Here is a 56,397-nt window from a genome sequence, read left to right on the forward strand (position 1 = left end):
TTGCCGAAAAAACCTGGTTTGACATGAGCCCAACCTGCTTCTTCCTGCCAACGGTAATACAACATAAACCAGTACAGACGCTCGGTAAAGGTATTGTCCAGCAAGGTGATTAAGGCACGTTGTTCATCACGGAGCTTGCCATCGAGCACATCACCGTATTTTTCCTTAAGATGATCAATAATCAGTTCACTGTCGGGAAGCAGTTCACCCTCGATTTTAAGGCAGGGCAATTTTCCTTTTGGACTTTTACGCGGATCCATGACAAAACGGATTTCATAGGGCATTTCAATCATGCGCAGGTAAGTCTCAAGCTTTAGGCAAAAAGGGCTGGCATTGGGCAAACCCCAATGGCCCGGGAACTGATAAAGAGTAATCATGGTTTGGTTATTCCTTTACAAATAGACAACGCGCCAGGGAAGGCCATGCATCCCGGCATTTTATTTGAACGCCTTGATTATACTCATGATAATATTGGCATCAAAGTACTATTGTGGGAGTTAATTACATGGCTGATTGTCCTTGCGGTTCACTGAAAGAATACAGGCAATGCTGCGGTTTATACATTGACCAATCGCAGCGCCCGCCTACTCCTGAAGCCTTGATGCGCTCACGCTACACCGCTTACACGCAGGCAAACGTGACCTACATTAAACAGAGCATGAAAGGTCAACCTTTGCTCGGCTTTAATGAAAACGAGGTGTCGCAATGGGCTGCCAAAGTGGATTGGCTGGGCCTGCATGTGGTCAATTGCACCCTGGATGCAGGCAATGCCAACCGAGGTTATGTCGAATTTTTAGCGAGCCTGCGTGGCGGCGGCAAATTACAGGCCATTCATGAACGCAGTGAATTTGTACGTGAGGATGACCAATGGTTTTATATTGCCGCTCATAAGCCCCTCTATGCCAAGCCGCAGCATAAACGTGCAATACCCCGTAATGCGCCCTGCCCCTGCGGCAGCCAGAAAAAATATAAAAATTGCCATGCGCTTTCCGAGCGTTAAGGAGCGCTGATCAAGGCATGCAGCGGTTTGACCCACGGAAAAGAAAGGCCTGATTTTGTTGCTTTTGCTTAAAGGGATGTGAAATTATAAGATTCAGCTGAGGCACTCAAGGGAATGCCTCAGTACGGATTAACATTTTCTTAAGGGACACGTTCATGAAAAAACGCATACTTGGCATTTTCGGCTTCGGACTCATGCTGCTTTCTTCTTTAATCAATGCCGGAACGCAACCCAAATTCAGCATTGTTAACACCGTAAGGCCGCCTGCCTTGATTGCGCCGGGTGACATTGTTGGTGCTCAATACCTGGTCACTAATAATACCCTGATTACCCGCGAACTCACTTTAGTTCCCCTCACAGGCGTTCAGCAGATTACCGCCGGCCCCAATGCCTGCCAGAATCCGTTTGTCCTGGCTCATGGCCAAAGCTGCTTTTTAAATCTGGTGTTTAATTCCAATTTTGCGAATGGCGTGCACAATGGCCCTGAAATCTGTAAAACCGTCGCAGGTGGCGGCAATGTGCCCAGTCAATTTTTATGTTCTCAACCCAGCCGGACCGATTTATTAAATATCACGGTTCAATAAGGCAAAGCACAGGATTTTGGCCCTAACGTACAGGCGCTTAGGGCCGTTTTATTACCTATAATTGACGTAAATGCGGGAATAAAATCACATCACGTATAGACTGCGAGTTAGTAAACAGCATAACCAATCGGTCTACCCCTATCCCTTCTCCGGCTGTCGGGGGCATACCATACTCCAGGGCCTCAATATAATCACTGTCAAAATGCATGGCTTCCAGATCACCGGCATCTTTTTCCGCCACCTGTTTGTGGAACCGCTCGGCCTGATCTTCGGCGTCGTTTAACTCCGAAAAACCATTGGCAATTTCACGCCCGGCGATAAAGAACTCAAAGCGATCCGTGACATCAGGGTTACTGTTGCTGCGTCTGGCTAGTGGTGACACCTCGGTTGGGTAGCCGGTAATGAAGGTCGGTTGAATGAGTAATTGTTCGACCGTTTCTTCAAAAAGAATCATTTGCAGTTTGCCCAGGCCATCCGTGGGTTTAAATGCCAGACCCAATTGTTTAAGGAGAGAACGACAGCCGTCCACTGTTTCTAATTGTTGCGCTTCAATCTCTGGGTGGTGGTGTAGAACCGCTTCTTTTACCGTCATGCGGGCAAAGGGTTTGGCAAAATCAATAACCCAATCCTGGTAAGTCACCTGACGGCTGCCCAGCACCTCATCACAAAGAAAATGCAGCAGTTGCTCGGTAAAATCCATCAGATCGTTATAATCGGCATAAGCCTGATAAAACTCAATCATGGTAAATTCAGGGTTATGCCGGGTAGAAATACCCTCATTACGGAAATTGCGGTTAATTTCATAAACACACTCAAAGCCGCCGACCACCAACCGCTTCAGATACAGTTCCGGCGCAATACGCAAAAACATCTGCATGTCGAGGGTGTTATGGTGAGTGACAAAAGGACGAGCCAACGCCCCGCCCGGAATGGGGTGCATCATGGGTGTTTCCACTTCCAGAAAGCGGTGGTTATCCATAAACTGGCGCAAGGCCTTAATCAATTGGGTGCGGATGATAAAGGTTTTGCGGCTATCTTCATTGGCAATCAAATCCACATAGCGCTTGCGGTATTTCATTTCCTGATCAGACAGGCCGTGGTACTTATCCGGCAAAGGCCGTAAGGATTTGGTCAGCAGTTCAACCTGCTCGGCATGAACCGTTAACTCACCCGTGTTGGTTTTAAACAATACCCCTTCCACGCCAACGATATCACCTAAATCCCAATGTTTGAATTGCTCATACACTTCCGGCAAGTCATTTTGACGGACATAAACCTGGATTCGGCCGGAAACATCCTGAATATGGAAAAAACTCGCCTTCCCCATGATGCGCCGCAACACAATTCGACCGGCAATGGTGACGTGTACCGGCTTCTCAGCCAATGCGTCTTTTTCAAACCCGTCGTAATCCTTCAATAGCTCGGCGGCCAAATGCTGCCTGTGAAAGTGATTGGGAAAATTAAAGCCTTGCTGGCGCAGTTCGCCCAATTTTTGTTTGCGAATGTGATAAACTTCGCTTTCATCCAAAATCTCTTCTGTCATGCTGCCCCTACTCCTGCTTTTAAACTGGCGTGAATAAATTGATCCAGGTCGCCGTCTAAAACGGCCTGGGTATTACTGGTTTCAACCCCGGTACGCAAATCTTTGATACGCGACTGATCAAGCACATAGGATCGTATCTGCGAGCCCCAGCCAATATCTGACTTATTGGCCTCCAGAGCCTGTTGTTCGGCATTTTTCTTTTGCATTTCCAATTCATAAAGCTTGGCACGTAACTGTTTCATGGCATGATCTTTGTTTTTGTGCTGGCTTCTATCGGTCTGGCATTGCACAACAACACCGGTAGGTACGTGTGTAATCCGCACGGCCGAATCGGTACGGTTGACATGCTGGCCACCTGCGCCTGAAGCCCGGTAAGTATCGATGCGTAAATCCGCAGGATTGATTTCAATGTTGATGTCGTCATCGACTTCCGGCGACACAAACACCGCTGAAAAGGACGTGTGGCGGCGATTACCGGAATCGAAGGGGGATTTACGCACCAGACGGTGCACGCCGGTTTCCGTTCTCAGCCAACCATAGGCGTATTCACCGCTGAAATGAATCGTCGCGCTCTTGATGCCGGCGACATCGCCAGCGGAACATTCAATCAATTCACACTGAAAGCCATGATGCTCACCCCAGCGCAAATACATGCGCAAGAGCATTTCCGCCCAATCCTGCGCTTCCGTACCACCCGAGCCGGATTGAATATCGAGGTAAGCATTGGCATGATCCATTTTGCCTGAAAACATGCGTCGAAACTCGAGATCAGCCACCTGCTTTTCGATGTTCCCCAATTCCTCGGTGATATCGCTGATTGTTCCCTCGTCATCTTCCGCACGAGCCATTTCAAAAAGCTCGGATAAATCCACCATACTCTGGCTTAAATGTTGAAGCTGATGGACCACCCCTTCAAGCTGGGCCCTTTCCTTGCCCAAAGCCTGGGCCTGCTCCGGATTACTCCAGACATCAGACGATTCCAGCTCGCGAACTACTTCTTCCAGCCGTTCCCGTTTATGATCGAATTCAAAGATACCCCCGAAGCGCTTGAATCCGATCATTCAAATCGCTTAAATTGAAGGTAATCTGGTTCACTTCTAACATGCTTTTCCCAGTAAAATTAATTCAAATACGCTAGTTTACTAGGAAAGCTGGCTCTAAACCAGCTAATCGCCGCAAAAATGCGCAATAAGTTGGCAGTTTAAGGCGCATCATCCCATCCCAAGCTTGTAACACAGGGGCTATCCTTGCCATCACATCAAGCGTTATACTGTACTGATTAATTTTTAAACGAACAGACATGTTGGACAAGCACTCTGATTTACTGACCCTGCCCAGGCTTGAATTGAGGCGTTATTCAAAAGAAACCCATAGCCACAGCCATGCCTATGCGCAATACGTTTTTCCTTTACAAGGCAGTCTTGAAATTGAAATCAATCATTGTGGTGGTGTATTAACCGCCAATAAAGCCGCCTTTATCGCACCCTCGCAAACCCATTGTTTTGCAGGAAGCCAGGATAATTTGTTCCTGGTTATGGATTTGCCGGCCCATCAGTTGCTACGCGCCAAACAACCGGCGTTTTTGACCCTCGAGCCCATGCTCAGCCATCTCTTGACCTTCATTCACCATTACCTCCTTCAGGATACGGGACATCAAGGCCTTCAACAGGTTATTCAGAATCTACTGGCAACCCTGTTAAATGAAAAGACCGAGCCGGCCTCTGATCATCGCGTCCTGCAGGCGAAGCGCTGGATTGATGAGCACTACCCGGAACCTGTCTGCCTGGCTGAACCCGCGGCCTATTGCCACTTAAGCGTTAGTCAGCTGCAGCGGCGTTTTAAACAAGCCATGGGGCAAACCCTTGGGCAATATTGGCGTAACCGGCGCCTGCTGGCTGCCCAGACACGGATGACGACCACCAATAAAAGCCTTCAATGCATTGCACTGGAGGTTGGTTATGACAATCTGGCTGCGTTTAGCCGCGCCTTTTCACACTGGTCTGGTCAATCGCCGCAACACTGGCGGCATGCCTTTTTCAGCAAAAAAAACGCCTTTTCAGGATAAGGGGGTTATCCCTCTCTGAAAGTAAACTAGGGTCTCCTTGCTTTACCGAGATTACGGAATGCCCAGACGTTTCTTTCCTTTTTTATGGCTTATCGCAGCCCAAACCATGGTGGCGGTGAATATTGTTTGTTCCAAACTCCTTTTGACTGAAAGCCCGGCCTGGTTTTTATTACTGCTGCGCTTTAGTCTGGCCGCCATGCTGCTCTTGCCATTGCACTGGTTAACACCGGCAAGGCAACACAAGCTGAGAGATTATTTTAACGCCCTGCCGCGAAAACAGTGGCTGTTAATCCTGGCAAAAGCCCTTTCAGCCGGTTTGTTGTTTAATTGCATCCTGCTGTGGGGGCTTCAGTATACTAACGCCGCTGCCGCCGGCATTATTACCAGTGCTTTACCCGCGATTATCGCTTTACTGGCCTTCATTTTTCTTAAAGAGGCCATAACCCGCCAAAAAATCGCAAGCATTGCCCTCGCTTGCCTTGGCCTTTTATGCCTCGCCAGTCATGCGTTGACTGCATCCCGGCACTCGCTCTGGGGTGACGCTCTGATTCTCTTGGCTTTACTGCCAGAGGCTACCTATTACTTGCTCTGCCAATGGCAAGCGGTACAGCTGCCGGTGTTTTTGCTGTCTGCGTTAATGAACGGCATCAATGCCTGTTTATTGCTTCCCGTTTTATTCATCAGCCAGCCTGAACTGCCATGGCATCCGCTCACCGCCTTGCTGATATTGCTGCTGGGTTTAAGTTCGGGATTGTTTTATGTCTTTTGGTACTTCGGCTCTCGCCGGGTCGATGCTACCCTAGCTTCATTGTCCACCGCCACGATGCCTATCGCCACAGCCCTTATTGCCTGGGCGGCATTAGGCGAGCGATTGTCGCTGCTGCAATTAACGGGGATGGGTCTCGTGATTTTTTCCATTTTCATGTATGCAAGGCAGTGCAAGCTTAAGAACTGAACCATCCAGGCGCAGATCGGCTTCCCTAATTCCTTTTAGTTTAATATTTACTCATTTTGTGCTATAAAGTCTGCTTTTAACAGGAATCTGCATGAAAACGAAAGCGAGCGATGAACTGACCGGTGAACAGACTAAAAAAGCCAGAACAGAGGAAGAAACACCTAAGCTTCCCTCTTTTACCGACTTTTTAAACCAATTAAATCAATTAAACCAAGAAAAAAGAATTAAACAAAAACTAGTTCAACTGGTTCGTGAGCTGGATGACGATTTACAACAAACCCTCACCGATTTGAACCAGCTTCGTGCCGAGGATGAACAGAAGCAGGCCCAGTTAAATGAGGCACAGGAGAAAATCAGGGGTTTGGAACTCGAAAACGAAGCGCTTATTGTGCAAAACAACCAATTGCGTGAAAAAAATAAAACCCTGTTGCGTTGTAATGAAAAATTTTATCAACAAAAGCTTTCTTTTTTCAAAGACAACTCCTCGGGTGATACAACCACCAATCCGGAACTTAAAGACTTTAATGAGGCCTGTGCCGTTTCGTTGAGCGATTGAGATTGTTCCCCCAGTAGTGGGGGTCAAAAGAACACTCAAGCCGGTGTTTTAATCACCGCCCGGTAGGCATGGAGATTCATCAGCAATTCCGCTTCGGCATTGGACAAGTGGCAGCTGCTGATGATCTCATCCTTATTGCCGCCCATTTCAAGAATCTTTAACGCATGCTGATAACCGCCGTCGTTATCGCGCTTGGTTTCCAGTGATTGCAGCTGATTATCCATGCTGACCAGTTGCTTGTTGATTTCCGCCAGTTTTTTAGCGAAAACCAAATCGGCATTAACCACGGCAGCTTGCTCCAGTTGATGCTGAGCCATGGCCTGACTTAAGGCATGCAGCCTTTTTTCCACGTCCAGCAGCTGCTGGCGCTGGTGATAAATGACATAGGCCAGGCCCAAGATCAGCAATAACTCCATGATAACGATTAAACTCATTGACTCTCCTTGCCTATCGGCTGCAGATGACTTTCACCCGGCGACAGATTCAAATTTTTGGCATCCTGCGACTCGATTTTTTTAGTGCCCAAATCCGGATTCAAAAATCGGGGTACGGTTTTGTTTTTGGCAATGATCAGATTAACACGACGATTTTTAGCCCGTCCATCCTCCGATGTATTGTCAGCGACCGGGTATTGCTCTCCATAACCAGTAACCGTGATTTTACCTGGGTCAACACCATATATCGTCAATACCCGGGCTAAGGCCGCTGCCCTGGCTGTAGACAATTCCCAGTTCGATGGGAATTGCGGCGTATTAATGGGAACATTATCGGTATAACCTTCCAAAGCAATAGGATACGGTACTTTTTTAATAATTTCCGCTATTTTCATTAATTTAACAATGCCAGCCGGTTTTAAATCGGCGCTGCCGCTATCAAACAGCGCACCGGCTTTGATATCAAGCTCTACCCAACCATTGTCGCTGTGGATGTTCATATCCGGATCCTGCAGTTCCGACAGGGATTTTTCCAGGGCGTTGAATTGCTCGTTTTCGCTGCCTTTCATTTCGAGCAAGGCTTTGCCCTCTTTGCTATTAGTTGAAAATTGCACCGGGGCGCGATCCACCCCCTTGGAATTGAACGCGGAATTCATGCCTTCCGATAAGGCCTTGTATTTGGAGACATTCACCGAGGAGATGGCATACATGACCACAAAAAATGCAAATAACAGGGTAATAAAATCGGCGTATGAAACCATCCACCGATGGGTATCCTCATGTTGAACTGCCTTGTTTCGCTTTCTTCGCATGTTGATGATGTTGTCCAAAATTATTCAATTTTAAGCTTAGCATATTAGGACTCTCGCCGCCGGCCATGGCCACTAAACCCTCAACCAGCATCTCATCATGATGAACCTGATTCGCCACACAGCTCTTGATTTTATTGGCAATTGGCAAAAACATGAGATTGGCCAGGCCAACGCCATAGATGGTGGCGACGAAGGCTACCGCGATTCCGGCGCCCAACTCACCCGGTTCTGCCAGGTTTCTCATCACCTGAATCAAACCGAGGACCGCCCCAAGAATACCAATGGTGGGGCTATAACCGCCCATGCTTTCAAACACATGCGCGGCATGCAGGTCATGCGCTTCCCGTCGATCTATTTCTGCTTCAAGAATCTGGCGTACGTTTTTCTTATCCATCCCAATGACCAATAATTCTAACCCTTGCCGCATGAGCGGGTTGGGTTCCTGCTCCATAAAGTCCTCCAGCGACAACAGGCCGTATTGACGGGCCCGCCTGGCCAGATCAACCAATTGTTCGCGCGTTTGATCGAAAGCATATTTTGGCGGACGTATGATCCAGGGAAGGATTTTAAACGCGCGTTTGAAGGTTGACAGCGGCGTTTGTACCATGACAGCCCCCATCGTACCGCCCATAACAATCACCAGCGCCGGTAAATTCAACAATGAATTGAGCTCGCCCCCTTCAAACATCTGGCCGATGATGATTGCTGAAAGTCCGGTTACCAATCCTAATAGGGTCAAACCATCCATAAGTTATTATTCCGCTAATCGTGCTTTCAGGCGAATGGTCGCCTGACTATGTATTTGTGACACACGAGATTCACTGACACCCAACACCTGACCAATTTCTTTTAAATTCAAATCCTGCTCGTAATAAAGCGACAAGACCAGGCGTTCTTTTTGCGGCAACGTTTCAATGACCTCAGCCAGGCGCTTGACCATGTCCTCATGCAAGGCATTGACATGCGGCTCCGATGCCCCGCCTGGCTCGCCTTTCAAAACATCTTCAGTCACGCCCAAATCATCAAAACCATACAACTGGCTGCCGGCAGAATCCTTCAAAAGCTCATGGTATTCATCCAGGCTTATATTTAATTCGTCCGCAATTTCTTTATCTTTAGCATCACGACCCAGACGGTTTTCCACTTTTTTAACAGCTTCCGCCACCATACGGGCATTCCGGTAAACCGATCGGGGAACCCAGTCGTTTCGCCTGACTTCATCGAGCATATGACCCCGGATGCGGATGCCGGCGTAGGTTTCAAATGAGGCCCCCTTACTGGAATCGTAATTCCTTACCGCCTCGAGCAAGCCTAACATGCCTGCCTGAATCAAATCATCCAGCTGGACAGAATAAGGTAATCGCACAAGTAAATGGTGGGCAATACGCTTGACCATTAAGGCATGGGTCTTTATCAGCGTTTCCTGGGTTTGTTGATTTACCTTGCCGTATGCTTCCAAAGCATCCACGACGCTCTCCTTACTGTATTCTGACTGAAAATTCTTCCCTTTCAGTGTTCACCCGCAACCAGCCGCTCCAGAAAAAAGCTGGTATTACCGCCTAACGAACGCCTAAATGGCCAATCTTCAACATTTTCCGCCAGCTGATGTATCGCTTTTGTCGCACTGCATTCAGGATAAGCAACCAAGACCGCTTTTTGTTTTTTTACCGCCTCATGCACCTGGTTATCGAAGGGGATAGCCCCCAGATAATCGAGGCTTACATCCAAAAATTGCTCAGCGACCCGGTAAAGTTTATTAAATAACTCCCGTCCGTCCTTGACGCTTCTGACCATGTTGGCCAGGATGTGAAAATGCGTCCATTCGTACCGCTTGCTCATGACTTTAATTAAAGCATAAGCATCGGTTAATGAAGTGGGTTCATCACACACCACCACAATAATTTCCTGCGACGATCGTGTAAAGCTTAGCACAGTATCGGAAATTCCTGCTGCCGTATCGATGATCATGTAATCAAAGTCATCCGTTAATTCATTGAATGCATCAATGATGCCAGCATGTTCTGCCGCACTGAGCTGGGTCATGTATTCCGTGCCGGAGGCAGCTGGAATGACTTTAATATCATAGGGTCCGGTGAGCATGATGTCGGTTAAATTGCAGATCCCCTGAATGACATGGGATAAATTGAATTTGGTATGCAAACCCAACATGATGTCGATATTGGCCAATCCCAAATCTGCATCGAGCAGCAGCACCTTTTTGTCCTTTTGCGCAAGCGCCACGGCCAGGTTAACGGATACGTTGCTTTTGCCAACGCCGCCTTTCCCGGCAGAAACAGCAATGACTTTGACCGGCTTGGAGCGGCTTATATTGCGCAAGCCGTCTGCCTGATCGCCAACTTCACCACCCTGATTAACTTTCGACATACACCCCCCTCGCAACCTGTTGCATTACCGCGCCTTCCTGCTCAATTCGTTGCTGCATAGCCTGGCCTTGCTCCGCCAGTTGCTCAATTAACTGATGCCGGGTTGCCATTTTGATGTCTTCAGGTACCCGCTGGCCATGCGTGAGGTAACTCACGCCTAATCGCGCTTCCGTCACCGCACTCAATATGCCGCCTAATGCCAGTGATTCGTCAAGTTTGGTGATAATGCACTGCTCGACGCGATTGGCCTGATACCGTTGAATGGCATCGGCTATGACCTGATAATGGCTGGTCGCCGGTAAAACCAGAACTGTCGATATGGAATGAAGTTTGGTGCTGAGTAAATCCATTTGTCTCGCAACCCGTTCATCCGCTGGATTCATGCCCGCGGTATCAATCAAGACCAGTTTTTTATTGCTGAGTTGGCGAATAACCCGGCTTAAGGACACTTCATCCTGTGCCACACAGACCTGCACCCCTAAAATTTTGCCATAGAGGACCAGTTGCTCTTCTGCAGCAATGCGGTAAGTATCCATGGTCACGAGACCCAGGTTCTCAGCGCCAAAGCGTAACACAAAGCGGGCCGCCACTTTGGCTAAGGTCGTCGTCTTTCCGACACCGGTTGGACCGACAAAGGCATAGACGCCCCCTTCTTCAATACGGCGAGAATCATGGATGGGCAGCCGCATGGAAAAATCATTTAAAACCTGCTCCCAGCCTTTTTGCTGATTCAGTGTTGGGCTGACGCGGCTGACTAAGGATGCAGCGGTTCGCTGACTGACACCAAGGTAAAGCAGTTTTTGCATCAGCACAGCGTGCAGGGGTTCGCCATGCCCGCCATGGCCACGGATTTGTGCCTCCAGCATGCCGCGCAGGGTCTGGATTTCCTGGCGCATTTCATCCAGCGGCGACTCCACGGATTTAATGGCAGGTAATGGCGGCGGCTCGGCGCTTGCAACAGCCGCCTCCGCACTCAATACCGTTTCGTCGTAATCAATGGCTGCCACCACTTCAACGCCGTTATCCACCCGGCTGCTGGACAATATGACCGCATCCGGGCCAAACGCCGCCTTAATCTGCTGCATGGCAGTGCGCGTATCTGGTGCAACAAAGCGTTTCAGTTTCATGGATTCTCCACTCTACTAACCTACCGTACCAATAATGCGGATTTCCTTGTTATCAGGAATTTCCTGATACGATAAAACATGCAAATTACTGGAAATATGACGCACAAATCGTGCCAACGCCGTTCGAATTCCCGGTTGAACCACAAGAACCGCCAATTCATTTTTCGCCTGTTGCTGAGCGGCCAACTGGGCCAGCGAATGTTGAATTTTATCGGCCATCCCGGGTTCAAAGCTGACACCCTGGCCCGCATTGCTCTGGATGCTGTTTTGTAATAACTGTTCCAATTCTGGTTTCAGGGTAATAATGGGTAATTCTTCATGCAAGCCGCTTATTTTTTGAGTAATCATGCGCGACAAAGCTACCCTGACCTGGCCGATGAGGTAATCAATGTCTTTTGATTTACTGGCCGCTTCTGCCAAGGTTTCCACAATGGTACGAATATCAGTCAGAGGGATATGTTCAATGAGCAGACCCTGCAAGACTTTGTTCACAGCGCCTAAAGTCAACGCGTCGGGGACCAGCTCTTTCACCAGTTTGGGCGAACTGCGTCCCAGTTTATCCAGAAGTTGCTGCGTTTCTTCATACCCCAGCAATTGCTGGCTGTTGGCCTCGAGAATCTGACTTAAATGGGTGGCAATGACGGTTGAGGCATCCACCACGGTGTATCCATAAGTATGCGCCTGTTCTTTCTGGTTCTCATTAATCCAGACGGCTTCAAGGCCAAACGCCGGATCAAGGGTCCTTAACCCGTCTAATTCCCCAAAAACCTGCCCGGGATTAATGGCCAGCCATTTATCATTGTAAATGGGCGCCTCGCCCATCACCACGCCCGCGAGGCTAATGCGGTAATGATTGGGTTTTAAATCAAGATTATCGCGGATATGCACGGTTGGAATGAGAAAACCAAGCTCCTGGGAAATCTTTTTCCTCACCCCTTTGATACGGGACAGCAACACCCCGCCCTGACTGCTGTCAACCATGGGGATAAGACGGTATCCCACCTCAAGGCCGATGACATCGACGGGATTCACGTCATCCCAGGACAAATCAGTAGCGGGCTCTTCAACACGGCTTGAGGCTTCTGATTCCTTGTCCACCAGCATGTCCGCCTTTTTTCTCTCAATCAGCAGATAGCCCATGCCCCCTAACCCGGCCCCTAATAAAATGAATGCCACATGCGGCATACCAGGGATTAAGCCAATACCGCCAATAATACCTGCGGCAATAAACAGGGATTTAGGATTACCAAAGACCTGGTGCACCACCGCCTTGCCCATGTCCTGGGCGCTTGAAACACGGGTCACCATGATTGCTGCTGCCGTGGATAAAACCAGAGAAGGCACCTGCGCCACCAAACCGTCACCGATCGTCAATAAGGTGTAATTGCGTAAGGCATCCGAAAAATTCATACCATGCTGCATCATCCCGATAGCCAATCCGCCGACCAAGTTAATGAACAGGATGAGGATACCGGCGATGGCATCTCCGCGCACGAATTTGCTGGCACCATCCATGGAGCCATAGAAATCCGCTTCCTGAGCGACCTCGGCCCGTCGCTGCACGGCCTGCTCCTGGTTAATGATCCCGGCGTTTAAATCCGCGTCAATGGCCATTTGCTTTCCAGGCAAAGAGTCCAGGGTAAAGCGGGCGCTCACTTCCGACACACGCCCGGCGCCTTTGGTGACAACCACAAAATTAATAATCACCAGTATCGTAAACACCACAATACCCACGGCGTAATCCCCGCCAATAACCACTTCGCCGAAGGACTCAATCACTTGCCCCGCTGCATCCGTCCCGGTATGGCCATGCAAGAGCACAACCCGGGTTGAAGCGACGTTTAAGGCCAGGCGCAGCAGGGTGGCGATAAGCAGGACCGTAGGAAAGACAGCAAAATCAAGCGGCCTGTCGCTGTAAACAACCGCCAGCAAGACCACCAGGGATAAGGCAATATTAAACGTAAAGAACATGTCGAGTAAAAAAGGCGGCAGCGGCAGAATCATCATGCTGAGCATGATAACCATCATCAGCGGTGTACCCAGCCCATGCTGCATCCATTGGCGTAAAACGCTCAGTACGTTGTTCATACGTCATCCTCCACATCGCGTTTCAACTCGTCCGGGATGGGTAAATCCTGTAAAAAGCCCGGTGTCGTTTCATAACGGTTTTTATCGTCCAGTTGAAAGATATAGGCCAGAACCTGGGCCACGGCCACATACAAGCCGCGTGGAATCTCGGCATTCAAATCGGTTGAAAAATAAAGGGCCCGCGCTAAAGGCGGGAGGGAGAGAATGGGCACGTCATTGGCTTTGGCGACGCGGTTAATCTGCAAGGCCACCAGATCCTTGCCCTTAGCCACCACAATGGGGGCACGCGTCCCATCCTGCCGGTAGCTGATGGCGACCGCGTAATGCGTCGGGTTGGTTAATACCACGGCCGCCTTGGGCACTTCACTCATCATGCGCCGTCTTGCTATTTCCTGTTGCGTGCGGCGGATTTGGGCTTTGACTTCAGGCTTTCCTTCCGTCTCCTTGTATTCATCCTTTAATTCCTGTTTGGTCATTTTCAATTGCTTGTTGTGTTCATACCATTGAAAAGGCACATCCACTGCCGCAATGACAATCAGGCTCGCGCTGATAATCAGAAAAAGAATGCCCACAATCCACAACCCCTCACTCAAAGCACTGTTTAATGGGTAATTGGCGAGCGCCAGTAAGGCAGGAAATTTCCATTTCAGCACCACAATCGACACAATGGAGATGAGAAAAAATTTTGCCATCGCTTTGATCATTTCCATAAGGCCTTTGACCGACACCATGCGTTTGATGCCTTTTAAGGGACTTAAGCGCGAAAACTGCGGCTGCACGGATTGCAGGCTGAATACCCAACCACCCATAAGCAGGGGGGCGGCAATCGATAACACCAGAATAACCATCAAAATAGGAAAAACCGCCATCGCGCCCGTCTGGATAATGAAGTAGAGGTTGTACATCATGTCCATGCTGGTGAGGAGGATATGGCTGTCGAATTCGAATGCATGATGCATCATGGTGAGAAAATGTGTGGATAAAAAATTGCCAAAAACCAAAAATCCCGCCCCGGAAAACAACAGGATAATCGTGGCGTTAAAATCTTTCGAACGCGCAATCTGGCCCTTCTCCCGCGCTTCTTTTAACCGCTTGGGCGAGGGCTGTTCGGTCTTCTCCTGGGACTGTTCGTCGTCTGCCATTAGTATAATAATCCTTTAATGAGTAACATCCCCTGCTCAAGGCTATCGGCAATCTGTGCCGCAACGCCTGGCAAACTGACCCGCAAAATCACAATCCCCATAAACAGCGTAATGGGAAACCCGATAGAAAAAATATTAAGCTGCGGCGCCACACGTGTCATGACGCCGAATGCCAGACTGATAACCAGTAAAGCCAGGATGGCCGGTAAAGCCACTAAAACAGACTCTTTCATCATCCAGCCAGAAAAAATCAACACCCGGCCAATATCAGACAACTCAACCGGCACACTTCCGACCGGCAACAGGGTGAAACTGTTAAAGAACAACTCAAAAACCGCCAAATGGCCATTCAGGGCCAAAAACATGAGGCTGACCATCAACAAATAAAACTGACTGATTAAAGGCACACTGGCCTTGCTGGCCGGATCAATCATGGTTGCAAAACCCAACCCGGCCTGCATGGCAATAATTTGCCCGCCAATGACAAAGACCTGAAACACCATCTGCAGAACAAAGCCCATCAACAAACCCAGCAACAGTTCAAAGGCCAGATAAACCTGGTAGTACCCGTTAAAATTCTCAAGGGTCAGACTCGACGGAACAAACGAGGACAGCAGAAAGGAAAATGCCATCGCAATGACCACCCGCACCCGCACAGGAATTAAAACGGATGAAATTACCGGCATGGTCAGAAACAAGCCGGTAATGCGCGGCATCGGCCAGACCACCTGGCTAATTTGAACAATCATGGTCTTATAGTCAATGTCCATGATTAATCAATCAGATAAGGAATATTCATAAACAATGTTTCCGTATAATGGATCATGGTTTTTAATAACCATGGCCCTGCAAACGCCAGCACCAGAAAAGTAACAAACAATTTGGGAATGAAGCTTAAACTCATTTCATTGATTTGGGTGGCGGCCTGAAACATGGCGACGACAAGGCCCACCAAAAGCCCAGGCACGATGAGCACAGCCAGGATAATGATCATCACATAGACGCTTTCGCTGAAAATTGAAACAATACCATCCGGTGTCATCATCCCTCCTGGGTTAAGGCTTTTAGCTCATGGCAAAACTGGACGCCAAGGAGCCCAGTACCAGTGTCCACCCATCGACCATGACAAACAGCATGATCTTAAACGGCAGGGAAATGATTAATGGCGACAGCATCATCATACCCATGGCCATGAGCACGCTCGCTACGACAATATCAATGATTAAAAACGGCAAAAAAAGTAAAAATCCAATCTGGAAAGCTGTTTTTAATTCACTGGTTACAAAAGCGGGAATCAGTACGCTCATGGGCACCTCATCCAGGCTGGCGTAGGTTTTGTTACCAAATTTCTCAAACAATGCCAAATCATTTTTGCGGGTTTGATTGAGCATAAAATGGCGAAGAGGCCCCTGTGCCAAGCCTAAAGCCTGGGTGAACTCAATTTTATCTGCCAGATATGGCTGTATGGCCTGCTCATTGATTTGATTAAATACCGGAGCCATGACAAAGAACGTCAGGAACAGGGCAATACCAATTAAAATCTGATTGGTCGGTGTCTGGGCCATGCCAATGGCCTGCCTTAAGATAGAAAGAACAATAATGATGCGGGTAAACGCCGTCATGGCCATCAATAACCCTGGCAAGACGCTAAGCAGGGTCATGAAGATCAGTATCTGAAGGTTAACGCTGTAGGTTTGGGCGCCGCCTGAGCCGGGGGTAACGGTCACGCCCGGCAGGCTTAGTGAGGCGGCGTCGGCCAGCCATGGGAAAAACAGACCGGTAAGGACGATTACCCCCGACAAATACGGTTTCATTTTAAGGCTTCCTCATGACGTGTTTCAGCAACTCTGGAAATGAACTTTTCGCCTCAGTCTGAAAACCGGGAGGTATTTCTTCGCCGAAATCATAGAGGGTATTAATGCTGCCATTGGCTACTCCGAGCAGCAGGTAGCGCTCGCCTGCCTTAATCAGCATGATTTTTTCACGAGGACCCAGGCTGGTACCGGCAATGATGCGAAACGCGCCGCTGACGCCAATACCGGCTTGATTTAAACGCCTCAAGACCCAGGCTAAAGCCACGATGATCAGCACCACAACCAAAAGACCGAAGGTGAGGCGCAGCATGTCATGGGCGCCTAAAGCAGAGCTGCCTTTGGCCAATGCCGTTTCGGCGGCCATGGCGTTCAATGGGAGAAACAGGCTTCCCCAAACCGCGTGCAGTGTTTTCATTTCAGGCGCTTGATTCGTTCGGCTTTGCTGACGATGTCGGTTAAGCGCACACCAAATTTGTCATTGACGACGACCACCTCGCCATGCGCCACCAGGGTACCATTCACCAACACATCAAGGGGTTCGCCGGCTAACCTGTCCAAGGCCACAATGCCGCCCTGATTCAATTGCAAAAGATTGCGTATAGTCATTTTGGTACGGCCAATTTCCACGGTCACGGTAACCGGGATATCCAGAATCAGCTCCATTTTTTCGCCGCTGGCATCCACGCTGCTGCCACTCCCTGCTGCCGTGCCTGCAGCTATCGCTTCCTTCTGCTCACTCATGTCCATCCCCTAATAACTGATTTTTTTAATTATTTTCAACGCCCGTTTATCGTTGGCACTTCCCAAAGTCGCAGTAAAACTGGGTGTTCCCTCAATATCCAGGGTGACGATTTCATGCATTTCAAGCGGCAGGAAATCGCCAATCTGCCATTCCATTACCTTGCCAAGCGTGCTGGTGGTTTGCGCCATGGCGCTTGTAACCAGTAACTCCACATCCATTAATTCTTCTTTTAGCGACATAATCCAGTTGGGATCAATCTCATCATCCGGTCGCGCCGCACCAAGCTCAAGCTGCTGTTTGATGGGTTCCACCATTGAAAAGGGCATAACAAAGGAAAAGCTACCCTTCTCGCGGCCAAAATCAATGAGAAAGCGGCTAACCAGCAACAAATCTTCCGGTTCGCCAATATGAACAAGCTGCGGGTTGGTTTCGTCATTGACTCGAATGGCTTCCAGTTTGATAATTGGCGCCCAGGCATGCTCGATATTATGCACCAGTTTGTTAATTACAATCTCCATCACCCGCAATTCGGCCGCGGTAAAATCGGTTTTATCCGTCTGCGCTAAAAATTGCGAACTGCCGCCAAAATAATAATCAACCAGATCATAAACAAAGGTATTGTCGAACAAGACGATGGCTTTGCCCCGTAGCGGTTTAAACCGGTAAAGGGTCATTAATGTCGGGTTCGGCAGGCTGTCTAGAAAATCACGGTGTTTTACAACGCTTAACGCCTCTTGTTTGATTTCCAATTCTTTGGCCATGAGCTGATAGACATCATTGGCAAAAAAACGGGCAGCTCGATCATGGATTTTATCAAGGACAGGCAACTCACCGCGAACAATCCGCTCCTGGCTCGCAAAATTCAAGACCTGGATTTTTTCCTCAAGTCCTGCATCTTTTGGAGGTTGGACCGGTTTGGCAACAGGCTCACCCTTCACGTCCTCAGCCGTTTTCTCCCCGGCTGGATGTTCAGACTCAGCCGCGGCGTCCAGATTACCAGGAGTCTCATCCTCCGCCGGGGCAGCCCCTTCCTCGTTGTCAACTGAGCTTAAGAGGGCATCAATTTCTTCCTGTGATAAAACATCTTTCTCAGCCATAACTATCCTGTCAAACCCTTGAAAACACTCGGTTTTTTAAATTGCTTTCCTCTTTAACATCAGTCCAAGCAATTCACGTGCCATGTAAAAAATTGAGTGAATAATCAAAAAGATACAGGACTAAGATAAAAAGCCCGCAGGTGAAAAGTCAAGTTTTTGACACAAAAAAGCCGTTACTCTTCTTCTTTTTCCTCACATTTATCAATGGCAGCGGCTTTGCATTGTTCATTGCAATCAAGCGCGCTGGAGGTGATGCACACGGTGCTGATGCAATTATCCGTGTATTGTTGAACACACATGTCATGATCATAATTCTCAGAGCCGATAACCACAGTTGGTAAATCAGCAGCATACACCATCAGGGGGACTAAACCGGTTAAAATCAGCAACAGGGCGGGTGCTTTGCGCATAAGAATCTTCCTTTATTACTCATGTCATTTAAAGTATAGACAGTTTGTGACAAAAATAATCCAAAGGATTAAGGGATTGTTTAATTTAGCAAACCTGTCAAAATGAACAATATAACCGACGCGTCGTCCCTTTATGCGCAGCCAGACTAAAACCCTTACTCATTTCAGTGGCGCGATGTCAAGCCAGTCAACCTGCTTTCGTCCGGACAATGAATGGCAGCTGCCCCCTTTATTTGAGCTATCGTTGACCAATGTGCTCGCCCGCGGCTATGGACTTAGCTATAGCGATTGCTGTTTTAACACGCAGGGACAAGTCATTGATTGTACACGACTTAATCATTTATTGAGTTTTGATGAAAGCAACGGGCTATTGTATTGTCAGGGCGGGGTGACCTTTGCTGATTTGTTTGACGTTCATCCGGATTTTATCCCACCGGTGGTGCCCGGCACCGTCCATGCCAGCTTGGCTGGCGGCATTGCCAACGATGTTCATGGCAAAAACAACCCAACGGCTGGCAGTCTTGGACGACATATTCAATGGATAGAGCTGCAACAAGGCTTAAGACTCCTGCGTGTGAGCCCTGAAAAATACCCTGATCTTTATACCGCCACCTTGGCGGGGCTTGGATTAACTGGCATTATTCGGCGCGTTGCCCTGACGTTGAAGCGGGCGTCGCGTTGCGTGGAAGTCCATACTGAACAATTCACCGCATTTGATAAACTCTTAACCGCCATGAAACAAACCAGCAGCCGATGCGATTATCTGGTGGCCTGGCTCGATCTGTTGAACCCGCCTCGTGCGTTGATGTCTGCCGCGGTTCATTGTCCCGGCACGCCACCGCCGCCGCCAAGATCATGGACCATGCCCAGGCTTCCTTTTCGCCTGATTCATCGCTTCAGTATGCAATACGTTAATGACTATTATTTTAGACGAGCGGATACCGGCATGCGGCGTATGGATTTTATTGAATTCAATAACCCACTCGATAAAATCAGGCATTGGAACCGCCTGTATGGCCGCCAGGGTTTGGTGCAATTTCAGGCTGTTTTTGCTGAAGAGAAGGCAGAGACCACCTTAGCCGCCCTGTTAAATCGAATTGCTGAAACCGAGGCGACGCCGACGCTTTGTGTTTTAAAATATTTTACAGAGCGAGGAGCCGGCTTGCTCAGTTTTGTGCAACCGGGCTTTACTATTGCCATTGACTTTATTCACGACAAGAAGGCCCGGGCAGCAATTGAATCCATGAATCAACTCATAACCGAAACAGGCGGACGGGTTTATCTGGCGAAAGATTTGTTTTTAACGCGCGAGCAATTCGTGACTCAATATCCAGAGCAGGAACAATTTAAGGCATTACTGCAGCAATACCCGGCGGGCATGCAATCTGATCTGGCTCGCCGTCTGGGGATAAGCCATGACTAAAAAAACCTGGATGATCCTGGGCGCCACCTCCATCATTGCCAATGAATTCGCGCATCTGGCGGCAGCCGCTGGCCATTCGCTCATCCTGGTTGGCCGGGATACCCTGCAACTCGATGTCATTGCCGATGATTTGACCTTGCGTCATCGGGTGGCCTGTGAGGTACTGACAGCCGATTTAAGCGAGGACATTCGTGGGCTGCTCAAGACCATTCAAACCATGGAGCAGGAACTGTCTTTGTTCATCGCCCACAGTTTTATTGTTGAAAATAATCAGCTTAATCCCTCTGCAATAAGCCTGCTTGTGAAAACCAATATTTTAAGTACTGTGCAGGTGATTCACACTTACATGAATAAGCAGCAAAGTGAACATCAGCTGCTTTTTTTAAGTTCAGTGGCGGCCTGTCGCGGCCGTGCCCGAAACAGCTTCTACGGTGCGAGTAAAGCAGCCGTTGAAATTTACCTGGAAGGGTTGCAGCAAGAGGCTGGCCCCTCGACGACCATCACCGTGGCTCGTCTCGGTTTTATTGATACGGTGCAAACCTACGGCATGCCGGGCGTTTTTTATGCCTCGCCTCCCAAAGCCTGCGCCAAAGCCTGCTGGGATAATCTCCACCGCAAAAAACGCCGGTTTTACCATCCCGGCTTCTGGCGTTTTCTCATGACCGTCATCAAGTACATGCCTTTCTTTGTTTACCGGCGCATGGGGTCAGTTTAATGGTATCCCGGCTGCATATTTAAAGAAGCATTTGGGCCATTTACTTAAGAGGCAAGGGTTTATCGCCCCCCTCTTCGTCGTCTCCCTGCCTCTCGGTCTCGGTCTCCCCCTCATCCTCGGTCAGCACACCGCTTTCCTCATCACCTTCGCGTTCACGTTCATCGTCCTCATCCTCGTCAAGGTTTGCCGCACGGTCCGCAGGTGCCAGCGCCGTTTTTTTAGCCGGAGCGGATTGAAGCCTTTGACTCATGCGGGCATCACTGCTGAAACTTGCATCTAATAGATGATCAGAGACATTATCCAACGCTTCAGTGTCATGGAGAATGTCCTGTTGCAGTGTTTGCTCTGCGTCCTTTAATTTTTTTTGTTCGCTGAACACTTTGTAGCCCAAAACAGCACCTGCAAGGGCCGCGATACCGACAGCTACCGCTGTAACCGCGATGATCGCGGCTGCGGGCACTGCCACACCAGGCAAAACAAAGGCTAAGGCCACAATGCCCAAAGCAAAGCCGGCGAACGAGGCGGCATAACCCAAACCTTTAACCCATTTTTTTTCGCTTGACCAGGCGTGATGCGCATGAGGTTGCTTTTGCAGAAACCCATCGACATCCATATCTTCAATGTCATTTTCCAGGCTTTTTAATTCATCTTCGGCGTCTGGACTCAATCCCCCCTTCTCTTCCTCGGTTAACTCCGAATACAGTTCAACGCTTTCCTTGGCGAAATCAATGATACCGTACCCCATCACAATCGACCCCACGACAATACCGGGCACGGCTAATACTGGAAAAGCAATGGCTAACACAGCCGCAGCCGTCACCAGGCCAATACCCAACCCAATCCACCCAATGTCCTTTAGAAGGGATTTACGATTATTGGTTTCTTTCAGGTAGGTAAGGCGGGTGTCGGCCAGTATCTGGGCATTTCGTTCAATCAATCCCATGGCAGCCAAATTGCCTAAATCAAGGTACGTGGTTTCAACAACCAATCCATCCAGCAACGCATGTTTTTGCGTCTCAAACTGATCAACGGGTAAGGTTTGCAAGGTTGCAAAATGACGGCGCCACAAATCGAAATCGGGATCATCCTGAAATTTTTCGGAAAAAACGTCGATCAAGGTTTCCCTGTTCGCGAAAGTAGCCTGCTTAAGCGTCTGATGCACGTGATGGAAAAAGCGAAAATCTTTTAATGCAAGCTCCATGTCGCCTTCAAGCCGCATGACTTCTTTAAATTGCTCAAGGAGTCGATTAAACCGTTTTTGTTGTAACCGATATTCTTCTCTGCTTTTGGCATGAAGCAGCGCAACCAAGCCCTCATCAATCTGCTCATGCAGTTGCTTAACCGCTTGTTTTGCAGCAGGCGATTTGCATTGTGAGCTTGAATCATTGAGGATTGCTTTTAACTGATTACGGATAATAAGGGCGGCAGTTAACTCCTGTTTTGTTAAATCCTCATCAAGTTGCCGGCGGCTTGGCGTGGCAGGATTGGGCATGTTATTTCTCCAATGAATGGGTTTATTTCATCGCGTCTTTGGCAAAGAAAGTAAAATAGTAATTGTACAGCATCACAAAGGTGCCATCATTCTCAAATTCGGTGATTATGGCATTCATTTGCTGCACTTCTTTCTCATTGCCGCGACGGGTGGCGATACCCATGCCGTATCCAACCTTGATACTCTCCTTTAACGATTCCACAATGCCAGGGTACTGATGCTCCAGGTAAAGCACGGAATAATAGTTGATGAAAGCGGCGTCGATTTTATCAGTTTTCATGGCCTCAACCAGCCCGCCAATGTTTGAATACACCTGCAAATCGACTTTAAGTTCAGGATGGTGTAACAGATAATCAGCATACACTGTGCCTTCCATTACGCCGATGCGCTTTCCTGCAAGCGGGTTAATGGATGTCAGCGGGCTTTTCGCCATGACAATAAAGCCACCTGATGACAGAAAATAAGGGATGGTGAATAAAAACTGCGTTTCCCGTTCGGGAGTAATGGCAAGAGCCCCCATGGCATAATCAATTTCACCGCTGCCTAATGCCTCAAGCAGACGCTGCTTGGGCATGGTCACAAATTCGCATTCCCATTTCAACCGGCTGCAAATGCGCTGCATCAAATCCACATCAAAGCCAGTGTTGACGAAATGGCTGTCATTCATCACAAAAGGGGGATCGAAAATGGGCGTACCTATTTTTACTTTGGCTTCAGCGGGGAGTGTAAAAAAAATAACAACTGCCAGTATCAAACGCGTCCACGTCGTCATCATCATGAGCCCATGGTTATTTTTCTATTTTAACTATAGCCAGCCTTAGCCTAATGTGTAAAAATTATTGTTATTTTGTGCTTTTCTCACCATGGTCACGCCGCTCGATAACCCACTCTGGCAATTTTCCAACACCATTTACCGCGATTCTCAGGTTAAATCGATTTGTCTCACGCTGCAAAATCAATGGCATTACAATGTCAATCTGGTGTTATTTTGTGGCTGGCTCAGTCATACCAAACGGCTTGTCAGCGCGAAAGACATGCAATACGCCCTGCACCTCGTCGCTGAATGGCAGGCACGCATGACCGAGCCCTTACGCGGCGTTCGCCAATACTTAGCCACCCTGCCGCCCAGTGCCAGAATAGCCGGGGGCTATGACCCGATCATTCACCTTGAATTAGTGTCTGAATCACTGCAACAAGACGCGCTGTATAAAGCGTTTAAGGATAAGCCGCAAACCGTTTTAGCCCCCGTCAAACACCAGAATCTGCTTTATTTAAGCTGGCTGGCAGACGCCATGCATCAAGCCCCTGATGAGACCATTCATCGCCTCTTTCTTGATTTAATTCATTTTTCAACACTCAAATTGAAAATATAAAATACATATCGATTAAAATAATTGCTACACTTACATTAAAAGAATACAGGGAAGATGAATGATGAGCGGATACAGACAACTATTCTCATTGTGTTTGTTGTACGCCTTAGCCTTGCCTTTACAGGCTGCCGAAATAGATAAATCCGATTTAATTAAAGTCGAAAAGGGCAAAAATACTGATTGCGTCGAATATTATAATTACAAAGGCGAACTCTATTGCAGTACCAAGGCTTCACGCCTGCAAAATCCCCCTGGCGATTTGGAAAGCATGGAAATGCAAACCATCGTGTTTGATGATCGCGAATGGAAGGCCGCATGGGGTCAAAAAACAGACTCGATTACCACTACTGAATACATTCCTCAAGGCGACAATATCGAAAAATGGCAGGAATTGGTCACGAGCCAGTTTATTCCTGGTATCCAGGATAAGATGACTCCCAAAGAATTCAGCCAAAATGTCATGAAGTATTTGAAAGAATCCGGCCTCGACCCGGTGATTCAGGTGATCAGTGAAAGCCCCGATCGCGTTCTGTTTGAGTTCCAGGTCATGGAACCTGAAAATTTGAAACAGGATGAATTGCAGTTAATTACCAAAGGCAAAGACGGTATGTATGTTTTGCATTATGTCATCAAAGAGGCGCCCATGGACAAGGAGCGCCGGGAGAAATGGATTAAGCTTTTAAATCAAAGCAAGCCGGAAAAGCCTCAAATCAAGGTTGAATAGCCTCTTTGGCCAGTGACTCATCAATATTGATGAGGGACTGTGCTTGACCAAAAAAACCGATACGATGCGCCGCTAACGCCGTGCGCACAGCCCCATTCAAGCGTACATCGCTCGTTTCTGTGCTGGCCTGAATCAAGGCCTGTTCAATGCGGTTGCTTTTATCAGCGCATCCCCAGGAAAAAATACCGGTTTTTCCCCTCAAGCGCTGAATCTCTGCCCGTACAACCAGGACATCAGGGCGATCCATGCTGGCGCTATCATCATTTTTCGTCAGCGCTACTCCATCGGATTGCTGGGCGATTTCGACTGCCGTTTGGGCTAATAAAAGCGTTGGCGGCTGCTCGCCATCGCTTTGCCCAGTCACTGGCTGCCTTTTATCTGTCAAAGACCGGGCGGTGGAATGCGGTTTAATAACAGGTGTTTCAAGAAGCATTTTTTCGGACTTCGTCAATGCTTCACCCACCTCCTCCCCCTCTTCGTCATCTGAAACACCATCCTCACTGAAATCAGGGTCAAAGGGCTCGCTATCGCTATGTACTGAGGCATAGTCATCATAAGATTCCAACAGCCTCTCCCTTTCTCTTTTTTTATCCAAAACATCCAGGGCTTTTAGCAGCATGTCATCGAAAGGTTCATAAAATGCTTCTACCTTTTTTACATCCTCATCGGAGACTGTTTGCAGCAAACGATCATGCGCCTGCCTGAGCTTCAACACGTCGTCCTTGTAGGTGCTTTCCTCATTAAACTGACTCAAAACTTCGGGCAAGGTAAATTCATTATCCAGAGTCTCAAGCCAGTTGGGATGGTTTAAAATATACTCTAAAAAATAAAGGCTCAACGGTCCGCAGGACACCAGTTTGCCGCCATCTTTCTTGGCGGTTTGCAAAGCATGAGGAGAAACGTGCACATCAATGAGTTTATCAAGGTTATCTATGTTAATGTGTTTAATATGCCCGGCTGGATTAAACAGCACGAGCTTCATGCCTAATGCCGCCACTTTTACAAAAACACCGGCCAAGTAATGGACGCCACCCAATTCTGGCTTAAAGATAAACGGAAAATAGCGAACCTCTTCTGGTGTTTTTCTGAACCAGTCTGCAGTAATGTTTAAAATATCGCCGATATTGCGTTGGTAAATACCATCAAACATCACCTGGGGTTGTAAAAAAAGTGCTCTGCTTTTAGCCGGTAACCGGGTAAATAAACCCCATAAAATGCGCTTGACGTCATCAATGTGGTACCAACTGTGAAACTGACGGCCATCCTCAGGACCACCCTTGCCGTCATCCCGCTTTCTAAACTCATCCGTTGCCTTACCCATTGCACACTCCTTCATTGACATGCTGTCATTCTTACTGTTTTTGTTTTGATTTACAACAAAAAAAGACCAATATTTAGCCAAAAAGATCTGGATTTACAAAATAAGGCTGCCTGGTTTATCATAATGCCATGAAATTACTCCTGCGCGTTTTACATGGTTTATTGATTCTAAGTCTACTGATGCTGGTGCTTAAGCCGGTGCTGCTGCCTTCTGCATCCGAGTTGAACACCGCCCATTACACGCTTCAATACGATTGCCAAAACCGTCTTGCTACCACAGTGTCCTGCGCGTCCACAGCCTATTGCATGCCCGGTGAAGACAGGATGAATCCCTTGCTTGCCTATTTTGGCCAATTGATTTCCCTTGTTTACTTCACACTCCCTGCCCTAGCGACCTGTGCCCCTATCAAGCGACTCTTGCGCCCGCCTATCCAGGCCTTTTGATCATTTTAATCACAATATAACGTGGCGAAGTTTCAAGCACTTCGCTTCTATCATTGATTATCAAGAGGATCTTCGTATGAATTTATTCAAAGGCATTTGCCTTTTGGCGCTGCTCATGCTTGTTTCAGAGAGTGCCTGGTCATTTAGCGGTGCATTAGGCAGCGCAAATCCAACCGTGATTATGCACTTTATTGAACATCACAATGCCTTCATCTATCTTGCCGCATTTTTTGGTCTCGGCATCTTATTGTCATTTACTCCCTGTGTTTTACCGATGATTCCCATTCTCTCGGGCATTCTTGTCGGCCGGAACGCCCAGTCCACCTCACAGGCGTTCAAAATATCCTTAAGCTATGTCATCGGCATGGCCGCAACTTATGCTGCGGCCGGCGTTATGGCCGGTTATCTGGGCAGCACCTTACAAACGGCCATGCAGAAATCGGTCATTATCCTAAGCTTCAGTGCGCTGTTTGTGATCATGGGGTTATCCATGTCAGGGCTGTTTGTGATCATGGGGTTATCCATGTCAGGGCTGTTTGAACTGCATTTGCCGCAAGCGTTGCAACGGCGTTTCAAAGGCGTAGACCAACGCAGCAAATCGGGCTATGCCGGAGCCATGCTTATGGGTATTGCATCCACCCTGGTGGTTTCTCCCTGTGTCACCGCACCTTTAATTGGTGTATTGACCTATATTGGCCAGAACGGCGAACCCGCCCAGGGCGGTCTCATTTTGCTGGTCATGGCTGCTGGCATGGGCATGCCCTTACTGCTGGTCGGTTCCGGTTATGGTTCCCTGTTGCCCAAAGCAGGCGGCTGGATGCTTAAGGTTAAACAACTGTTTAGCTTGCTGCTGTTCGCCATGGCCATCTGGATGGCTTCACGCATCCTGCCTGCCCCCTTAACCAAGCTTCTATGGGCCTCTTTGTTCGTTTTTGGCAGTATCGCCATGGGCAGTCTGCAAACCCTGCAATACAAGGGTGCCATGCTGCTTAAGGGTCTGGGTGTCGCCAGCATCATGGTGGGCGGCATGCTTGCTTATTCCGCCACGCTGTCCTGGCTTTCGCCCACAGTACTTCCCAAACACCCGACAAAACAGGCGCGGTTTGTCACAGTCGATTCAATGGCTGCGATAGAAAGGCAACTCGACAAGGCGCGGCAACTTCACAACCCAGCTTTTTTAGTTTTTACCGCATCCTGGTGCAGCGCCTGCCAGGCCCTTGAATCCAGGGTGTTGAATCAACCGCAATTGCGTCCCTCTTTAAATGGTGTACTGAATTTAAAAGTGGACATCAGCCAAACCAATCCCAGCACCGACGCGATCAAGCGGGCCTTTGCCATTTATGGCACACCAACCCTGTTATTCATTGACCGGGAAGGACAGGTTGTGGAGGACCTGAGCGCCGTAGGGTTTATTGACCAGCAGGCCTTGTCCGCCCGCATCAACCGCCTTAAACAGGGCTAGATAAACAGGCCCGATAGCCGTCGGGTCTTCTTTACACCACAAACTTTACAATGAGATTCTTATTTCGCTAGACTCGACGCTATCTTTGCATGATGAGCGCCGCCATGAAATTTTCTTTTTTTGATCACAAACTGCCTGAACCTTTGGCGGTGTATTTATTCAGTTTTCTCGATGCTCAAAGCCTGGCAAGAACGCAACAGGTTTGTAAAGAATGGCAGGCGTTAAGCACGAAGGCAAAACAGGATAATGCATTGACGCCAGTCATCCAGCTCATCCCGAAACTCAAACCACTCTATTACCTTAAACTCAGGCAATTGTCAGGCGGCATGACCAACCTCACCTATTTCATCAAACAGCTTAAAGGCGTCGGAGGGCCAGCCGAAAAATTTGTGCTGCGTATCCCGGGTAAAAATACATCCCGTTTCATCACCCGAAAGCATGAAGGCTACAATGCCAGGCAAGTCAGTCAGGCAGCGATTAACGTGACCATTGAATTTTTTGATGACAAGGATGGTTTGCAGCTAACCCGATTTCTTGAAAACAGCAAGCCCCTAAGCCCCGTCCTGCTCAAAGAGAACGATGTGTTGAAAAGCATCGCCGATATTTTCCGCAAGCTTCATCAATCGCATCAATTCAGTAATGACATACATCTTTTCCAGCGCAATGAGGATTTGCTGAAAGCAGTCAAGGAAAATGCAACGTTTGACCTCCCAAAAGATTTGGCTTCTGTGGAAGAGGGTTTGGCAAAAATTGCCGGCATCTGCAGCAACTATAAAATCCCACTGATGCCCTGCCATAATGATCCCACCCCGGGTAATTTTTTAATGTCCTCGTCATTGTTCAAGTTAATTGATTGGGAATACTCCGGCAACAATGATTTTTTATGGGATCTGGTTTATTTCTGCCTGGAAGGAAAACTGTCTCTCGAGCAGGAGAAGCAACTGCTGGGCTATTATTTTGGTGAAGTAACCCCCATGATTGAAGCCTGGTTTGAAGTGTATAAACCCTTAGTCAGCTGGTGGATAACCCTTTGGTGCTGGACCCAACTCAATAACAAGGCCAATGCCACGGACACAAAAGCTTATGTGCAATTGGCAGAAAGCAGTTATCGCGCAACTCAATCCAGCCTTGAAAACACGGCCTGCATAAAATCTTTAGCCCTCATTGCCTCCGACACCCAAAAAACAACGTTTGATGGCCTTCGTCCATTTTAGTATCAAGTGCCTCTCCTCTGTGTGTCCGGAACATGGGCGTAAACATGGCGAGACATCGGTAACACCTGTTTACCACGAGGCACGATAAACGCATCTCGCTGACTCCTTTTAATTGAAAGCATTAATGATCTCTTAATAATCATTTAGTATTATATTTACTCAGTTTTATGAATGGTGATGAAATGAATATCGAAAAAATTGCTCAATTAGCAGAAGAAGCCTTGGTCAATATAAAAATTAAATACTACGCGGCTAACACACAGGATTGGTATGGTTATGCAATCTCTCCGAATAGCAAGGAGATTGCCAGAGGAATAGCAGCATTAGAACAAGGCGACACCAATCCCATCCTGATGCTGGTTAAAAAAATGGATAAAACAATTAGACGCTGTGAAGAAGATAACCATGTTTTTTATGAAGAATTATATCAATATCAGCTTATTTATGAAAACGTACCGCTCCATCGTATTAATTATTATCAAAATACACCATCAGATCTTGTTGAATCTCGCCAACAAAGCCTTCAGCGATTAAAAGAAATTTCTGCCGAGTTAAAAACAGAATTAAATATTCCACAATCAGAAACCCAGAAAGAGAAACATATACAAAGTAAACATTATATTATTTCTCTGCTGACGGAAGCACTTTATCAAATCAGAATGCCTGTGCCTGCGCATTTAGGGCAGCCTCGGGATTTCACTCGAATCAGGGATTTAATTCCTTTTGAGCAAATTGAGCACGCCATTGAAGCGTTAGACAATGGCAATCTTGACCCGGTACTTGATTTAATGCGATTTATAGCCAAAACCATTTCGGATCATATCGACAATATCCCGTTATTTTTGAGCGCTCTGGAAGCGTATAGGGAGGAATATAATCCTGCATTTTTTACTATATCGCCCGATGAGGTAGCTCTGATTCATCAGAAAAACCTGGCGCGATTAAAAGACATTTATGCCTTGCTAAAAAGCGCAGTCCTTGATCCATCCCTGCAATTTCTCGCCATAGTTGGCGATAACCAGGCAGATAAATCCAAACCTAGCCCAGCCCATTTATTTTTCAAAGATGGCGCTAATCACGATCTCCTCAAAATTGTTATGCAATACACGGGCTTCTTTAATAGGAAGCTTATTGAGAAACCCATGACGGAAAGTTTGGAAAAAAGCACGTCACTGCAAGGTTGAGTTCTGTTTTTTTAATTCTTCAATGAGAAAGCGGGATATTCCGCTTTCGCTCAGATACCTATCCAATTATGACAGCATCAACCAGCCTGGTTGGGCTATCGGGCAGTTCGCTTTTTTGTGACCAGGTTAGACCCTCTGGTTCACAATTTTTTTTTAAAAACCATTCGCTTAGTCTTAATTCGTGAACTATGCTGAACATTAGTATTACCTTTCAATTAACCTTACGGAGTAACACGCCATGCACTCTAATAAATCAATAAAATCGCTCTTGGCTGTTGTTTTTGTTGGTGTCCCTTTATTTGTTCAGGCAGACAATGCCCCCGCTTCGAAAAGCGAAGAAACGTTTCAATCTACCTGTGTTAAAGCCTGGCTTGGCCGCGATGATACCGCGAAAGATAAGGTCGATTACAAAAATTTTGGTGAGCAATATTGCGAATGTGCTTCGACGCAACCCTTGCAGGACAGCGCCGCTGTGGATAAAGCCGCGCAAGTGTGCATGACCCGTACCTTGCTGCACGACGCCTTGAACTCGCTTGAAGCAGACAACGAATTAACCAGCGCCTCGGAAGCCGATATTGATGAATCCTGCCATGATCGCTGGAGTCTGGTTTATCCCAAAATGGATGATCGTCTAAAGCAAGTGGCTACGACTTATTGCGGTTGCGCCAAATCGGAATTAAAAGCCCTGATTAAAAATTCCGACAACATGACAGACAAAGAATATGACAACAAAATCAATGACATTGCCGCCTCTTGCACAGCTCAACTGGCCAAAGCAAACAGCGCAGAAAACCCCGCACCACAATCCGGCAGCAGCCCGCAATAATCGCCAACTCTCCAGTTCCAGGTGGAATTGGAGAGTTTGTTTTAGCTGACTGTAAAATCTTCCCCGACGCCCCGAACCACTTTCCATTGGCACTCTGCACCATGATAAGCAATCGCGGTAATGTCCGGCTGCGCCGGCCCCTTGGCCGTGACCACAAACACGCAGGCTTTCGATTGAAAACCAACCTCCTGTTTTACAGCCGTCACCGTGTACGCCAAATCAAAATCCGCATCGTTAGGAAAACCAAAACCATACACCAGCGGCTGGGATGCTGTAAGGGTGGCTTCGGTTAAAGGATTGCAATCGCGATCAGCAAAGACACCCCGCTGGTTAATCATTTTAAGCGTGACATGCCACTGCCCATCCAGTGAGTTGACTGTATGCCAGGTGTGGATATTGCACTCACTGGCCGCGTGAAGCGAGCCGGTGAGCAGCATCGTTAATACAAGTGCGCTGGCTTTCATGATCGTCCTTTATATTATTATGAAATCAGAACAATAATATAAATGAGAATTATTTGCAATTGGGTGCTGAGCCGTATCACTTTACAGGGCTGTTTCGACTGTTCCTGCTATTTCCACGTTACTGGCTTTGTCGTAACCGATTAATTTAAGCGACATGCCAGGGTCAACCGATTTATCCGGATTAATCACATAAATATTATCAGGGCTGCGCTCATCATTAAAAATGGACGGTTGTTCGTCACGGGCAGTGGCATCGCAATCAGCATCGGCTTTAAGCAAATAAACGGTCCAGGTCGTTTTACCGTCCTGAAACACCATCTCATTACGATTAACCCATTTTGGCCCGAGCAGCTTTTTGATGGTTTTTGGATCGGCCTGACCGTCAGTCAGTCGTTTAAGATTTCGTCTTAATTCTAAAATACGGTGAATATTTAACGGCAAGAGCAGGGAATGCAGGATAAAAATAGGCAGAAGATGCGCTGTAGTCGCATAAGCAATGAAAGCGACATTACTGCCAATGGCAATGAGACGCAGGGTCATAATTCGTTTAACATAAAAAGCGGCAAAAACAAGCGATGAAGCGATATATCCCAGGGCATTAATCAAAATATCCATATTATTACTCACTATCTGATTCGCATCTTCCTACGGGTTTGTCTTATTCACCAAGGTAAACAATTCAGTCCACACCCAACGACAAAAACCATAAAACATGACGAACAAATTCACTTCGACTTGCCACCTCCTTGTTGCAACGCCGGTTCCGTAACCAATTGGCTGACCTCGCCCTTTTGACAAAAATCTGCTTTTAAATTTACCCCGCAGAGGCGGGCACGTTTTGGGTCCAAAGACCAGTCTCCATTTTTACCTTTGATGGTACCTTTCTCTCCCCACCAGTTATTTCGGGCGTAAACACTGCCATTGATGACCATCATCTCCACGCCATTCTGGGAGGCGCTGGAATTATTATAAATTTCATTATGCCCTGAGCTGGGGCTATCAATAAAGAACCCGCTTTCAGTTGGCGTCCCCTGACCCAGATCAATGATGTTTTTCGGGGCATTACCCAATGAATTGCATATGACCACCCCAGGCCCGCCGCTGCCGGTGATAAGGCTGTTCTCGAGACGAAGCACAATTTGCGCATGATGTTCAGTCGCCGTCATTTTGGCCAAGGGAGCAAACTTGCCCTGCCCATAGGCAGTGATGGTTTCAAGCCCTTCACTCATCTGCCCCTGCCAGGGCGAGCCGTAAAATTGATAGCCATTGATGTGAACGTATAATTTGGCGTCATCAAACGCCATGACATCAATGCCATCATTGAACAGTTTTAAGTGGCTGACCGTTAGCCCTTTAATTTTTAACCGCCCCTCAGCTTCGTCTTTGGCCAATAAATAAATGCCGGCATGGTAATTAGGCAAAACACCCGCAAGGGTACCGTTGCCTTTAATCATGTTGTTTTCGAGAGCAATGCCAGCCGATGATTTTTCGCCCAGTAACACACTGATGCCGGATCCCTTCGTGCCGCTGCCATTCTCCGCTTCAATGAGGCTGTTGCTGATTTCAATGGCGTCCAGTGAATAATCACTGTCTCCAATAAAGGCAATCGCCGCCTTGGGGAAATTCCGGTTATTATACTTTTTGCCAAGAAAAAAGGTCATAAAGCCGCGTAATTCCGGCGGGGGTAAAAATTCATCCTGGACTTGTGCCGCCTGATTGGCACCAACAATGCGCGTGTGACTGATTTTCACATTACGTACATTTTTTCCATAAATGGCGTAACCTGCGGGTTTTATGATCTCTATACCCATGATTTGCGTATTTTCGGCCAATTCAATGGCATCCCCATCAGGATTGGTTATTCTGGCGCCAGCCTGGTTGACCTGGCACACAAACGGCGTGCCTGCACAGCCAATCTCGCCGCCGCCTTTTATGATCTGATCCGGTTTAAGTTTGATTTTTCCCTTAAAAATGTCCGGTGAAGGGAGGATGACCAGGGTGTCCCCCTCTTCTGCGAGATTACCCAATGCCTCCATGCTGTTAAACGGTTCTTCGGCAGTGCCTTTGCCGGGAGAATGACCGGCTTTCAGGTACCAGGTGGTGGCATGGGCAGATAGACCTGCCGCGAATAATGCTAAACCGACCAAGGTCTGAAGCGTGGGCTTTAACGAAAACATGATGGTTGTCCATAAGCGCCTATGGACATTTTATGCAGCAAATTTAATGCCAGATCAGAAAACCAGTGCTTTTTTTAGGAAAAAGCGATCATAGCCCAAAAGGTATCGGGGTACACAGGCAATGATTTCAAAATTATTTTTTTGGTAAAATTCAAGTGCTTGAAATGAAAAGGTATCAACAAACACTTGTTTAATCTGTTCACTTACTGCCTGCTCATCGATTGTTGCCAGAAGGCGTGACCCTAAGCCCTGGCGGCGATAATTTTCTTCAAACCACAGCACATCGATGTAGAGTGCATCGCTGTGTTGCCAGAGGGATGCACCGCCAATCAAGCGCCCTCTATCCCGCGCAAAAATGCAGAAATGACTGGCCCGCTCATGAATGCAGCTGACATTGAACGCCACAATGCCTGCGCGTAAAAAGGCTTCATCTTCCTCAGCCGGTTGAGGCTCCACCGTTAATTGAACCCGTGTCATGCTTCCTCCTGTGCACCCATGGCCGACTATACTAGCTGAAATCAGGTTGTTGGCCAATCGTCGTTCCAGGCTGACGTCTGCCTTAATTGTCGATACAATGCAGCACTTTCGACGTCAGGAGGCCGACATGTACGCCAAAACGGAGCAACAATTTAGCGATTTCCATTGCCATCTCAATGGCAGCTTCAGCCAGGGCTTTCTTAAAAAAATAGCTGAACGAAACAATTGCCTGGCGGTTTACCAGCAATTCCTCGAGACGCAGGAACATTATGAAAAAAAATCACAGGAAGAACCTCGCGACATCGAAGCGTGCCTGAAACTGATTTGGGCACAATTTTCCCTTGTCCACAAGATGGTGCAAACGCTGCCGGACATTCAGGAAGGGACTTACGACGTCGTCGCCCATTCTGCAGGGCAATACCTCGAGATCCGCACAACCCCCAAATCCATGAACGGCTCTTCAGTTGAGAAATACATCGATGCCTTTCTGAAGGGCTTGCTCGATGCCAGGGAGGACGTTTCACTGGGTAAAGAAGCGTATGGGTTACTGAGCCTGGACAGAGCCCATCACACGGCAAAGGATGCAGCCTATTTTATTGAGAAGGTGTTAAGCAGCGGCGGCTTGCTCAAAGGCATTGATATCAGCGGCCAACCCCTGGCTCCGCGTCAGTTAACAGGCGATGAATTAATCAAGACCATTCAACTGGCGCTGGAAAATAACGTGGGCCTTGCCATTCATATGGGTGAAACCGATACCCCGGCAGAACGCCAGGACACCGACACTATCCTCGCGACACTGGAAGACTGGGTAAAAAAACACCCTGAATCGAGCGGCCATCCCTTCTTCGGTAAAATTCGCTTAGGCCATTGCATCTATCTCACTGAACACCAAAAAGAGCGCATCGCCGCATTGCAATTACCGATTGAGGTCTGTCCGACCTGCCACGCCAAATTAAATTGGCATGAACAGGGTAAACCACACCCGGTAACCGCCATCTACGATTCGGTGTCACAACCGATTATTCCTGGGACAGATGATGAAACCATCTTTAAATCAGCTATCCAGCAGGAGAGTCAACTGGTGTTTGGCTTTTTTAAAAATCCGAATCAGATAAGGTTTGAAGAATTCCTGCAACAACAAAAACAATACCGCTTTTAACCCTCAGGATGAACAACTGACTGCGATTTTCGCCGCCCAGTCGGGCGGCAATTGCGCGTAATGCGCCTGCTCAGGTTGCTCGTCGAAAGGCTTCTGCATTAGCCGAAACAGCCTGTCGATTTCGCTGTAATCCTGATGCTCATAGGCGGCCTCAATGGCTTGTTGGGCCAGGTAATTGCGCAGGATGTATTTTGGATTGACGCTTTTCATTTGCCGGCTGCGTTCATGAGCAGAAAGAGGTTCGCAAGCGTTACGCGCATTGTAAGCTTTAAGCCATGATTTGATGACTTTTGGCTGGCAGGTCAGGCGGTCAAAGCAACCATCATCCTGATGAAGCACATAATCACTGAGTGTCCGTAAAAATAACGTGTAATCCAGGCGATGCTGCTGCATTAAATTCAGCATGGCATTGACCAGCTCCATATCCTCTTCCTGCGCCTGCTCCCAACCCATTTTTTGACACATTAATCCGCTGTAAGCCCTGTTAAGTTCCGGTTGAAACAAATCCAGTATCGATTTTAACGCCTCTTCAGGTAACAAGGGAGTCAGTGCCTGGGCAAACGCCATCAGATTCCAAAAGGCAATGGCAGGTTGCCTGTCAAAGGCATAACGTCCAGACTCATCCGAACTGTTGCAGACATGGGCGGCGTCATAAGCGTCCAAAAAACCAAAAGGTCCGTAGTCAATGGTCAATCCCAACACTGACATGTTATCGGTATTCATCACCCCATGACAAAAACCAACCGCCTGCCATTGGGCTATGAGGCGGGCTGTGCGTAACACCGCCTGTTCAAACAAGTGGGCATAGCCCTTTTCCTCACAGGGCTGGCCAGGATAATGCCGTGTTAACACATAATCGGCCAACTGCTTCACCGCCTCAACTTGGCGGGTGTAGTAAAAATACTCAAAATGGCCAATTCGGATATGCGATTCAGCCACTCGAGTCAGCACAGCACCGGGCTCCGGCACATGGCGATACACCGGCTCATGCGTGGCAACGACGCACAAGGCGCGTGTGGTTGGAATACCCAGGGCGTGCATGGCTTCAGAACCGAGATATTCGCGAATCGTCGAGCGCAACACTGCCCGGCCATCCCCCATACGGGAATAAGGGGTTTGGCCTGAGCCTTTTAATTGAATATCCCAACGCTCGCCCTGGGCATTAATCACCTCACCCAGCAGCAAGGCGCGGCCATCGCCCAGTTGCGGCACGTAATAACCAAATTGATGCCCGGCATACACCATCGCCAATGGCTCACTGCCGGGCAGACGCTGATTGCCGCCAAAATAATGGGCAAACGAGGGAGATCTTAAGGCCTCTGCATTAATCCCGAGACGCATGGCCAACTCCTCATTGACATGGACCAGCTCACAGGCATTTACAGGGGTCGCATCCAGCAAGGTATAAAAAGTATCCGGCAAGCGGGCAAAACTGTTATCAAATTGAAGACGCATAGAGAACACCTGAATGAATTACCCAGAGTATAGCGTTAAATGACAACAAAGACCGCTTTCAATTCATTTCTGTTGTTAATTTTAATAAGGGCGTGTAAATAGTATTGCAATATTGCAAATTATTGATTTCTTAATTATTACTTAATGTTTTTTTAGGTAGTGTTATACCAAAGTAGTCATTTTGGTATAGCTATGAAGAACAGAATTAACGCACGTGAGACAAATCTGGCTAAAGTCAGTGAAGATAAAGCATTGGAAGATTCATTAAACACGCAGGGGCTTTTTTATCTCTACTCTTTTTTTGACAAACCCACCCGCAAGGCACACAAAATCGATAGTGTCGAAGGGCAATGGGTTTATGATGAAAGCCGCGAAAAAGTGCCCAATAAAACCTACATGTATGCGGTAGGACCAAACGGCGCCCTGTACATTGGCACACCGACCGTTCATTCCCAATTTAAAGCAGGTAAACAAACCCAATCAGCTGGCTGGCTGGATTACCGATGGAATGAATCCACGGGAAAAAAAGAAGTGATCATGGATAATTGCAGTGGGCATTATACTCCCACCCTCAGCCAGTTTTTAAGCACGGTGCATGGATTATGCGAGGCCAACATGCTACCTGCTTCATTTCAGATAAAACTGAGCAAATTTACTCAATTCGATTATCAAAATGACTTGGACGCATTGTTTAAAAAAGCCAAAGAAGATTCTTCTGACACCGAAAAATCGGCGTCCATTTTGGTACACTATGATGCTGAAGCCAACGCGCTTTCATGTTCATGTGGTAACCAACACGTCACCTTCAGTGCTGAGCAGATCAAAGCCAAAAACATTGTCATGGCCCTGGGCGGTGGTGCTTAAACACCGGTCGCTCCGAGCATTTGCGGGGTCTTGAGGGCTGGCCATTCCTCAAAGGCAGACAGAAGTATCGTGTTTTTACGCGTTCTTGCCAAAACCCAGGGTGTTAATCCGGAGTGATTGGGGGCATTGGGATCCAGGAGCTTTAATTCTTTCACATAGGCTATCAGTTCAGAACGAGTAGAGTAGCATAAAGCCTCCAGTAAAGACGCACCGGCCTGATTTTTCTGAGCAGGATCCACCCCTTTTGTCAGGTGCAAATATAAAAACGCGTTGTAACTGCCATAAAACGCGGCGATAAAGAGAAGGTTACTCCCCTGTAGATTGACTACATGCCAATTAATTGAGTCATTGTCGAGATGCTTCAATACATTCACATTGTCCGCCATGACCGCATAACTTAATAATTCCTGTCTGCTTTTTTGATCAAGCGATCCTAAGTACGATTTAATAAGATCTGCTTTAAAACCAAAAATGGCCCCGGTTAACATGTTCACTAACACGGAGTTATCTTTGGCATTCTTTATAAAATGGGTACATGTTGTTTTATTGCCAAAAAACCCTACTGCGAAAGCCATAGACTTCTTAGGAAAAGGGATGGCATTCAAGCGCTTATAGAGGTTAAACAGTACGGGAAAGGATAATTTATGTTCTTGCCAGAAATCGATTTCATCCTGACTTAATTTGAATGTTTTGGTCAGGTGGGCTATCCATAATTTATCCATTTTTTCTGTAACGAAGTGCCTGAAAAAACGGCATGTTCTACCCAGAGAAGACCAGGATTCAGGCGACAAATCTGAGATGATGAGTGATAATGAATCGTGGCCCAGCGACATAAAATTGGTGTTTAATTCCCTGGCATAATCCATTAACTGCCCGACAAAACCTTTATTGGGCGAAACCACCGATCGTAATTTTATAAGTTCTTGCAAAATGTCTGCATAATCAACCGTTAATCCCTGACGGTGTCGATCATGCATAAGCCATGCGATTACAAAGCTGGCTGAACGAGACATGCCTTTTTCACAATGCACCAGCACCTTGCCGCCTTGAGCGATAGCGTCATCGATAAAAGCCAATACTTGTTCAAAATGACAACGAATATTTTCTTTAGACGAATCAGCGAGCTGGATATGAAGATGCTTGATGCTGTCAGCTACAATGATTTTCGATTGAATAATACTGACCACATGAGTAATTCCCTCACGCTTAAATCCCTTGCTGGTCAGAGCATCTTCACTCCCTAAAAACAGATGCCCATTGATTTTGCTCAAATGGGCTAATTGTTTTTCAAGATGGTGCATAAATTCTCAAACAATAAAAAATAAGTCGGATTTTATCACAAACTGACCAATCGATGACAAGAATTTGCTCTACTATCCATTTTTATTGAAATCACTCTATTCTGCTGCCTGAGCCGCCCGCTTCTCAATCATCTCCAGGGCTTGCCGCAACCGGCTTAATACCCGGTGCTTACCAATCAGGGTCAGCGTGACGTCAATGGCTGGCGACATGCTGCTGCCAGTCACGGCTACCCGTAGCGGCTGGGCAATCTTGCCCAGATTCAAATCAAACTCGGCACTGACATCGTTAATGCATGCCTGCAATGGGTTCGCTTCCCAGGCATCAACCTGTTGCAAACGTTCATAAAGCGCTCGCAGCGGCTCAAGCACCACGGGACGCAGATGCTTTTTCACCGCATCCTGATCATAGTCAATGCCATCCTGATAAAAAAAGGCGCTTTTCTCACACATTTCCGCAAGCGTCTTGCAGCGTTCAGCCTGGACTGCCACGATATCAACCAGTGACGGGCCGTTTGACCAATCGAGTCCCTTTTGCTCAACATGCCATTGCAGGGCCTTGGCCACCTCTTGCGGAGAATCACTCTTCTGATAGTGCTGATTCAACCAGTGCAGTTTTTCATAATTAAAGCTGGACACGCCACGGCTGACATTTTTTAAATCGAAACTGGCAATCATCTCCTCTACGCTGAAAATTTCCTGATCACCGTTAGACCAACCCAGGCGGACGAGGTAATTTAATAAGGCATGGGGCAGAAAACCCAATTCTTTAAATTGCAGCACACTGACTGCGCCATGGCGTTTGGAGAGACGCTTGCCGTCTTCACCGAGAATCATGGGCAAATGGGCAAAAACCGGAATGGGTGCATTTAACGCTTTAAACAGGTTGATTTGCCGAGGCGTGTTATTGATATGATCATCGCCGCGGATAACATGGGTAATGGCCATATCCCAATCGTCAATCACGACAGCGAAATTATAGGTTGGATGGCCGTCTGATCGGACGAGAATCAAATCATCCAGTTCGCGGTTGTCGACATGGATGTCACCGTAAACCTGATCGCTGAACGACACAACGCCTTCCTCCGGGTTTTTAAACCGCACAACGAAAGGTTCATCTCCCGGCTTAAGATTGAGATGGCGGCAATGGCCGTCATAACGGGGTTTTTCCTTGGCGGTGAGCTGCGCTTCCCGCAATGACTCCAGGCGCTCTTTGGAACAGACACAGCGATAAGCCTTGCCTTCGTCCAATAATTGCTGGGTAATCTGGCGATACCTCTCGTAGCGCTCTGTCTGATAGACAGGCCCTTCATCGTAATCAAGGCCCAACCAGGCCATGCCATCCAAAATTGCTTGTACGGACTCAAGGGTAGAACGTTCCTGATCGGTATCTTCGATACGTAAAATAAACTGCCCCTGATGATGCTTTGCGTATAACCATGAAAACAGGGCGGTACGTACCCCTCCCACATGCAGGTAGCCCGTAGGACTGGGGGCAAAACGAGTTCTGACAACCATCCGGTTCTCCGTTGTAAGCAATAAAATAATCGGGCTATAATAGCCGACTTTAAAGGCAACGAAAAGTAACCGAATGCGCTTCCTTTTTTGGCAATTCACTGGAAAATTGCTCAGCAAGCAACTTGTTGATCAGGGCGCAAGAGGCAGACAATGAAAGAACTCGGCATTAAATACCAACTGCGCCTCACCACCCTCATCCCGGTTTTGCTGGTGGCCTTGTTGTTTGCGGTATTCTTTAACGGCCAATTCAATAAAGACCTAAATCAGCACATGTCCAGGCTGGGTGAAGCCTATATCCGGCAATTACTGCCCGCTGCACAACTGGCGATGATGCGCAACGACCGCCGGGTCCTGCAGGCGCTGGTGGATGCCTCGACCGTCAATCCGGAAATCATCGCGCTGGCTTTTTATAACGCTGACGGCCAGTTAATCGCTTACCGTGGCGGCAAGCACCTGATTAAAAAACCGTTTAAACCCCTGCAGTACACCGGCGATTACATCGAAAGCAAGCAGATAGAGCCGTATGAAATTAATTTTTTAGCCCCAGTCACCATTCCCAAACACAATTTATACTCAGCGAGTGTGTTTCAATCGGCGCTGGAACGCGCCAATCTGGAGCCGGATGACATTCTGGGCTGGCTGTCGATAGACATTGATACGCAATCATCGGTAATTAAACAGTATCAAATGTACATCGTGACCATTTTCATCATTCTTCTCGGGTTGCTCCTAAGCTTAAGTATCCATTACTTCCTCTCCAAACGCATTTACCTGCCCCTGGCTCGCCTGCGCCGCAGCATGAAGCAGATTTTAAGCAATGAATTCGAAACCCACATATCCGTAACCAGTCCAGGTGAACTGGGTATTATTGAACGCGGCTGCGCCCATCTGCAGAAGCAATACCTCGACACAGTCAGCGATTTAAACCATCACATTGAAGTCGCCACCGAAGATTTGCAGCAAAGCCTCGAATTGCTGGAAGAAAAAAACATCGAACTGTCGCTGGAAAAGAAAAAAACGGAAGAGAAAAGCCGGCAGAAATCCGAGTTTATTGCCAACATGAGCCATGAAATACGAACCCCCATGAATGGCGTTATCGGCTTTACCAATGTCTTGCTGGAAAGCAAGCTGGATCCCTTGCAGCTGGATTACGTCAAAACCATTAAATCCTCCGCCCAGGATTTGCTGACCATCATCAATGACATCCTCGACTACTCCAAGATGGATGCCGGGAAGTTAAGTCTGGATTGCATCCCGCTTGACCTGCGGGCCTGCGTGGATGAGGTATTAACCTTAGCCGCCCCTACTGCCCATAAAAAAGGCATTGACTTGATTCCATCCACCGATGTCAATGTACCCAAGACCGTGCTCGGCGATCCCATACGCATCAAACAAATATTAACCAATCTGGTAACCAATGCCGTTAAATTCACGGATCGGGGTTATGTTCTGGTTAAAACCGGCATCGAACAGGAAACAGAAAAAGATTACCTGTTCTGTATCTCTGTGATTGACACGGGCATGGGCATCTCCAGCGATGATCAGACGAAACTGTTCAATGCGTTTAATCAGGCCGACACCACCATCACCCGCCGTTTCGGCGGCTCAGGTTTGGGCCTTGTCATTTGCAAGAAGCTCGCTGAAGAAATGAAAGGGCGCATCACCTTAACCAGCGAGCTGCATAAAGGCTCGACGTTTGCCGTGCGCATACGTCTGGAAAAATTGACCGCGTACGAAAGCGAGAAGCACCAGGCGAATCGGTTTGAAAACATCAAAGCCATCTGTTACGACGAGAATCCCCTGCATTTGGAAGCCATGTGCAATGGCCTTGTCTATTGCGGCATTCAATGCGTACCGGTCGCCAGCCTCTCCGAGTTGGATAAGGCCTTGGCTACGCGCGACGATTGCACCCTGGCTTTTGTCAATGTAGATGAGGATTGCGAAGAAAAAATCGCAAGCATTCTGCGCAAGTATCCCAAAGCGTCCATTTTAATTTCCAAATCCATTATCCATGAACCGCAACGTCTTGGCGCACGTGGCTTTTTATTCCGACCCATCAGCATCCAGAAACTCCATGACACCATTGAAACCCTGATTAACCCCTCTCAACCTGTGCCTGCAGACGTTAACCATGAACTGGATAATCTGCGCGGGCAGTTGCGGCTCGCTCATCCGGATATTCTCATTGCGGAAGATAACCCGGTTAACCGCATGCTGCTTCATTCGTTCCTAAACGACATTGCCAACGTTGAAGCGGTGAATGACGGGGAAGACGCAGTCCTTGCCTGCCAGGAAAAACACTACCAAATCATCCTGCTTGACTGGCAGATGCCAAAACTTGGCGGGCTCGATGCCGCCAAACGCATACGGCAGGAATCCTCGCTCAATATTGCCACCCCCATCGTGGTTATCAGCGCCGATAAAACAGCTATGAGCGAAGAAAAACTGAAAAAAGCCGGTATTGATCTTTACCTGCAAAAGCCTGTCGAAGAAAAAGACTTACTGATTGCCCTGCTTTCCATTTTAAGACACAGCAAATCGGCAGCCATTGACTGGTCGCTTTGCGTGCAGAAAGTTTCGGGTAATCAAGCGTTGGCAAAAGAATTTTTAGCGCGATTTGTCGAAGAATTGCGCGAAAACCGCAAAGAATTTATTCAGTTATACCATGAAAAAAACATGAAGGGCTTAAGTACAACGGCGCATAAGCTGCACGGCGCCTGTTGTTTTTGCGGGGTTCCGACCCTGCAGGCTCAGGTTACCCGCCTGGAGACGCATGCCTCAAAAGCTAAACACATCAATGAATTGGAAACCGTTTTTGCGCAACTGATCCAAAGCATCGATGAAGTCCTGGATGAATTTGATAACATTTACCAAGCCAGTTCCCCGAGTTTCGACGAGTAACTGAAGCAATCAAGCTGGAGAAATTATGTCCGTTAAAAATGCAATTTATGCCCAATCAGGCGGCGTCACTGCCGTTATTAATGCGTCCGCCTGCGGCGTGATTCAAACCGCACGCCAACACCCCGACCGTATCGGTAAAGTCTATGCGGCTAAACATGGCATTATCGGCGCCTTAGACGAATTACTCATCGACACCTCGCTGGAAAGCGATGCGGACATAGCACGCCTCATGCACACGCCGTCGGGTGCTTTTGGTTCCTGCCGTTATAAATTGAAAGACGATGGCGCTGAATATGCACGCCTCATCGAGGTCTTTAAAGCCCACAATATTGGCTACTTTTTTTATAATGGCGGCGGCGATTCCCAGGATACAGCTAACAAAATTTCGCAATTAGGCAGCAAGACCGGTTACCCCATTACCTGCATTGGCATCCCCAAAACCGTGGACAATGATTTACCGTTCACCGACACCTGCCCAGGATTCGGCTCCGTTGCCAAATACATTGCCATTTCCACCCGCGAAGCTGGTTTTGATGTAGCGTCCATGGCTGCCTCGTCAACCAAGGTTTTCATTCTTGAGGTTATGGGGCGCCACGCCGGCTGGATTGCAGCGGCCAGTGGGCTTGCTGCTGAAACAGAAGGTGAACCCCCTCACGTCATTCTGTTGCCGGAAGTCCCATTTGAGCCTTCGCGCTTTTTAGCGAAAGTGGATCAAAGCGTTAAACAACACGGTTATTGTGTGGTGGTGGTTTCGGAAGGGATCCGAAATGAGCAAGGTCAATTTTTAAGCGATGCCGGCCTGCGCGATGCCTTTGGTCATGCGCAATTAGGCGGCGTAGCGCCAGTGATTGCCCAACTCGTTAAAAAGGAATTGGGATACAAATACCACTGGGCGGTAGCCGATTACCTGCAGCGCGCAGCACGGCACATTGCCTCTCAAGTGGATCTTGAACAAGCCTATGCTTTAGGCAAAGCCGCCGTGGAGTTAGCCTTGGCCGGCCATAATGCCATCATGCCCATCATTAAGCGTGAACAGGATTGGCCTTACCGCTGGTCCATAGATCATGTGCCTCTGGCTCAGGTTGCCAATCAGGAGAAAGCCATGCCGGATGATTTCATCGCAGCCGATGGCATGGGCATCACAAAAGCCTGTCGCCGTTACCTGCTGCCCTTAATTCAGGGTGAAGCTTACCCCCCCTACAAAAACGGCCTGCCGGATTATGTCCGTCTCAAGAATCATTTAGTAGAGCAAAAACTCTAATCGAGGAGCAGGTAAGGCACGAAGGACCACGCTAGGGTACACAACTCACTGGGCGGTATTTAGCCGCCAACGTACCCCCGCTGCAGTCCCAGGCCACGTCATTATTTGCCTGCAGGGTCGGCGTTAGCACAATGGTTCCTCCCCCAGCAATGGGTGTATAGGTAATGGTGATCACACCGGCTGCTGCAATGACAATGGAAGAGACATTCACAGAGGCTACAGGACTGATGTACCCCGTGGCGGCTTGATTAAGTGGTAATGCACTGGTGTCAATCGTTGTTTCACTGACAGCCAATTTCGCAGGCGCCGCCATGGTGAGGCCTTCGGCTACCCGGGCGCGGATAGAGTAATCCTGATAAACCGGAATAGCGACGGCGGCCAGAATACCCACAATTGCGACGACAATCATGAGCTCAATCAATGTAAAGCCTTTTATGTTCATCCGGGTACTCCTTAAGCCTCTGAATGCCATTTTTTAGAGAGGCTATCCGCAATTGATTGACTCCGTTACGTCGTGGTTGGTGATCAGGCAGAGCATATACCCTGCCTGGATGGGACATTAAGGTCTGCAGCTGGCTGGACGATATTTCGCAAGCAATGTTCCCCCGGTACAAACCCAGGTCACGTCACCGTTCGCCTGCAGCGTTGGCGTCATAATAATCGTACCGCCACCGGCTGCAGCCGTGTAGGTAATGGTTATTACACCACCTGCACCAATCACAATAGAGGTTACGTTAGGCGTAGCCGCCGGACTGACGTACCCCGTTGCTGCTTGTGTAGCGGGCAAGGCATTATTGGTAATGGCTGTTTCAGAAACAGCTAATTTGGCGGACGCCGCCAGATTTAAGCCCTCCGTCACGCGCGCTCTAATTGTGTAATCCTGATAAGCTGGAATGGCGATTGCAGCTAAAATGCCGACAATGGCAACCACAATCATCAATTCAATCAGTGTAAAACCCTTTTGTTTCATAACCACCTCTCGTTTAATCATCTACATTACCTGCCATGCATCAACGATGCCAACTGTAAAAAAGCAAGCCAGATAAGGCTTGCAAAAGGATTATTCAGCTTAAAAACGGTTTTTTATCCCCTAATACGTATTCCCATGGCAGAATAGAAAGGACTGCAAGTGACACGACTGGTCATAATTTGACCATAACTATCATGATGCTTTTGCCGCCTGACTATAAAAAAAAGACCACATGCGTGGTCTTTTTCAGAGAAACCGTATTATGGTCGGCAGCTGGCTGGACGGTATTTAGCCAACAACGTACCACCGGTGCATACCCAGGTGACATCACCGTTCGCCTGCAGGGTCGGGGTCATGATAATCGTACCACCGCCGGCAGCCGCCGTGTAGGTAATGGTCACCACACCGCCCGCGCCAATCGTAATGGAGGTTACGTTCGGGGTAGCAGCAGGGCTGACATAACCTGTTGCGGCCTGCGTAGCGGGTAAGGCGTTATTGGTAATGGCTGTTTCAGAGACTGCCAATTTGGCTGAAGCGGCAAGGTTCAAACCTTCCGTAACTCGTGCCCGAATGGTGTAGTCCTGGTAAGCGGGAATTGCAATCGCTGCCAAAATACCGACAATCGCGACCACAATCATCAATTCAATCAATGTAAAACCCTTCTGTTTCATGCTGCTCTCCTTCGATAAAACAACGTTTACGTATTATCTGAGCAATATAAATGCCATTCCCAGCAAAAAACCAATAATGCCCAACCCTGTCACCTGCTTTGAGCAATAACCATTCTCAAATCATGCACTTACAAGCATAACGCGAGATGAGCCCTTGCTCAATAATCCGAAGGATAAGACCGTAGTTTTCTTCAAAAATAGCCAAATTTACGCCCATAATTGTCACAAAATGACTTTTAAGCCTGGTTATCGCAAAACTATGACAAATGGCGAGCCAATGAGTATACTTTAACCTTCTGAACCTTACATTGTCTGACCATGTCCCGTAAGCAACGCATCGAACACCAACTCATCAACCAACTGGCCCCTGTGTACCTTTCTGTGGAGAATGAATCGCATCGCCACCATGTCCCGGAAGGGTCGGAAACGCATTTTAAAATCATTGCCGTAAGCGCTGAGTTCACCCCACTGAGCCGGATTGCCCGTCACCGTTTACTGAATCAGCTGCTCGCGCCTGAGTTGCAAACCGGACTGCACGCCTTGAGCATGCATCTTTATTCCCCCGCCGAATGGCAGGAAAAAGAAGGCAAGGTCATGAACTCGCCGGCCTGCCGCGATGGCTACCGCCATGGATAAACCGGTTTACTGGCAAAACGAGTTAACGCTTAAGCCCGTGCACAGGGGGTTTCATTTGATTACGCCGGTTATTAACGACCACCTTAAGCAAGCGCCTTTTATTCGTGCGGGCCTTGTCCATTTATTCCTTAAGCACACCTCGGCGTCATTAACCATCAGTGAAAACACTTGCGAAGACGTGCCTCTGGACCTGGAGACCCATTTAAACCGGTTGATTCCCGACGACAATCAGCTGTATCGTCATACCCTCGAGGGCGAGGACGACATGCCCGCCCACCTTAAAAATGTCCTGCTGGGTGCAAGCCTCACCCTGCCTCTTTGCGAAGGACGGCTGGCGCTTGGGCAATGGCAAGGTATTTTTCTCGCCGAGCATCGTAACAGAGCACCGGCACGGCGATTACTTATCACCGTGCACGGAATATAAATCAGGAAGGCTGCGCCACCATTGAAGGTGATTCGTCTTTTTGAGAGGCATTTTTCGCATGGTGAGTGCCCGCACTGTAGAAGGTCGCTACCAGATTGGTTCCCATGGCCACCCCTTCCATGAGGAGGGTTGAGCCGCTAACATCATTACACTTGCTCACGGCCTGGCCATAGACCAGCCCCGCATAGGCCACGTTGCCCACCATGCTCGCGAATTGGCCCAACCCATACTCACCGCTCAGAGCAACGCCTGTGGCCAGATTCAATAACAGACTGGCGCCATAAATAGCCGTGTTCGCTTCCGGGTTGGTGATATAATCCACTACAGCCAAAATGCCAACAGCAACATTAACCCCCTGCGCAATCGCATTGACGCGATGTTGTTGATTAAAAAAAGACCAACCCATGGTGTACTCCTTGTTAAATTGAACACTTTATTTAACCGCAATGCCATGGAACTGACAAGGCTTTTACACCCCGGTTAATCACATGAATAAAATAAAAAAGGCTTTCCTTGCACGGCTTGCCCCACTATAATGCTTACCTTTTTGACAACTCTTGCAACCTGCCCCGCCTATGAAATCCTGGTCTACACAAAAAATATCAACCTTTGCTCTGGTTTTACTGATCACCGGCGCCATTGACAGCATCAGGAATTTGCCCGGCACAGCCTTGTTTGGTTCCTCCCTCATTTTCTTTTTTATTTTCTCAGCGATTGTTTTTTTAATTCCGGTCGCGCTGGTAGCGGCAGAGCTATCTTCAACCTGGTCCGATGAAGAAGGCGGTATTTATAGCTGGGTGAGGCACGCTTTTGGGGAAAATGTGGCCTTTTTTACCATTTGGCTGCAATGGATTAATACCATGGTCTGGTATCCAACTATCCTGTCGTTTATCGCCGGTACCCTGGCTTATTTGATTAATCCGGCCCTGGCTGAAAATAAATTTTATCTCATCAGCGTCATTCTTATTATTTTCTGGTCATTGACGATTCTCGGCCTGACGGGTATCCGCGCCTCGGCAGCCTTTGCCAGTGTTTGTGCTATTTTTGGCATGATTTTACCCATGGGGCTTATCATTTTTCTGGCGTTTATCTGGTTAATCAAAGGCCATCCCCTGGCCATTGATTTGAGCTTTTCCCATTTGATTCCCCATTGGAAAGACACCCAGTCCTGGGTATCACTTACGGCGATTATGACGTCTTTTCTTGGTATGGAACTGGCTGCCGTCCATGTACGCAATGTCCGCGATCCGCAGAAAAATTTCCCGCGGGCCATGTTTTTTTCGGTGCTGTTGATTTTAACCACCATGATTTTCGGGTCCTTAGCCATCGCCTTTGTCTTGCCGCAAAAAGACATCAATCTGGTAGACGGCGTCATGCAAGCCTTCACCAATTTTTTTGAAGCCTATCACTTAAGTGCACTCATGCCGGTTGTCGTCGGCTTGTTACTGTTAGGCAGTTTGGGCAGCATGGTGAACTGGATTATTTCCCCGGCCAAAGGCATGCTGCTAGCCGCTGACAATGGCTTTTTACCGCATTGGCTTTATCGTTTGAATCGTCACGGCGTGGCCTCCCGCATACTTCTTCTGCAGGCGATTTTGGTAACCCTGCTCTGTGGCGGCTTTCTCCTGTTTCCAACTATCAATGCCATTTACTGGTTATTTACAGCCCTAAGCACCGAACTTTATATCCTGATGTATGTCTTGATGTTTATCGCCGCGTTTCGCCTGAAAAGCAAATTTTCAACCATGCCCCGCCCCTTTAAAATTCCCTTGGGCCGTTTTGGGTACTACCTCACTTGCGTCTTAGGATTAATTGGTTGTGTCATTACCCTAATCATTGGTTTTATCCCTCCTGAAAACAACATGGATATGGGCGATGCCAGCCATTACCGCCTGGTTTTTGCAAGCGGCATTGTACTCATGATTATTCCGGCCTTTTTCCTTTACCTGCGTCGTAATTTTCTGCAAAAAAGGCGTCATTCATGATCCCGTGCTTTTTTTGATTTTTTATAATTTGTTTTTTGTTTATCAATTTTAAACTTGTACCTCAGAAGCCTAAAAAACGAAGTACCGGCAGGTGCTTCGTTTTGCTCTTCCGGCGACAACCTATCCCATTCACAGAAAACATAACGAGAAAATGCCTGGAGAATCTTCTTAAATTTCAAAAAGAGTCTATTCCGTTTTCTTATTAAGCAATTGCAATTAAAGCATTTTCCCTTGTCACTCTGCCATAAGGAAACCCTGAATCCCTCAAAGATTCTTTACAAATTTGATACATTTCTTTAATATTCTCTTAAGCCTGCAATGGTATCTTTATGACATCGAAGGCCCGACTCAAATAATAAGGTGTACATGAATGGGTAAAGAGTTTGATAAGGTATTAAACGTTCTTGATAAAATAGAAAAAATTTTATCCACCGTCGAATCCATAACCCCCTTTCCCCAACACAGTCTTGATACCTATCACCTTTGCGCCCGGTCTATTCGTCTTCAATTATCAACCATGCCCGAAGAGGGACCGTGGACAGATGTAAAAAGCAAGCTCACCAAACTCAAATCCCTCATCAAACATATCATTGTAAGCCATGTGGATAAGATCACCGCTCCGTTTCATGTAACCTGGAATCAATCGGAAACGCCCCTTTCGCTGACCGAATTGCACAGGCTGACAAGAACCCTGGCCAATCAAATCACGGAGCATAATCAGGCGACTGCCAAATCATTAAAAATTCTGCGCCGAAAAATTGCCGACAATGCCCCACAGGAGTTACTTGCCGAATTTGATACGATCCTCAAGAAACTTGAGCTCTCGCCGGCCTGCCCTGTTTCACTGGACACCGTTCTTTACTTAAAAAACAAAGCAAAGGGATATAAAAATAAACCAAAAACCTCGGCTGTTCCCATCATGGAAGAGGAAAAACCACAATCCCCTTTTCTTAAAACCCTCGACGTGTTACGGGGGCAATTGGATGAACTGCTCAATGCACATGCCCAATGGGCAAACCAGGCTTTTTTGCCAGGCTTTGCGGATGATTTTCTGTTGTCTGGCTGGGTGAATGATTACAAGGCCAAAACCGCTGACGCCGATAAAGCCAAACTGTTTATCACAGGCCGGATTCAACACACCCTGGAATTCCCCGATTATCATGAGATTTTAATCAGCGAATTACAGCGTACGATTACACTGCTTAAAGAAACCAATCAACAACGTCAGGAACTGGCTGAAAAAATCCTTGCACGTGAAGCGCTGATTTGTCCAGCACAACATGATCCGGAAACGCTTGAGCAACTCATGCTGACCGCCAAGATCCTGCTTAAAAAGCAGTTTGAAACATTTCTGCTGACTTTTTGTGTAATCGACGTTAACAATAAAGACGATAAAGACACGCAGTTTTTTATTAAAAATCTGCTGCAATTCATTGGTGACTTAAAGCAACGATTTCAAAAATATCCCGGTATTGTTAATTCGTCTGCCATTGACACGCTTCATAACCAGTTGCTGATGCACCTGGGTGAAAAAAAACGCTTCTTAATATGGGGTACGTCATTAGCCAAAATGGAAGCAAAAGACATTACCGCGTTAAGTAATCAATTGTTTGACGTAGCCTCGCCGTCTAAGGTTGATACGGCGTATTATGCTAAACGGATTGCGGGTTCTTATGATCTGGCCGCTTTTATCGATGCCTTTCCCATTCAAGCCATCAAAGATTACCAGATTTTAAAAGGGATTAATGAGGACGAACACCTTAAAATCCTGAGCAAAGAGAAAGAAATAGTAAGCGACATTGATGCCCTTACCCAGGAGCTTTCGGAATATTTTGTTCTGCTTCCCGAGGTGTTAGGTGAGAATGGTCCATGGAAAGCCGCACGTGGGCTGCTGGCTGAATTGGAAACGTTTCGAGTCGATGAAGAAGCCGATCTTTACATACAGGCGAGGGAGAAAGCACTTGAACTGGTTTCTCCCTTGGATAGAGTTCATGAATTGGCCTCCCTTCAGAAAAAGCGCCTGGATCAGATGGCCAGCCGCACAAAGCGTTTACATGATCTCCAAAAGCAAGCGTCCCCTTTAATCAAAGCACTTCAACTGGAATTTGAAGAGAAAAAAAAGCGACTGCAACAAAGCTTAAGCGAGGAACTGGCTGATGCTGAGGCGGCATTGAATTTTATTAAATCTTCACCCGAGCTGTCTTGCACCGAACAGGACAAAAGCGAATTTGAAACCGCCGTGGAACTGGCTAAACAATTAATCAAGACAGTCCCTGAAAGCAAAGAACACCTTTTCAAGATCAGACGGCAGGTCAGTACCACCATTAATCAATTAAAACGTCACACCGAAGTAGTAAAGGGTCAGCTTAAAAGCCATATAACCCCCTCTTTCAATAAAGCCAATAAGCTTTATCAGGAACACCCTTGCCCGCTCCTTGATGAGGATAACCCGTTAAAATTCCGGTTAAACGAGGTATGGAAAGACACATTAAAAGCACTTCGAACCCTGGATAACTCTTTTTTGGATTTGGACAAACTGCAAGGGCGCGATTTTGAGAGATGGTCAAGCCAGTGGGCGATGGGTGAAAAACAATTTGTGGCGGCGTTTAATCGCTACCTGAAAGTCACCGAAGACGCCATGGAAATTGAGCGGCGTTTGAAAACAGAAACCTATAAGACATCCTGCACTATTCTCACCAGGCTTGAAACGGAATTTGAACGCTTAACCCAGAAATACATTGACCAGGCTATACATAAAACTTCCGATGAAAATGAATTGGCCCAGCTTCAACAGCTTAAAACCCTGCCCAAGCCAGCCTTTGTGGAGTGTAAAAAAACCCTGATGGATAGAGTCGATCCCAGACTCCACACCCTGGCAAGCATGCATACGGAGTTTCGAAGCATCAATCAGGATTACATTCATGAAAATGTCCATTTAAGCAATGACAACATGTTTTTTACTCAGTTGAAAGCAAGCGCAGACAAACACTTCAGAAACAATAACATGGAAAAATTGTCGGATGGCATTCGCCATAAATGGGTGCAGTTTCTGCGAATCAATGTCTTTAAACCCTTGCAGGCCTTATCATTTAATGTCGGTAATTACCTGAAATCACGCAGCCAGGACCTTTTCTTTGTGACATTCGGCGCCTGCCGTACAGAAAAAGAACTGGCGGAATTGGGTCATGATTTATCCAGCCGCCTGGTGGCGCCTGCGGCGGCTTGATCAGGCGGTGAGGTATTCTCTAGCCAATTGCAAATCATCTGCGGTATTGATGTCCTGCAGCGGCCTCACGCAGGCTTCTTCTACCCGAATGGTATAGCCTGCCCATAACACCCGTAATTGTTCAAGCGCTTCAAGCCCTTCCAGTTCAGAGGGAGGCCAGGCGGACAATTGCACTAAAAAAGCAGCCCGGTAAGCATAGAGTCCGATGTGCTTATAAACCATGCGCAGACTGTCTGGGTCATCACGGTGAGCAGGCAGAGGACTGCGCGAAAAATACAAGGCATTGTTAAACTGATTGCGCACCACTTTAACCACATTGGGGTTATGAAACTGCTCTAAATCGGTAAGCGGCCAGCATAGCGTGGCCATCGGTGCATCTGCATCCGTGAGGCTATGAGCCACCTGCCTTATTAATTCCGGCGCGATAAACGGTTCATCCCCCTGGACATTGACAATGATATCGTCATCCCGATACCCTCCCTGCCGAACCACCTCCGCAATTCGGTCCGTACCGCTTTGGTGATCAATGGATGTCATCATGACCTCTGCGCCAAACGCTTCGGCATGCTCGGCAATGCCTTCGTTATCCGTAGCAATAACAATGGATTTTGGTTTAGCCTGTACCGCCTGACGGTAAACCCGCTCAATCACGGTGAGATTGGCAATTTTCATCATCAATTTGCCGGGTAAACGCGAAGACTGGTAGCGTGCCGGAATGACTACATGGAAATCGTTCATAATTTCTCTTTCTCATCCAGAGGGATTAATCGTGCCTCCTGTTCCAGCATGACTGGAATGCCATCGCGGATAGGGTAGGCGAGGCGATCAAAGCGGCAAATCAATTCCTCCTCTTTTAACAACAGCCTGCCTTTGCAGAGCGGGCAAACCAACACATCCAACAAACGCTTATCCACGCGCTTCTCCTTGAGTAACCTGATTACGAATGTATACGGGTGACGCGTCTTTCGCATCAACCGCTTTGATTTTCTTAGCCTGCACCAAACGAATCATGGCGGCCGCCTTGGGATAAATCAATTTTTCCATGCTGATTTTGTCAATAATTTGCGCATTAAATTGCGAACGATAAGCGGCAAAACCTGCACCGGCAAGCACAATAGACGCTGTATTGAGCGCAGGAATATCGGCGGCATCGCTGACCTGCTCGTGAACATCCAGGTTATCACCGGTAAAATAAGCCCAATATAATTGCTGCATACGTGCATCCAGCACCGCCAGTATGGGCTCACCGCCCCATGAAAGCTGTTGCTGATGGAGGTATTCTTCCGCGATAGCTGCCAGACTGCTGACCGGATAAAGCGGCAGATGATGGGGATAAGCCAAGCCTTTGGCCACGCTACAGGCGATACGCAAGCCCGTGAAGCTGCCAGGCCCCCGCCCGAATGCGATGCCATCCAGTTCCGGCAGTGAGCAACCCGCCTGTTGAAACAGACGCTCAATGGCTGGCAAAATAACCTGGGCATGCACCCGTTCTGCCTGATGGGTTTCCTGCCATAATTGGCCATTAACCGATAAGGCAATCGAGGCGTCTGCGGTGGATGTGTCAATCGCTAGCAAGTTCATGATTTAAAGCCAACTCGTTAATAAAATGAAGAACGTTTGTCAGCTCACGGGTCTTTCGCAACGCCGGTAAACTGGCAAAAATTTGCCGCCCGTATTCACGGCCAGTCAGCCTCGGATCAGCTAACATCAGTACGCCTTTGTCCGTGACATCACGGATAAGCCGCCCTACGCCCTGCTTTAAAGCCAGCACGGCCGCAGGCAGGGACAATTCATCAAACCCGGACAGGCCGCGGGCTTTGTAATAAGCCATCTTGCCGCGGACCACCGGATCAACCGGGCTTGCAAAAGGCAATTTGTCGATAATCACACAAGACAGCGCCTCGCCTTTAACATCCACCCCTTCCCAGAAGGTCGATGTCCCCAGCAAAACCGCGTTGCCCATTTGCCGAAAACGCGCCAGTAAAATAGGTTTCGCTTCATCACCCTGAATTAAAAGCGGATAGTTTAAAGTATTGTGCAGTAGTTGAGCAACCAATTTTAACGCCCGGTGACTGGTAAACAGGAAAAAGCAGCGTCCACCACAGGCATTAATAACCGGCACCGCCTTATCCAGCAGAGCCTCATAATAACGGTGATCTTTGGGATCGGGTAAATGGCGCGGAAGGTATAGCAAGGCTTGTTGCTGGTAATCAAAGGGGCTCGGCAACGCCAGGGTTTCTACCCCGCTTAAGCCTAAGGGCTTTAAGAAGCAATCGAACGACGCGGCCATGGTTAATGTCGCGGACGTAAACACGTAAGCACACTTCTTGTCTGCCAGTAACTGATGAAACGAATCAGCCACATCAAAGGGCGTGGCATGCCACACCAGGGTGTGTTTGAATCGCTCAAGCCAGCGGATATGGTTTAAGTCTTTATCAGCAAAACGCTGCATCAGGCCCTGATATTCCTGAAGACGGGCGATGCAGCGGGCAATACCGGCTTCCCGTTCAATGCCTGCCTCCTCAATGGCTGCTGTCAATTGTTGAAAAAAACCAAGCAACGATTCCCAGGCCGCGGTGAAGCCCTTATTTTTTGACGCATCTTCCCAGGCCAAACGCTCTTCATAACCCGTCAAGGCCAGGTGCAATTGGTCAATGAGTTTATCCAGCTCGGTTCTCATGGCTTTAAACGGGCGATTCGGCAAATCAAGCACCGGCCATTCGCGCAATAAATCCTCAAGTAAATCCGTGAGTTGGCGCGTGCCTAAGCGTTCGCCATTAAAATTGGCGGCGATTTCCGCGAGTTGATGCGCCTCATCAAAAACCACCACGTCGACCCCAGGCAATAATTCGCCGAACCCTTCCTCCTTAAGCCTTGAGTCAGCGAAAAACAGGTGGTGGTTGATGACCACAATGTCCGCTTCCATGGCCCGTTTACGGGCTTTGACCAGAAAACAATCCTGATAAAACTGGCATTCGCCGCCAAGGCAGTTATCAGCGGTCGACGTAACAAAGGGCCAGGCTGGGGAGTCTTCGCTGATTTCAGGAAGTTCGGACCGTTCACCGGCTGTCAGCAGGGGTAATTTTTCATGGACTTTAAGAATGTCATTGACGCACTGGGGATTTATAAAGCGTCCTTCCTCGGTATGCAGTTTGGTGCGGTAGCGGCAGATGTAATTGGCTCGACCTTTTAAGTTCTGCACCCGGACTGAAAGGCCTAAGGCTCTGACCAACAGCGGTAAATCTTTCTGAAACAGTTGATCTTGAAGGGTTTTGGTCGCGGTCGATATCAACGCCTTTTTGCCGCTCAACAGGCAGGGAATTAAATAGGCAAAGGTCTTACCCGTTCCGGTGCCGGCCTCGGCCACCAGGGTCGATTGTTCAGCAATGGCTTTGGCGATGGCCCTGGCTAAAAGAATCTGCGCCTCACGGGCAACAAAACCGGGGATGGCCGTACTCAGGCGTCCTTTTTCACCTAAAACCCGCTGACAATCGGCTATCGCGTCCGCGGCGCTGACGGCATCTATTTCGGCCACTCTTTTTCTAGATATTGAAGCTTGCCAGCGACATTTTCCCAGGATTTGGCATCGTCAGGCGCTTCTTTTTTGGATGTAATATTGGGCCACTGCGGGGCGAGTTCCGCATTCAGTGCCTGAAACTGTTTTTGATCGTCTGTCAAATCATCTTCCGAGACGATGGCCTGAACCGGGCATTCGGGTTCACACAATGCACAATCGATGCATTCATCAGGATGAATAACTAAAAAATTGGGACCCTCATAAAAACAATCGACCGGGCATACTTCCACACAATCGGTGTATTTACATTTAATGCAATTTTCAGTGACTACAAAGGTCATATATCAAACTCTTAAGCCTTTACCGGATGATGCTTATTAAAGCATAAATCAGCCTGTTTCTGCCAGTGTTGAATAGCACCCTGAATGACTGCATGGCATCCCTCTCCCAAAGGAAACAAGGTA

General features: G+C 47.9%; 59 protein-coding genes (1 of these 59 cut by a window edge). 22 read left to right on the forward strand and 37 right to left on the reverse strand.

The window, feature by feature from the left end; all coding sequences use genetic code 11:
- Window positions 1-377, reverse strand: the 5' portion of a protein-coding gene (locus Lery_RS01620; protein ID WP_058525501.1) for a glutathione S-transferase family protein. The gene continues 352 nt to the left of window position 1, outside the view; the window shows 377 of its 729 coding nt (coding positions 1-377); it begins with the start codon at window positions 375-377; the stop codon falls past the left edge of the window.
- 128 nt (window positions 378-505) lie between these two features.
- Here Lery_RS01620 and Lery_RS01625 point away from each other — a divergent pair, with 128 nt between their 5' ends.
- Both Lery_RS01625 and Lery_RS01630 read left to right on the forward strand, forming a co-directional pair.
- Complete coding sequence (locus Lery_RS01625; RefSeq protein ID WP_058525502.1) at window positions 506-1,000, forward strand: YchJ family protein; 495 nt, start codon at window positions 506-508, stop codon at window positions 998-1,000.
- A 155-nt stretch (window positions 1,001-1,155) separates the two neighbouring features.
- Window positions 1,156-1,584, forward strand: a complete 429-nt coding sequence (locus Lery_RS01630) for a hypothetical protein (protein ID WP_058525503.1) — start codon at window positions 1,156-1,158, stop codon at window positions 1,582-1,584.
- Window positions 1,585-1,639: 55 nt separating this feature from the next.
- Here the strand turns inward: Lery_RS01630 and lysS are convergent, their stop codons facing one another.
- Complete coding sequence (gene lysS, locus Lery_RS01635; RefSeq protein WP_058525504.1) at window positions 1,640-3,127, reverse strand: lysine--tRNA ligase; 1,488 nt, start codon at window positions 3,125-3,127, stop codon at window positions 1,640-1,642.
- A protein-coding gene (gene prfB / locus Lery_RS01640; protein WP_131750935.1) for a peptide chain release factor 2 occupies window positions 3,124-4,231 on the reverse strand; the annotation gives its coding sequence in 2 pieces (ribosomal slippage) (window positions 3,124-4,155 and window positions 4,157-4,231; 1,107 coding nt in all). The genes lysS and prfB overlap by 4 nt, the downstream gene beginning before the upstream one ends.
- 196 nt (window positions 4,232-4,427) lie before the next feature.
- Between prfB and Lery_RS01645 the strand changes: the two genes are divergently transcribed.
- From Lery_RS01645 to Lery_RS01655, 3 genes are all read left to right on the forward strand, one after another.
- Window positions 4,428-5,192: an AraC family transcriptional regulator gene (locus Lery_RS01645; RefSeq protein ID WP_058525506.1), complete on the forward strand. Its 765-nt coding sequence runs from the start codon at window positions 4,428-4,430 to the stop codon at window positions 5,190-5,192.
- Between the two features lie 58 nt (window positions 5,193-5,250).
- Window positions 5,251-6,147, forward strand: a complete 897-nt coding sequence (locus tag Lery_RS01650) for a DMT family transporter (RefSeq protein WP_058525507.1) — start codon at window positions 5,251-5,253, stop codon at window positions 6,145-6,147.
- A gap of 91 nt (window positions 6,148-6,238) precedes the next feature.
- Window positions 6,239-6,703 carry a coiled-coil domain-containing protein gene (locus Lery_RS01655; RefSeq protein ID WP_058525508.1) on the forward strand — a complete coding sequence of 155 codons (465 nt, stop codon included), beginning with the start codon at window positions 6,239-6,241 and terminating at the stop codon, window positions 6,701-6,703.
- 35 nt (window positions 6,704-6,738) lie between these two features.
- Here Lery_RS01655 and Lery_RS01660 read toward each other — a convergent pair whose 3' ends face one another.
- The 15 genes from Lery_RS01660 to Lery_RS01730 all read right to left on the reverse strand — a co-directional run bounded on the left by Lery_RS01660 (window position 6,739) and on the right by Lery_RS01730 (window position 18,753).
- Window positions 6,739-7,137 (reverse strand): DUF2802 domain-containing protein, encoded by a 399-nt coding sequence (locus Lery_RS01660; RefSeq protein ID WP_058525509.1) that lies wholly within the window; start codon window positions 7,135-7,137, stop codon window positions 6,739-6,741.
- Complete coding sequence (locus Lery_RS01665; RefSeq protein ID WP_058525510.1) at window positions 7,134-7,949, reverse strand: flagellar motor protein MotB; 816 nt, start codon at window positions 7,947-7,949, stop codon at window positions 7,134-7,136. Before Lery_RS01665 ends, Lery_RS01660 begins: the two co-directional genes overlap by 4 nt.
- Window positions 7,915-8,697 (reverse strand): flagellar motor protein, encoded by a 783-nt coding sequence (locus Lery_RS01670; protein WP_058525511.1) that lies wholly within the window; start codon window positions 8,695-8,697, stop codon window positions 7,915-7,917. The genes Lery_RS01665 and Lery_RS01670 overlap by 35 nt, the downstream gene beginning before the upstream one ends.
- 6 nt (window positions 8,698-8,703) lie before the next feature.
- Window positions 8,704-9,417 (reverse strand): RNA polymerase sigma factor FliA, encoded by a 714-nt coding sequence (locus Lery_RS01675; protein WP_058525512.1) that lies wholly within the window; start codon window positions 9,415-9,417, stop codon window positions 8,704-8,706.
- Window positions 9,418-9,458: 41 nt separating this feature from the next.
- Window positions 9,459-10,334: a MinD/ParA family protein gene (locus Lery_RS01680; protein WP_058525513.1), complete on the reverse strand. Its 876-nt coding sequence runs from the start codon at window positions 10,332-10,334 to the stop codon at window positions 9,459-9,461.
- Window positions 10,321-11,460, reverse strand: coding sequence for a flagellar biosynthesis GTPase FlhF (gene flhF, locus Lery_RS01685; protein ID WP_058525514.1), 1,140 nt, complete (start codon window positions 11,458-11,460; stop codon window positions 10,321-10,323). The genes Lery_RS01680 and flhF overlap by 14 nt, the downstream gene beginning before the upstream one ends.
- A 15-nt stretch (window positions 11,461-11,475) precedes the next feature.
- Complete coding sequence (gene flhA, locus Lery_RS01690; RefSeq protein WP_058525515.1) at window positions 11,476-13,548, reverse strand: flagellar biosynthesis protein FlhA; 2,073 nt, start codon at window positions 13,546-13,548, stop codon at window positions 11,476-11,478.
- On the reverse strand, window positions 13,545-14,690 hold the full coding sequence (gene flhB, locus Lery_RS01695) for a flagellar biosynthesis protein FlhB (RefSeq protein ID WP_058525516.1): 1,146 nt from the start codon (window positions 14,688-14,690) through the stop codon (window positions 13,545-13,547). The genes flhA and flhB overlap by 4 nt, the downstream gene beginning before the upstream one ends.
- Entirely contained in the window at window positions 14,690-15,460 is a 771-nt protein-coding gene (gene fliR, locus Lery_RS01700) for a flagellar biosynthetic protein FliR (protein ID WP_058525517.1), read from the reverse strand. Before fliR ends, flhB begins: the two co-directional genes overlap by 1 nt.
- Before the next feature lie 2 nt (window positions 15,461-15,462).
- A complete protein-coding gene (fliQ, locus tag Lery_RS01705) occupies window positions 15,463-15,732 on the reverse strand; it encodes a flagellar biosynthesis protein FliQ (protein ID WP_058525518.1) in 270 nt (89 codons plus the stop codon).
- A gap of 22 nt (window positions 15,733-15,754) precedes the next feature.
- Complete coding sequence (fliP, locus tag Lery_RS01710) at window positions 15,755-16,504, reverse strand: flagellar type III secretion system pore protein FliP (RefSeq protein ID WP_058525519.1); 750 nt, start codon at window positions 16,502-16,504, stop codon at window positions 15,755-15,757.
- Between the two features lies 1 nt (window position 16,505).
- Window positions 16,506-16,919, reverse strand: a complete 414-nt coding sequence (fliO, locus tag Lery_RS01715) for a flagellar biosynthetic protein FliO (protein ID WP_058525520.1) — start codon at window positions 16,917-16,919, stop codon at window positions 16,506-16,508.
- Entirely contained in the window at window positions 16,916-17,245 is a 330-nt protein-coding gene (gene fliN / locus Lery_RS01720) for a flagellar motor switch protein FliN (protein ID WP_082657094.1), read from the reverse strand. Before fliN ends, fliO begins: the two co-directional genes overlap by 4 nt.
- 9 nt (window positions 17,246-17,254) lie before the next feature.
- On the reverse strand, window positions 17,255-18,343 hold the full coding sequence (gene fliM / locus Lery_RS01725) for a flagellar motor switch protein FliM (RefSeq protein WP_058525521.1): 1,089 nt from the start codon (window positions 18,341-18,343) through the stop codon (window positions 17,255-17,257).
- A gap of 173 nt (window positions 18,344-18,516) precedes the next feature.
- Window positions 18,517-18,753, reverse strand: a complete 237-nt coding sequence (locus tag Lery_RS01730) for a hypothetical protein (RefSeq protein ID WP_058525522.1) — start codon at window positions 18,751-18,753, stop codon at window positions 18,517-18,519.
- A 133-nt stretch (window positions 18,754-18,886) separates the two neighbouring features.
- On the opposite strand from Lery_RS01730, the gene Lery_RS01735 reads away from it, so the two are divergent.
- Entirely contained in the window at window positions 18,887-20,176 is a 1,290-nt protein-coding gene (locus Lery_RS01735; RefSeq protein ID WP_058525523.1) for an FAD-binding oxidoreductase, read from the forward strand.
- Window positions 20,169-20,891: an SDR family NAD(P)-dependent oxidoreductase gene (locus Lery_RS01740; RefSeq protein ID WP_058525524.1), complete on the forward strand. Its 723-nt coding sequence runs from the start codon at window positions 20,169-20,171 to the stop codon at window positions 20,889-20,891. The genes Lery_RS01735 and Lery_RS01740 overlap by 8 nt, the downstream gene beginning before the upstream one ends.
- A gap of 40 nt (window positions 20,892-20,931) precedes the next feature.
- On the opposite strand, the gene Lery_RS01745 is transcribed toward Lery_RS01740, so the two are convergent.
- Window positions 20,932-22,383 (reverse strand): hypothetical protein, encoded by a 1,452-nt coding sequence (locus tag Lery_RS01745; RefSeq protein WP_058525525.1) that lies wholly within the window; start codon window positions 22,381-22,383, stop codon window positions 20,932-20,934.
- A 22-nt stretch (window positions 22,384-22,405) separates the two neighbouring features.
- Window positions 22,406-23,161: a transporter substrate-binding domain-containing protein gene (locus Lery_RS01750; RefSeq protein ID WP_082657095.1), complete on the reverse strand. Its 756-nt coding sequence runs from the start codon at window positions 23,159-23,161 to the stop codon at window positions 22,406-22,408.
- A gap of 85 nt (window positions 23,162-23,246) precedes the next feature.
- Between Lery_RS01750 and Lery_RS01755 the strand changes: the two genes are divergently transcribed.
- Together Lery_RS01755 and Lery_RS01760 are read left to right on the forward strand one after the other, a co-directional pair.
- The gene (locus Lery_RS01755) at window positions 23,247-23,756 is read left to right on the forward strand and encodes a TIGR02444 family protein (protein ID WP_058525527.1); all 510 of its coding nucleotides are present in this window, start codon (window positions 23,247-23,249) and stop codon (window positions 23,754-23,756) included.
- A 58-nt stretch (window positions 23,757-23,814) separates the two neighbouring features.
- Window positions 23,815-24,480: a hypothetical protein gene (locus Lery_RS01760; protein ID WP_065230219.1), complete on the forward strand. Its 666-nt coding sequence runs from the start codon at window positions 23,815-23,817 to the stop codon at window positions 24,478-24,480.
- On the opposite strand, the gene Lery_RS01765 is transcribed toward Lery_RS01760, so the two are convergent.
- Window positions 24,467-25,801: a hypothetical protein gene (locus tag Lery_RS01765; RefSeq protein ID WP_058525529.1), complete on the reverse strand. Its 1,335-nt coding sequence runs from the start codon at window positions 25,799-25,801 to the stop codon at window positions 24,467-24,469. The genes Lery_RS01760 and Lery_RS01765 overlap by 14 nt on opposite strands.
- 128 nt (window positions 25,802-25,929) lie before the next feature.
- Between Lery_RS01765 and Lery_RS01770 the strand changes: the two genes are divergently transcribed.
- The 5 genes from Lery_RS01770 to Lery_RS01790 all read left to right on the forward strand — a co-directional run bounded on the left by Lery_RS01770 (window position 25,930) and on the right by Lery_RS01790 (window position 30,930).
- Complete coding sequence (locus Lery_RS01770; protein WP_058525530.1) at window positions 25,930-26,244, forward strand: hypothetical protein; 315 nt, start codon at window positions 25,930-25,932, stop codon at window positions 26,242-26,244.
- 76 nt (window positions 26,245-26,320) lie between these two features.
- Window positions 26,321-27,706: a cytochrome c biogenesis protein CcdA gene (locus Lery_RS01775; protein WP_058525531.1), complete on the forward strand. Its 1,386-nt coding sequence runs from the start codon at window positions 26,321-26,323 to the stop codon at window positions 27,704-27,706.
- A gap of 104 nt (window positions 27,707-27,810) precedes the next feature.
- Window positions 27,811-28,920, forward strand: a complete 1,110-nt coding sequence (locus tag Lery_RS01780) for a phosphotransferase family protein (RefSeq protein ID WP_065230229.1) — start codon at window positions 27,811-27,813, stop codon at window positions 28,918-28,920.
- Between the two features lie 182 nt (window positions 28,921-29,102).
- The gene (locus Lery_RS01785; protein WP_131750932.1) at window positions 29,103-30,104 is read left to right on the forward strand and encodes a hypothetical protein; all 1,002 of its coding nucleotides are present in this window, start codon (window positions 29,103-29,105) and stop codon (window positions 30,102-30,104) included.
- 238 nt (window positions 30,105-30,342) lie between these two features.
- Window positions 30,343-30,930, forward strand: a complete 588-nt coding sequence (locus Lery_RS01790) for a hypothetical protein (RefSeq protein WP_058525534.1) — start codon at window positions 30,343-30,345, stop codon at window positions 30,928-30,930.
- Window positions 30,931-30,971: 41 nt separating this feature from the next.
- On the opposite strand, the gene Lery_RS01795 is transcribed toward Lery_RS01790, so the two are convergent.
- The 4 genes from Lery_RS01795 to Lery_RS01810 form a co-directional block, all read right to left on the reverse strand.
- A complete protein-coding gene (locus Lery_RS01795; RefSeq protein ID WP_058525535.1) occupies window positions 30,972-31,394 on the reverse strand; it encodes a hypothetical protein in 423 nt (140 codons plus the stop codon).
- Window positions 31,395-31,475: 81 nt separating this feature from the next.
- Window positions 31,476-32,009 carry a hypothetical protein gene (locus Lery_RS15575; protein ID WP_065230220.1) on the reverse strand — a complete coding sequence of 178 codons (534 nt, stop codon included), beginning with the start codon at window positions 32,007-32,009 and terminating at the stop codon, window positions 31,476-31,478.
- 110 nt (window positions 32,010-32,119) lie between these two features.
- The gene (locus tag Lery_RS01805) at window positions 32,120-33,571 is read right to left on the reverse strand and encodes a hypothetical protein (RefSeq protein WP_058525536.1); all 1,452 of its coding nucleotides are present in this window, start codon (window positions 33,569-33,571) and stop codon (window positions 32,120-32,122) included.
- A 54-nt stretch (window positions 33,572-33,625) separates the two neighbouring features.
- The gene (locus Lery_RS01810; RefSeq protein ID WP_058525537.1) at window positions 33,626-34,048 is read right to left on the reverse strand and encodes a GNAT family N-acetyltransferase; all 423 of its coding nucleotides are present in this window, start codon (window positions 34,046-34,048) and stop codon (window positions 33,626-33,628) included.
- Between the two features lie 127 nt (window positions 34,049-34,175).
- Here Lery_RS01810 and Lery_RS01815 point away from each other — a divergent pair, with 127 nt between their 5' ends.
- Window positions 34,176-35,207 (forward strand): amidohydrolase family protein, encoded by a 1,032-nt coding sequence (locus tag Lery_RS01815; RefSeq protein WP_058525538.1) that lies wholly within the window; start codon window positions 34,176-34,178, stop codon window positions 35,205-35,207.
- Between the two features lie 3 nt (window positions 35,208-35,210).
- On the opposite strand, the gene Lery_RS01820 is transcribed toward Lery_RS01815, so the two are convergent.
- Window positions 35,211-36,662, reverse strand: a complete 1,452-nt coding sequence (locus Lery_RS01820) for a protein adenylyltransferase SelO (RefSeq protein ID WP_058525539.1) — start codon at window positions 36,660-36,662, stop codon at window positions 35,211-35,213.
- A 192-nt stretch (window positions 36,663-36,854) separates the two neighbouring features.
- On the opposite strand from Lery_RS01820, the gene Lery_RS01825 reads away from it, so the two are divergent.
- Window positions 36,855-37,526: a hypothetical protein gene (locus Lery_RS01825; RefSeq protein ID WP_058525540.1), complete on the forward strand. Its 672-nt coding sequence runs from the start codon at window positions 36,855-36,857 to the stop codon at window positions 37,524-37,526.
- Here Lery_RS01825 and Lery_RS01830 read toward each other — a convergent pair.
- Both Lery_RS01830 and gltX read right to left on the reverse strand, forming a co-directional pair.
- The gene (locus Lery_RS01830; protein WP_058525541.1) at window positions 37,523-38,827 is read right to left on the reverse strand and encodes a dual specificity protein phosphatase family protein; all 1,305 of its coding nucleotides are present in this window, start codon (window positions 38,825-38,827) and stop codon (window positions 37,523-37,525) included. The genes Lery_RS01825 and Lery_RS01830 overlap by 4 nt on opposite strands.
- Before the next feature lie 96 nt (window positions 38,828-38,923).
- A complete protein-coding gene (gene gltX / locus Lery_RS01835) occupies window positions 38,924-40,342 on the reverse strand; it encodes a glutamate--tRNA ligase (protein ID WP_058525542.1) in 1,419 nt (472 codons plus the stop codon).
- Between the two features lie 150 nt (window positions 40,343-40,492).
- On the opposite strand from gltX, the gene letS reads away from it, so the two are divergent.
- Together letS and Lery_RS01845 are read left to right on the forward strand one after the other, a co-directional pair.
- Window positions 40,493-43,243 carry a two-component system sensor histidine kinase LetS gene (gene letS, locus Lery_RS01840; protein ID WP_058525543.1) on the forward strand — a complete coding sequence of 917 codons (2,751 nt, stop codon included), beginning with the start codon at window positions 40,493-40,495 and terminating at the stop codon, window positions 43,241-43,243.
- 25 nt (window positions 43,244-43,268) lie between these two features.
- The gene (locus tag Lery_RS01845; protein WP_058525544.1) at window positions 43,269-44,504 is read left to right on the forward strand and encodes a 6-phosphofructokinase; all 1,236 of its coding nucleotides are present in this window, start codon (window positions 43,269-43,271) and stop codon (window positions 44,502-44,504) included.
- Window positions 44,505-44,535: 31 nt separating this feature from the next.
- Here the strand turns inward: Lery_RS01845 and Lery_RS01850 are convergent, their stop codons facing one another.
- The 3 genes from Lery_RS01850 to Lery_RS01860 all read right to left on the reverse strand — a co-directional run bounded on the left by Lery_RS01850 (window position 44,536) and on the right by Lery_RS01860 (window position 46,145).
- Window positions 44,536-44,946: a pilin gene (locus Lery_RS01850; protein WP_058525545.1), complete on the reverse strand. Its 411-nt coding sequence runs from the start codon at window positions 44,944-44,946 to the stop codon at window positions 44,536-44,538.
- Window positions 44,947-45,063: 117 nt separating this feature from the next.
- Complete coding sequence (locus Lery_RS01855) at window positions 45,064-45,474, reverse strand: pilin (RefSeq protein WP_058525720.1); 411 nt, start codon at window positions 45,472-45,474, stop codon at window positions 45,064-45,066.
- A 260-nt stretch (window positions 45,475-45,734) separates the two neighbouring features.
- The gene (locus Lery_RS01860; RefSeq protein WP_058525546.1) at window positions 45,735-46,145 is read right to left on the reverse strand and encodes a pilin; all 411 of its coding nucleotides are present in this window, start codon (window positions 46,143-46,145) and stop codon (window positions 45,735-45,737) included.
- 318 nt (window positions 46,146-46,463) lie between these two features.
- Here Lery_RS01860 and Lery_RS01865 point away from each other — a divergent pair, with 318 nt between their 5' ends.
- Window positions 46,464-46,781: a BolA family protein gene (locus Lery_RS01865; RefSeq protein WP_058525547.1), complete on the forward strand. Its 318-nt coding sequence runs from the start codon at window positions 46,464-46,466 to the stop codon at window positions 46,779-46,781.
- Entirely contained in the window at window positions 46,774-47,205 is a 432-nt protein-coding gene (locus Lery_RS01870) for a secondary thiamine-phosphate synthase enzyme YjbQ (RefSeq protein ID WP_058525548.1), read from the forward strand. Before Lery_RS01865 ends, Lery_RS01870 begins: the two co-directional genes overlap by 8 nt.
- Window position 47,206: 1 nt before the next feature.
- Here Lery_RS01870 and Lery_RS01875 read toward each other — a convergent pair whose 3' ends face one another.
- Complete coding sequence (locus Lery_RS01875; protein ID WP_058525549.1) at window positions 47,207-47,611, reverse strand: hypothetical protein; 405 nt, start codon at window positions 47,609-47,611, stop codon at window positions 47,207-47,209.
- Window positions 47,612-47,780: 169 nt separating this feature from the next.
- Here Lery_RS01875 and Lery_RS01880 point away from each other — a divergent pair, with 169 nt between their 5' ends.
- Together Lery_RS01880 and Lery_RS01885 are read left to right on the forward strand one after the other, a co-directional pair.
- Window positions 47,781-49,190, forward strand: a complete 1,410-nt coding sequence (locus Lery_RS01880) for an amino acid permease (RefSeq protein WP_058525550.1) — start codon at window positions 47,781-47,783, stop codon at window positions 49,188-49,190.
- A 370-nt stretch (window positions 49,191-49,560) separates the two neighbouring features.
- Window positions 49,561-52,416 carry a hypothetical protein gene (locus Lery_RS01885; RefSeq protein ID WP_058525551.1) on the forward strand — a complete coding sequence of 952 codons (2,856 nt, stop codon included), beginning with the start codon at window positions 49,561-49,563 and terminating at the stop codon, window positions 52,414-52,416.
- Here the strand turns inward: Lery_RS01885 and kdsB are convergent, their stop codons facing one another.
- The 5 genes from kdsB to fdxA are packed head-to-tail and all read right to left on the reverse strand — an operon-like array spanning window position 52,417 to window position 56,274.
- Window positions 52,417-53,154, reverse strand: a complete 738-nt coding sequence (kdsB, locus tag Lery_RS01890) for a 3-deoxy-manno-octulosonate cytidylyltransferase (protein WP_058525552.1) — start codon at window positions 53,152-53,154, stop codon at window positions 52,417-52,419.
- Complete coding sequence (locus Lery_RS01895) at window positions 53,151-53,330, reverse strand: Trm112 family protein (RefSeq protein WP_058525553.1); 180 nt, start codon at window positions 53,328-53,330, stop codon at window positions 53,151-53,153. The genes kdsB and Lery_RS01895 overlap by 4 nt, the downstream gene beginning before the upstream one ends.
- Window positions 53,323-53,997 (reverse strand): tRNA (adenosine(37)-N6)-threonylcarbamoyltransferase complex dimerization subunit type 1 TsaB, encoded by a 675-nt coding sequence (tsaB, locus tag Lery_RS01900; RefSeq protein ID WP_058525554.1) that lies wholly within the window; start codon window positions 53,995-53,997, stop codon window positions 53,323-53,325. The genes Lery_RS01895 and tsaB overlap by 8 nt, the downstream gene beginning before the upstream one ends.
- The gene (locus Lery_RS01905) at window positions 53,978-55,951 is read right to left on the reverse strand and encodes a DNA repair helicase YoaA (protein WP_237759122.1); all 1,974 of its coding nucleotides are present in this window, start codon (window positions 55,949-55,951) and stop codon (window positions 53,978-53,980) included. Before Lery_RS01905 ends, tsaB begins: the two co-directional genes overlap by 20 nt.
- On the reverse strand, window positions 55,939-56,274 hold the full coding sequence (gene fdxA / locus Lery_RS01910; protein WP_058525555.1) for a ferredoxin FdxA: 336 nt from the start codon (window positions 56,272-56,274) through the stop codon (window positions 55,939-55,941). The genes Lery_RS01905 and fdxA overlap by 13 nt, the downstream gene beginning before the upstream one ends.
- Window positions 56,275-56,397 lie beyond the last annotated feature (123 nt).

The organism is Legionella erythra, assembly GCF_001467615.1.
GTDB lineage: Bacteria > Pseudomonadota > Gammaproteobacteria > Legionellales > Legionellaceae > Legionella_C > Legionella_C erythra.

Excerpts from the sequence above, each read along its gene's own strand:
- gltX (WP_058525542.1), bottom strand. The coding sequence starts at position 40,342 with ATGGTTGTCAGAACTCGTTTTGCCCCCAGTCCTACGGGCTACCTGCAT.
- Lery_RS01880 (WP_058525550.1), top strand. The coding sequence starts at position 47,781 with ATGAAATCCTGGTCTACACAAAAAATATCAACCTTTGCTCTGGTTTTA.
- Lery_RS01805 (WP_058525536.1), bottom strand. The coding sequence starts at position 33,571 with ATGTTTTCGTTAAAGCCCACGCTTCAGACCTTGGTCGGTTTAGCATTA.
- Lery_RS01770 (WP_058525530.1), top strand. The coding sequence starts at position 25,930 with ATGAAATTACTCCTGCGCGTTTTACATGGTTTATTGATTCTAAGTCTA.
- Lery_RS01660 (WP_058525509.1), bottom strand. The coding sequence starts at position 7,137 with ATGAGTTTAATCGTTATCATGGAGTTATTGCTGATCTTGGGCCTGGCC.
- Lery_RS01780 (WP_065230229.1), top strand. The coding sequence starts at position 27,811 with ATGAAATTTTCTTTTTTTGATCACAAACTGCCTGAACCTTTGGCGGTG.
- flhF (WP_058525514.1), bottom strand. The coding sequence starts at position 11,460 with ATGAAACTGAAACGCTTTGTTGCACCAGATACGCGCACTGCCATGCAG.
- Lery_RS01790 (WP_058525534.1), top strand. The coding sequence starts at position 30,343 with ATGCACTCTAATAAATCAATAAAATCGCTCTTGGCTGTTGTTTTTGTT.
- Lery_RS01825 (WP_058525540.1), top strand. The coding sequence starts at position 36,855 with ATGAAGAACAGAATTAACGCACGTGAGACAAATCTGGCTAAAGTCAGT.
- fliQ (WP_058525518.1), bottom strand. The coding sequence starts at position 15,732 with ATGACACCGGATGGTATTGTTTCAATTTTCAGCGAAAGCGTCTATGTG.
- Lery_RS01680 (WP_058525513.1), bottom strand. The coding sequence starts at position 10,334 with ATGTCGAAAGTTAATCAGGGTGGTGAAGTTGGCGATCAGGCAGACGGC.
- Lery_RS01625 (WP_058525502.1), top strand. The coding sequence starts at position 506 with ATGGCTGATTGTCCTTGCGGTTCACTGAAAGAATACAGGCAATGCTGC.
- fdxA (WP_058525555.1), bottom strand. The coding sequence starts at position 56,274 with ATGACCTTTGTAGTCACTGAAAATTGCATTAAATGTAAATACACCGAT.
- Lery_RS01760 (WP_065230219.1), top strand. The coding sequence starts at position 23,815 with ATGATGAGCGGATACAGACAACTATTCTCATTGTGTTTGTTGTACGCC.
- Lery_RS01645 (WP_058525506.1), top strand. The coding sequence starts at position 4,428 with ATGTTGGACAAGCACTCTGATTTACTGACCCTGCCCAGGCTTGAATTG.
- Lery_RS01860 (WP_058525546.1), bottom strand. The coding sequence starts at position 46,145 with ATGAAACAGAAGGGTTTTACATTGATTGAATTGATGATTGTGGTCGCG.
- Lery_RS01735 (WP_058525523.1), top strand. The coding sequence starts at position 18,887 with ATGCGCAGCCAGACTAAAACCCTTACTCATTTCAGTGGCGCGATGTCA.
- Lery_RS01795 (WP_058525535.1), bottom strand. The coding sequence starts at position 31,394 with ATGAAAGCCAGCGCACTTGTATTAACGATGCTGCTCACCGGCTCGCTT.
- Lery_RS01850 (WP_058525545.1), bottom strand. The coding sequence starts at position 44,946 with ATGAACATAAAAGGCTTTACATTGATTGAGCTCATGATTGTCGTCGCA.
- Lery_RS01755 (WP_058525527.1), top strand. The coding sequence starts at position 23,247 with ATGGTCACGCCGCTCGATAACCCACTCTGGCAATTTTCCAACACCATT.
- letS (WP_058525543.1), top strand. The coding sequence starts at position 40,493 with ATGAAAGAACTCGGCATTAAATACCAACTGCGCCTCACCACCCTCATC.
- Lery_RS01630 (WP_058525503.1), top strand. The coding sequence starts at position 1,156 with ATGAAAAAACGCATACTTGGCATTTTCGGCTTCGGACTCATGCTGCTT.
- Lery_RS01885 (WP_058525551.1), top strand. The coding sequence starts at position 49,561 with ATGGGTAAAGAGTTTGATAAGGTATTAAACGTTCTTGATAAAATAGAA.
- Lery_RS01855 (WP_058525720.1), bottom strand. The coding sequence starts at position 45,474 with ATGAAACAAAAGGGTTTTACACTGATTGAATTGATGATTGTGGTTGCC.
- Lery_RS01650 (WP_058525507.1), top strand. The coding sequence starts at position 5,251 with ATGCCCAGACGTTTCTTTCCTTTTTTATGGCTTATCGCAGCCCAAACC.
- Lery_RS01815 (WP_058525538.1), top strand. The coding sequence starts at position 34,176 with ATGTACGCCAAAACGGAGCAACAATTTAGCGATTTCCATTGCCATCTC.
- Lery_RS01845 (WP_058525544.1), top strand. The coding sequence starts at position 43,269 with ATGTCCGTTAAAAATGCAATTTATGCCCAATCAGGCGGCGTCACTGCC.
- Lery_RS15575 (WP_065230220.1), bottom strand. The coding sequence starts at position 32,009 with ATGGATATTTTGATTAATGCCCTGGGATATATCGCTTCATCGCTTGTT.
- Lery_RS01785 (WP_131750932.1), top strand. The coding sequence starts at position 29,103 with ATGAATATCGAAAAAATTGCTCAATTAGCAGAAGAAGCCTTGGTCAAT.
- lysS (WP_058525504.1), bottom strand. The coding sequence starts at position 3,127 with ATGACAGAAGAGATTTTGGATGAAAGCGAAGTTTATCACATTCGCAAA.
- flhB (WP_058525516.1), bottom strand. The coding sequence starts at position 14,690 with ATGGCAGACGACGAACAGTCCCAGGAGAAGACCGAACAGCCCTCGCCC.
- kdsB (WP_058525552.1), bottom strand. The coding sequence starts at position 53,154 with ATGAACGATTTCCATGTAGTCATTCCGGCACGCTACCAGTCTTCGCGT.
- Lery_RS01775 (WP_058525531.1), top strand. The coding sequence starts at position 26,321 with ATGAATTTATTCAAAGGCATTTGCCTTTTGGCGCTGCTCATGCTTGTT.
- Lery_RS01750 (WP_082657095.1), bottom strand. The coding sequence starts at position 23,161 with ATGATGATGACGACGTGGACGCGTTTGATACTGGCAGTTGTTATTTTT.
- fliP (WP_058525519.1), bottom strand. The coding sequence starts at position 16,504 with ATGAAACCGTATTTGTCGGGGGTAATCGTCCTTACCGGTCTGTTTTTC.
- Lery_RS01730 (WP_058525522.1), bottom strand. The coding sequence starts at position 18,753 with ATGCGCAAAGCACCCGCCCTGTTGCTGATTTTAACCGGTTTAGTCCCC.
- Lery_RS01670 (WP_058525511.1), bottom strand. The coding sequence starts at position 8,697 with ATGGATGGTTTGACCCTATTAGGATTGGTAACCGGACTTTCAGCAATC.
- Lery_RS01870 (WP_058525548.1), top strand. The coding sequence starts at position 46,774 with ATGGATAAACCGGTTTACTGGCAAAACGAGTTAACGCTTAAGCCCGTG.
- Lery_RS01655 (WP_058525508.1), top strand. The coding sequence starts at position 6,239 with ATGAAAACGAAAGCGAGCGATGAACTGACCGGTGAACAGACTAAAAAA.
- Lery_RS01875 (WP_058525549.1), bottom strand. The coding sequence starts at position 47,611 with ATGGGTTGGTCTTTTTTTAATCAACAACATCGCGTCAATGCGATTGCG.
- Lery_RS01820 (WP_058525539.1), bottom strand. The coding sequence starts at position 36,662 with ATGCGTCTTCAATTTGATAACAGTTTTGCCCGCTTGCCGGATACTTTT.
- fliM (WP_058525521.1), bottom strand. The coding sequence starts at position 18,343 with ATGGCTGAGAAAGATGTTTTATCACAGGAAGAAATTGATGCCCTCTTA.
- flhA (WP_058525515.1), bottom strand. The coding sequence starts at position 13,548 with ATGAACAACGTACTGAGCGTTTTACGCCAATGGATGCAGCATGGGCTG.
- fliN (WP_082657094.1), bottom strand. The coding sequence starts at position 17,245 with ATGAGTGAGCAGAAGGAAGCGATAGCTGCAGGCACGGCAGCAGGGAGT.
- Lery_RS01665 (WP_058525510.1), bottom strand. The coding sequence starts at position 7,949 with ATGCGAAGAAAGCGAAACAAGGCAGTTCAACATGAGGATACCCATCGG.
- Lery_RS01810 (WP_058525537.1), bottom strand. The coding sequence starts at position 34,048 with ATGACACGGGTTCAATTAACGGTGGAGCCTCAACCGGCTGAGGAAGAT.
- Lery_RS01740 (WP_058525524.1), top strand. The coding sequence starts at position 20,169 with ATGACTAAAAAAACCTGGATGATCCTGGGCGCCACCTCCATCATTGCC.
- fliR (WP_058525517.1), bottom strand. The coding sequence starts at position 15,460 with ATGGACATTGACTATAAGACCATGATTGTTCAAATTAGCCAGGTGGTC.
- Lery_RS01765 (WP_058525529.1), bottom strand. The coding sequence starts at position 25,801 with ATGGGTAAGGCAACGGATGAGTTTAGAAAGCGGGATGACGGCAAGGGT.
- fliO (WP_058525520.1), bottom strand. The coding sequence starts at position 16,919 with ATGAAAACACTGCACGCGGTTTGGGGAAGCCTGTTTCTCCCATTGAAC.
- tsaB (WP_058525554.1), bottom strand. The coding sequence starts at position 53,997 with ATGAACTTGCTAGCGATTGACACATCCACCGCAGACGCCTCGATTGCC.
- Lery_RS01865 (WP_058525547.1), top strand. The coding sequence starts at position 46,464 with ATGTCCCGTAAGCAACGCATCGAACACCAACTCATCAACCAACTGGCC.
- Lery_RS01745 (WP_058525525.1), bottom strand. The coding sequence starts at position 22,383 with ATGCCCAATCCTGCCACGCCAAGCCGCCGGCAACTTGATGAGGATTTA.
- Lery_RS01830 (WP_058525541.1), bottom strand. The coding sequence starts at position 38,827 with ATGCACCATCTTGAAAAACAATTAGCCCATTTGAGCAAAATCAATGGG.